Origin of the sequence: Paraliomyxa miuraensis, from assembly GCF_026337845.1 — a bacterium.
Taxonomy (GTDB): Bacteria; Myxococcota_A; Polyangia; order Nannocystales; family Nannocystaceae; genus Paraliomyxa; species Paraliomyxa miuraensis.
Window position 1 is genome coordinate 633759 of the sequence record NZ_JAOVZF010000164.1, and the last position, 57671, is coordinate 691429.

Sequence of the window (57671 nt, forward strand, 5' to 3'; positions counted from 1 at the left end):
CCTCGCTCCAGGGCAGCACGCGATCGCCATGCTCGCGCTGCCACTGCTTGGTGTCGCGAACGACGAGCTCGGTGGTGCGCTGCATGACCGCGGCCTCTTCCTCGGTGACCATCGGCGGCTCGGGCGGAGGCGGGGCACCGAGCATCAGCGCGCCGCACAGGGCGAGCCAGCCGACCAAGCTCCACGGAGGGCGCCCCGCGGAGCTTCGCGGGCGCCCCTCGGCCTGGGGTCGGGGCGGACGATCCCGCACGCGCGCAGCCTAGCAGGCCGCCGCGCGGAAGGGCGAACGATGGGCAAACGCGAGCCCCCTACGATCCATCGCGCCCGGAACTTCCCGAGAGGAGCGCTGTCGGGGCGTGCTGGAAACCAAAGCCGCCATGCCCGTGTCCACGCTCGCCCTGCTCACCACCCTGGCCGTCGTGCCGCCTCCGACCCTGCCGCTCCAGCGCGTGCGGCTGTACGAGACCGGGGTCGGCTACTTCGAGCGCCGCGGCAACGTGGGGGCGAGCGAGTCGCTGGCGCTGCCCGTGCCTTCTTCGCACATCGACGATGCGCTCAAGTCCTTGGTGGTGCTCGAGGCCACCACCGGCGTGCGAATCGAGGGAGTGCAGTGGGGCAGCTCGGTCAGCGAGGGCATGGCCCGGGCGATGGCGGGGCTGCCGACCGACAGCGAGGAGCCGCTGGCCTACGACGACCTGCTGGTGAGCCTCAAGGGCTCGCGGGTGCAGGTGCAGACCGACGCGGGCAAGATCCGCGGGCGCTTCATCGATCTCGAGGGGCCGTTCTTCTTGGAGCCAGCCAAGCCGCTGCCGCGCGCCCCGAACGATCTGAGCCAGAAGGCGCTGCAGGGCGAGCCGCACTACGTGTTGATCCTGCTCGACGAGGACGATGCGGTCCGACGCGTCACCACCGACCGCGTCGAGGCGATCCGCGTGCTCGACGAGGGCACGGCCACGCGGCTCGACGTGGCCGCCACCGCGCTCTCGGATCAGAACGCCCGGCAGACGGCCGAGCTGCGGGTGCAGACGAGCGCCCCGGGGCGGCTGGGGCTGGGCTACATCTCCGAGGCGCCAGTGTGGCGCACCACCTACCGCGTGGTGATGGAATCGAGCGGCGATCAGGGGCAGCTACAAGCGTGGGCGCTGGTGCACAACGACTCCGACGAGGACTGGCGGGCGGTCTCGGTGGAGCTGGCCAACGGGCGACCGGCTTCGTTCCTGCACCCGCTGGCCGCCCCGCGCTACGCCGCGCGCGAGCTGGTGGCTCCGCCCGAGGATCTGTCGACCGTGCCCCAGCTGGCCAACCAAACCGCCGACTCGATGTGGGGCGATGGCTACGGTGAGTACTGGGGCGTGGGCGGGCTGGGCCTCGTCGGCCATGGTGGCGGCGGCGGCGGTCGGGGCGAGGGCGCGATCGGCAGCGGTCTGGTGGGCACCATCGTAGGCGAGGCGGGCGGAGAGCTGGGTGATCTGGCCGAGCTGGCCCAGGCCGACGGCACCGAGTCCGGCGCGCTGTTCCTCTACCGGGTGGCCGACCCCATCGATCTGGGGGCGCATCACTCGGCGCTCTTGCCGATCGTTCAACAGCCGATCGAGGTCGAGTCGATCACGTTCTTCGGGGTCGACGACTGGGATGGCCTGAGCGCGGCGCGGATCGTCAACACCACCAGCCAGACGCTGCCGCCGGGGGTGGTGTCGTTCTTCGCCGATGGTGGCTTCGTGGGCGAGTCGGTGCTCGATCGCCTCAAGCCCAAGGAGCGGCGCTTCGTGGCCTACGGGTCCGAGCTCGACGTGGAGCTCGACCGCGAGCGGGAGACGCTGGGCGAGCAGGTCATGTGGCTGCGCTGGAACGAGGAGACGAGCGCGATCGAGGAGCGCTACGTGCTCGAGTCGGAGATCCGGCTGCACCTCGAGAACCGCAGCGGGCGGGCGCGGCGGGTCTACGCCGCGCTCGACGTGCCGCGCCACTCCGAGCTGCGCGGCGACGCCGGCGTGCAGCTCGACTTCGACCTGGCCACCGAGACGCCGCTGGTGGCAACCCTGGTGGAGCCGGGGGCCGCGGTCGATCACGAGCTCGTCGCCAAGTCGATCGAGCACCGCACCCACAGCAGGCTCGGCCCCGCGACCCTGCGGGCCTTGCTCGAGCGGCCGGGACTGCCGCAGGAGCAGCGCGAGCTGCTGGCCACGGCGCTCGAGCACGCCCGGCGACGGGTCGAGCTGCTCGGTGCGGCGGAGGCCAACGAAGCCGCGATGACCGAGCTGGAGAGCGATCTGACGCGCCTGCGCGAGGATCTCTCGGCGCTGGGCAAGGCGCGTGTGCGCAGCCGAGCCCGCAACGCGCTCACCCGCGAGCTGCTCGACAAGGAAGCCGAGATCGACGTGCGCAGAGCCGAGGCGGCCGAGCTGCGTGACGAGGCCATGAAGGCGCGTCAGGCCAAGCGAGCCGTCCTCGCCAAGCTCGCACCACCCAAGGCTACAAGGGTGGCGCGGTCGCGCTGAGCCGAGGGACGAGCGCGTCGTGGTCCCGCGGCGAGACTACGCGGTGAGCTTGTCGAGGTACTGGGGCAGCATCTCGCGCCACGTGGGCCAGTCGTGGTCATGGTCCTTGCCCCACAGGTCCACGCGGTTGGGCACGCCACGGCTGCCCAGCACGTGGGCCGTTCGCCATGACTCACCGGGCGACTCCCAGCGGCCCTCGCCGGTCGCGAGGATCACGAAGCGCTCGCGAAGCTTCTCGAGGTGCAGCCCCTCGCCCATGTGCGGCAGGAAGTGCAGCGGCGACGAGTAGTGGAAGTCGAGCGTGTGCTGACCGGTCATCCAGCGCGACAGATCGTAGGTGCCGCTCATGCACACGGCGGCCTTGAACACGTCGGGGTGGCGGCAGATCGCGGCGAAGGCGTTGAAGGCACCGATCGACGCGCCCGCCGTGATGATCTCGATCTCGGACGAGCGGCAGTCCTGACGGATGGCCGGTACCACCTCCTTGATCACGAACGAGTCGAATGCGTTCTGCACCCGCGCTCGATGGGCGCCCGGGCTCTCGCCGTCGGTCCACGTGCGGCCGGCCACGCTGTCGCAGGTGTAGATCTTGATGCGGCCGGCCTCGAGCAGCGGCATCAACACCTTGATCATCAAGAAGCGCTCGCACTCCTCGGCGTCGCCACCGGCGGTGGGGAACAGCAGCACGGGCTGACCAAAGTGGCCCCAGCGGCAGACGAGGACCTCGGTGTTCAGGCGGGGGGAGTACCAGCGGGAGGACAGCTTCACGGTGTTCGGGCTCCGAATCGGGCGCGGAACCGTGACAGGGACGCCGGGGCGTGTCCAGACCGATCGGACGGGAGATCGCTGGGCGTTGGCCGTGGACTTGCGTGCGGGTTCGAATTGCCAGGATTTACCGGCTATTCTGGCGGGCAGTCGTGCCCGGGCCGGTCCCCATCCTCTACCAGGGGTCGTCGCTGTTGGTGGTGGCCAAGCCCGCGGGAGTGCCCACCGAGCCCACGCGGGATCCATCGCGACCGAGCGTGGTGTCGATTCTACGGGCGGAGCTGGGGCTTCCGGCCGACGCATTCTTGCAGGTGCCGCATCGGCTGGATCTCGACACCTCCGGGGTGCTGCTGCTGGCGCGCGATCGCAGGACCCTGGTCGCGCTGGGCGAGGCATTCAGCTCACGGGCGGTGCACAAGGTCTATCTCGCGCTGGTGCACGGCGCTCCCGAGCCCGAGCAGGGACGGTGGGAATCGTTCCTCGGGCAGGTGGAGCGGTCGGCTCGGCACACGCGTTGGGGATCGGTGCGCGCGGGGGGCAAGAAGGCGATCACGGAGTATCGCGTGCTGCGGCGCGACCCAGGTTCCGGGGGCGTTCCCGGGGAGAGCCCGGGGGAAGGGCGCTCGCTGATCGAGTGCCGGCCGAGGACCGGGCGCACGCATCAGCTGCGGGTGCACCTCTCCGAGGCTGGGTGTCCGATCGTGGGTGACGAGCGCTACGGGGCGCCCGCGGGGGAGCATGCCCGGGTGGGACGGTTCATGCTGCACGCGTGGCGGGTGGTGGTGCCGGCCGTGGGCGACGAGCCGGGCGGGTGCTTCGAGCGGGAGCCCGAGGTGGGTTTTGGGGCGGTGCCCATGACCCGCCCTGGGGACGATGAGCGCCCTGATCCTCACCGCACCCCGAACACGTAGTCGTGGTCGTAGGTCCGCACGTAGAGCTCCCCGCCCTTCTCCAAGATCACCTCCGGCCCGCTCTTGATCTTCTGCTTCTCCACCACCTCGCCGGTCTTCATGTCGAGTACGAACAAGAAATCGGGCTCGGCGGTGAAGCCATAGCCGGTGATGATCCAGCCGTCGCGCAGCAGGAAGTCCTGCACGTTGCACACCAGCGGCTCGCTCTGCCACAACAGCTCCCCGCTTCGTAGCTCGAGCGCGGTGATGAACGCATTGAGCCCGCCGGTGCTGCTGGCGTAGGTCATGTGGTAGGTGCACACAAAGAGCACGCCCTCGTGCAGCCCGGCCCAGTGCACCTCCTGTTGGTGGGGCCAGGCCGAGAAATCGAGCGCACCGAGGGAATCGCCGGCGTCGTCGAACACCACCACCTGCCGACTCCCGACACCGAAACGGTCGGAGTAGATCGCGATCGAGTGACCATCGCCGCGGATCGCCTCCACGATCGAGTGACCCCGGTAGTTCTCGGGGATCTGCGGGGGCAAGGCCCCGCCCGCGCTCGGCAGCTCCCAGGTTGGCAGCGAGAGCCCATGCGCGAAGAACCAGGCGTCGGTGTCGATGATCGCGTTGCGCTTGGCCGAGCGCTGCTCCAGCCGCGGGCGGGGACCCTGCCGCGGCACGGGAGCCTCGGCGCGCACGGTGTGGGCGAACGGGGGGATCGGCACCGCGCGCGCCTCTGGCTCGGGACGCGACGCGGCCAGCGGCCCTTCGGGCAGCGGTCCGCCTTCGGCCGGCAGCGAAGGAGCGAGACGCTCCGTCAGCTCGCGCTCGAGCAGTTCCGCTTCGCGCTGTCTCTCCTCGAGCGTGCGCTCGAGCTCCTCCATCTCGCGCTGCGCCTCGGCCTGCGCTTCCTCCATCGCGCGCCGGGCTTCTTCCTCGGCCTCGGCCGCACGACCCCACGGGGTCCACGCGCGTCGGCGCCGTGGCGACTCCGCGTCGGTGTCGGCCGGCTCGCGCTCCTCGGGCTGGGCCTCGACCCGTGGCGCCGGCGTGGCCTCGGTCGGGGGCTCGCGCTCGCAGGCCAGCACCACGAGTCCCGCCCACGCACCCACCACCCATGAGCACCGTCGCACCGGGGCAGCGTCGCAGCCCCACCCGGCTCCGTCAAAGGGCAACTCCGCCCTCGCGCCGTCGGCGCAGGGTGAAGGGACCGAGAAAATTTCCGAGCCCCATGATCGTTCGCCCGGGTCCCGGCACTATCGACCCGTAGCCATGCCTTCGTTCCGCGCCAGCTCCCTCCTCGCCGCCCCGCTCGCCCTGGCTGCCCTCGCGGCCCTCGCCCCCCGTCCGGCCGACGCATGCGGCGGGACCTTCTGCGACTCGGGTCCGCAGTCGATGCCCGTCGACCAGAGCGGCGAGAGCATCCTGTTCGTGATGGACGAGGGCTGGGTCGAGGCCCACGTGCAGATCGAGTACGAGGGCGACCCCGAGCAGTTCGCGTGGATCGTGCCGATCATGGCCGAGCCCGAGATCACGGTGGGCTCGCAGGAGCTGTTCGACCGCATGCTCGCGAGCACGGTCCCCACGTTCACGCTCAACACCACGTTCGAGGGCGACTGCAGCGACGATCGCCCCAGCGGCTTCGGCTGTTCCTCGGTCGACTTGGCCCTCTCCGACGGCGAGGGCTTCATCGACGAGGCGCCCCCCAACGGCTCCAACCAGCCCCATGTGGCCGCACGAGCGGTGGTGGGCGCGTTCGAGTACGCGGTGCTCCAGGGCGGCACCGCCGAGGGCGTGGGCCAGTGGCTCGACGACAACGGCTACGCCCGCGACGACGACGCTCCCGAGGTGCTGCAGACCTACCTCGACGAGGGCTTCTTGTTCGTGGCGTTCAAGCTGCGCTCGGGCGTGGGAGTCGATCACATCCACCCCGTGGTGCTGCGCTACCAGGGCACCGAGCCGTGCATCCCGCTCCGGCTCACCCGGATCGCCGCGGTCGAGGACATGAAGGTCCGCGCGTTCTTCCTGGGCGACCAGCGCGTGGTGTCCAGCAACTACCGCCACGTGGAGATCAACCCGCTCAAGCTCGACTGGCTCGGTCTCGGGGCCAACTACGACGAGCTGGTGGGCGAGGCGATCGACGAGGAGGGCGCCAACGGTCGCGCGTTCGTGACCGAGTATGCGGGGCCCTCGTCCATCATCACCCGGGCGGGCCTGAAGTCACCCGCGTGGGACGGCAGCGCGTTCCTCGACGTCACCGACGACACGCTCGAGACCGTGCTCAATGCTCAGGGGTTCATCTCGTGCGGCGACGTGCTCGACGACTTCGGCAACCCGATCGACTCTCAGTGCGGGCCCACGCACTCGCTCATCATGCCGCTGGTCGGCACGTACATGCCGCCGCCCGACGGCGTGGCGCTCGAGGACTTCTTCGAGTGCCCCAGCTGCTTCGATGCCGACGAGTCCACCTGGGATCGCGCCGGCTTCGCCGAGGCGTTCGAGGAGCAGATCGTCGAGCCCGCGCAGCACGCCTTCGACGTGCTGGGGAGGAACGGCTACCTCACCCGGCTCTACACCATGATCTCGCCGGGAGAGATGACCACCGACCCGCTGTTCCACGAGCGCGACGACCTGCCCACCGTCAGCAACCAGTGGAGCGCCACTCGGGTGTTCCACTGCGAGGACAACGATCGCATCGACCTGGACGGTGGGCTGACGATCTACCTCGACGACCAGGACCAGCCGCCCGAGTTTCCCGAGATGAGCGCCGCCGGTCGCATCGACGAGTTCTCGATGCCCGGGGTGGCCCCGATGGAGCTGCTGAGCTTCGACGACAGCGAGACCCGGCTCGACGAGTGGAACGAGCTCCACGGCCCACGCAACGGCGGCTGCGAGTGCCGGGTGGACTCCCGCAAGGCTCGCGGCGCGGGGTGGCTGGGACTGTTGTTGCTGCTGGGAGTACGGGCCCGCGGCCGCCGGCGTTAGGCTGGGCTGGCCTCGACGCGCGGATCGAGGCTTCCGTCGGGCAGCGGGGCTGCAATGCTAGGTTGCAGGCGGGTGCCACCCGGCAATGATCCACCCCCGCCGTGCTTCCACGAGTTCGACGCGATTGAGACGAAGCGCGCCGACTGTCGCCCGACCGATCGCCGTCTTGCCCAGGATCGCGTCTCCCTCCACGCTCCATTCGAAGTGCTCCGTCCAGCGTTGTCGTCGCGGGTCGAAGAGGCGCACCACGGTTCCCGTAATGGGGTCGGCAGCGGCGATCCGGCTGCCCTTGTGATCATTGCACATCGAGCACGCAAGCCAGAGGTTCTCCCTGGTGGTCGGTCCGCCCAGCGACTCGGGAACGATGTGATCGATCTCCATGGGCGCACCAACGATGCGCGCCGACGTGAGGCAGTATCCACATCGACGGCGTGCATCCGTGGATACCTGCTCGCGGAGTGACTTTGGGATGTAGCTACGGCTCATCCTCGTCGCACAGCCCCGAGACATCGTGCCCGCGTTGCTTGAGCAGCGCGGCCGCGCGCGAGCGAACCAGCATGATTCGCGTGTGCTCCTTCATGAGCGTGGCAAGCGCCTCGATCTCCGAGACGGAGAGCCCTTCGCGCTGGCGCTTGAGGTGGAGCTCCTCGATGGTCGAGGCCTTCTCGGGTGCAATGCCATGGCGGGCTGCCCGCCATAGCTCCTCGTCACCGAGCAAGTGCAACGCATCGACGGCTTCGGCAAGATCGGCGGGTAGCTCGTCGGGCTCCTCGACTACGGAAGCCACTGCCTCGACGAGCTCCGCCTCGACCGTGCGGTGCGTCCTGATCGCGCGCTGCGCCAAACGCTCGTAGAGCGGACCTGGGAGACTCACGGTAACGGCGTGGGCAGCCACCATCGAAGCGTAGTGCGCGTTCGTGCTCGAGTGCAAGGCCAACGAAACGGACGCGCGCGAGGAGTTCGCCCTACGACTCGATACCACCCTCGCCGAGAGCGATCGAATGGGTCTACGGGTCGTGGTCGAGTTCCACCGTCACCTCGGCGTCGTCGGCGAGTGACGGATCGCCTCCTCGGGTTCATGCTCTTGCTACCCCGGGGCTCGTCCCCGCGCACGGGAGGCCACATGAACGTCGTCATCTTCGGTGCCAGTGGAATGATCGGCATGGGCGTGCTGCTCGAGTTGCTCGATCGAACCGAGATCACCCGGGTGCTGAGCGTGGGACGTCGTCGCATCGCGGTCGATCACCCCCGGGCCGAAGCCGAGCTCGAGCAGATCGTCCACGAGGACTTCGAGGACTTCGAGCCGCTCGCGAGCGCCTTCGAAGGTCTCGATGCGTGCCTGTGGTGCCTGGGCACCGCGTCGGGCGGCATGGACGAGGCCACGTACACGCGCATCACCCATGACTTCACGATGGCGGCCGCGAAGGTCCTCCACGCGCGCAGCCCCGGCCTGCGCTTTTGCTTCGTGTCGGGGGCGGGCACCGACGACACCGAGCAGGGCCGCGCCATGTGGGCGCGGGTCAAGGGCAAGACCGAGAATGCGCTGCGCCGGGTGGGCTTTGGCGACGTCGTGCTGTTTCGGCCCGCCTTCATTCGCCCGATGCGCGGCACCAGCCCCCGTGGGGCGCTCTACCGCACGATGTACGCGGTGATGGGCGTGTTCTACCCGCTGCTGCGAGCGTTTGGGGGCGCGACCTCCACCGTGGAAGTGGGGCGGGCGATGATCGCCGCGGCCATGGGCAAGGCCGAGGCGAAGGTGCTCGACTCGCGGGCGATCAACGCGCTGGCGGCCACGCTGCCGAGCGCGTGACCGCCCGGCGGCCCTCACTTGGGCGAAGGCAGCGTGTCGTACTGGTAGCCCAGGGCCTGGTAGTCGAACATCTCGGAGGCCAGCACCTCGGGCCACACGAACAGCGAGCCCCGGTGCGTTTCCGGGTACCCGGGGTTGCCGTGGTCGACCGCCGCCTCGCCGCCCTTGGCGAGGTTGGCCTGCTGCCACGCGGCCCACAGGCGATCGACCTGGGCGTGGTGAATGAAGAACAGCGGGTCGTTGGGGCTGCCCGAGGACTCGTACATGTCGGCGCCGATGAAGATGTGGCCGCTGCTGTGCGTCGCGCAGCCCACCGCCACGCAGGTCATGTTGGTGTCGTCGTTGTCGTAGCCCTCGAGGTATTGGCGAAACGACACGTCCTCCTCGGTGTTGCACGAGTCGTAGGGCGCGGCATCGTAGGTCGGGCGCGCGAACATGGCGTCGATCTCGGCCTGGCCGGCCACGGTCGGGATGAGATCCTCGCAGCCCACCTGCCGATGCAAGGGGCGCGGCTGGTTGCAGACGATCGCGTCGGGCACGAACATGGTGTTGCCCTGCGTGGTGATGTTGAGCTGGAAGCCCTGATCGGTGAGGTAGCCCTCGACCTGCCGCGCGTCGTCGTTGCAGCTGCCTCCCGTGCCCAGGAACTCGCGCTGGAAGATCGGCGCGCAGGTCTTGGGATCGCCGTCGGCGTGGCAATCGGTCCAGTCCCAGTAGGGCAGGGTGAACTCTGGATCGCCGATCGCCTCGGCCAGGTCGGCCTCGACCCGCAAGAGCAAATACCGGTGCCAGGGCAGGAATTGCGGCCCCATGTGCGACATCGAGTGGTGGGCCTCCACCGGGGTCCCCATGGACATGAACGCGTTCATGTGGGCCTCGACGTAGTAGTCGTAGAGGTTGCGCTCGTACTGGGGCTGGCCGACGGGACCGCAGATGCTGTCGTAGTTGGCCCGCGAGGAGCCGGGGCTTCCGCTGCCGGTGGTGACCTTCTTGAGGGCCACGAACGCATCGACGACCTTCTTCTTCTCGGCGTCGCTGAGCGAGGAGTACGAGCGACGGACCTTGGCCTTGGCCGGAGGCTTGGCGGGAATGCCCCAGCGCGCAGCGCCGGCGGTTCCGGGCCCGGGGACGCCGTCGTGATTGCCGATCATGCCGTCCATGACCTTGCACAGCACGTCGTGCTTGGTCTCGTTGCTCCAGTCATAGAAGCCCTGCTCGAGCTCGGCGACCTTCTCCCCCACCTTCTCCTTGGTGGCGTCGATCTTCTCCCCCACCTTCTCCTTGGTGGCGTCGATCTTCTGCGAGCCCTGCTCCTTCTTCTGGGACACGGCATCCTGGTCACCGCAAGCGCCGAACAGGAGGCAAGCGAGCCCGAGGAGCGACCGACCGATGAGACCTGCGTTGGACATGGGGGCAAGCAAACCACACCCTCCGTGCACGGAGATGACCGGGCAACCGGACACCCGATGTCGATCCGCTGAACAGCGATCCGGAGCCGTATCGGCGCCGACTCCCCCGAGGGGGCCCGTCTACCCGAGCTGGCTGACCAGCTCGGGTGGCATGAGCGGGCTGCGCTCGCCCGCGCAGATGAGCCACAGCTGGAACGCGGCGCGCGTGGCCGCGATGTGCAAGAGGTGTCGCGAGGGCGTGGTGGCCGGGTAGTTCTGTCGCGTGGGATCGAGGATCACCACGTAGTCGAACTCGAGGCCCTTGACCTGCCGGACGTCGGTCACGTCGATGCCCGCGGTGAAGGTGAAGTCCTCGCGACGGACCCGCCGCAGCTTGGGGACCTCGGCGATGCGCAGCGCCTGGAAGTAGAGGTCGGCCTGCTGCGGAAAGCGGGCGATGAGCGCCACCGAGGCCGAGGGCTCGCGCTGCATCAGCCCGCGCAGCGCCTCGCCGAGGAACGCCACCGCCTCGCCTTGATCGCCGAACTCGAAGTAGCCCACGGGCGCCCCCTCGCGGGCCACCAGCGCCTCCTCGGGATCGGCGAGCGGGCCCAGAACGTAGCGCGAGAGCTCCATGACCTCGCGAGTGGAGCGATAGGTGATGGTGAGCGGCTGGATCTCCACGTGCGGGAGCCCGGCATCGGCGAGGAGCTGCGGCCAGTCGGAGAAGCCGTTGTCGAACACCATCTTCTGGGCACGGTCGCCCGCGATCGTGACGCTCTTGCCCGCGGTCACGCAGTCGAGCAGCACCCGCACCTCGATCGGGCACAGGTCCTGCGCCTCGTCGATCACCACGTGCTCGTAGTCGATGCGCCGCCCGCCCACGAACAGGCCGCCGTGCTTGAGCTGCAAGAGGCGCAGCAGGATCGCATCGTCCTCGCCGTCGAGGGCGGCCTCCTCGGGGGGCTCCTCGTCCTCCTCGACCTCGGTGTCGGCCTTGCGGGCGCACCAGCGCACGATCGCGTCGACGTCGAGGTCGGTGAAGTCCTCGGCCGCGTGCTCGCGGATCGCGGCGCGGATGCGGCTCTCGGCCGTGTTGAGCTCGAGCCAGTCGGGCACGACCTCGCGCAGCTGGTCACGAACCCCGCGCAGGACGGTGGTGGCGGCGGCCTTGGTGCGCGGGTGCAGCTTGGCCGCCACCTTGCCCTTGGCCAGCCACTCGAGCATGCGCTCGGCCCGGGGCAGCGGAGCCATGGCGGCGGTCGCGTCCCACTGCGCCAGCACCTGCTCGCCTCCGGCCCGCTCGCCCAGGCGCTCCACGAGCTGCTCGCGCACGTCCGCGAGCTGCTCGCTCACGATCTCGTCGAGCAGTCGGATCACCACCGGGTGCTTCTTGAAGCGCACCACCGGGTCGGGCGTGGCGGTGGTGTAGCGCAGCGTGAGCGGCAGCTTGAGCCGCTTGATGATCGGGGCCGACCAGCGCCGGTAGGTGGTGACGGTGACCCCGTCGACCCCCAGCGAGGGCAGCACGTGGCGGATGTACTCGACCAGGCCCTCGTTGAAGACCACGATCATCATGCGCGAGGGACTGAAGCGCTTGGGATCCTGGAACGCGAGGTAGGCCACGCGGTGCAGGGCCACGGTGGTCTTGCCCGAGCCCGCTCCACCCTGGATGAGCACGATGCCCGAGTCGCCTTGAGTGATGAGCTCGAACTGGTGCTTGTCGATGAGCGCGGTGATCTCTTGCAGGTGCTTGTCGGCGCGGATCGGTGCGTCGTCGCCCATCACGCCGAGCTGGGTCTTGCGGCTCTTGTCCCGCGCCTTGTCGGGGGCCTTGTCGCGGCGGTCGTAGCGGATCGCGGTGCCGCTGCCGCCGTGCAGCGTGGGCTGGGCCGAGCCGTGGGCCTGCCGCCACTGGCCCTCGCGATCGACCGAGAACGTGCCCTGCGGCGAGGCCACGCGCCGCAGCTCTCCGTGGGTGACGGCGAGGCTGCGTCGCACGAGGATCCGACCCTCGATGGTGCGATCGTCGAAGTCCTCCTCGTACTCGTCTTCCTCTTCGTAGCGATAGTAGAGCCGGCTCACCGGGGCGTTGCGCCAGTCCACGATCGACAGCCCGCTGCCGTCGTCGAGCAGGGTGTGCCGCCCGATCAGCACGTCGCGCTCGCGACGGCTTCGGGCCTCGCGCAGGCGCAGATGGCCGAAGTACGGGTTCTTGGGGTCGATGGGGATGCTCCGACCCTGACCGCGCTTCTTGCTCAGCGCGGCCACCTGATGCATCTGGTCGATGAGGGAGGGGACGTCCTCCTCCTTGGCCTCCGCGATCGCATCGCGGAGCTCGATGAGCTGAGCGTCGAGATCCTCGATCTGCTCGGGCGCCGTGGCCGCTTCCCTGGCGAGCCGGGCCTTCACCTGGTCGAGGATGCGAAGCTCGTCCGCCACGATCTGGCGGCCGTCACTGGGCAAGGCGACCAGCTCGGCTGCCTCGTTGATCTCCCCGGAGAGACTCCCTCTGGGCATAAGTGCTACTGCATAGCAAAAGCCCTCCAAAAGGGAACCCCTCGGGGAGCCGCCAGATCGCTTGACAGGGCCGTTCTCGGGCGATTGGCCGGGGTTCGGAGGGGACGGTGCCCGCGGCTTGCCCGACGGCGCCAAACCAGGCCACGGCCAGGCGCCGGGGCCTCCAAGAACAGTGAGCTAGCACACTGGATCGTGCGGTGGGTCGGGCGCGTGCAGGGCTGCGGTGCGATCTCAGGAGATCACCCCGGCTTCGCGAGCGAACGTCCGCAGCACGTCGGCTTCCTTCTGCAGATCCTCGCGGACCTTGATGGGGCAGAACCGAGCGGTGCGGTCGACCTCGAGGTAGGCGCTCTTCACCGTCTCGGTGATCTGCCCGATGAGGCGCTCGAACTGCACGACCTCGAGCTTGCCGTCGGCGCCCACGCGCGAGGCATCGGGCCATTCGATCCGCTTGCGCACCGCGAACCAGGTCAGCGGCACCTCGCGGTCGGCCGCCTCGGTGGTCACCCACAGCGTGTTGGTGTTGAAGTGCGGGTAGTCGACCAGGTCGACCCCTTCGGGCAGGCGGAACGCCTCCACGATCGCCCCCGTGCCGTCTTCGAGCTGGGCCACGCAGCCGCCCGCATCGCCGGCCTCGCGGCGCACCACCTCCACGCTCACCCCGGCCCCGCCCTCGACCGCCTCGAGGTGGGCCCCGAGCACGACCGGATCGAGCGAGGCGCCGAGGTTGTCCACGTTGGAGATCAGCAGGTGCTCGACCCCGCGTGCCTGCAGGCGACCCAGCGCACCGCTGCCGCGCAGGCGACCGAGGGTGTCGCCGTGGCCGGGGGCACAGTAGAGGTCGGCGTCGGGCAGCTCCGACGCGCCCGACAGCTCGGGCAGCGGGGTGCCGTCGGGCAGCACCCGCGGCATGATCGACTGACTGAAGGCGTCGCGATCGCCCGGGTTCACCCCCGACCAGTCGATCTCGGCCAGGTGTGCCTCGCTGGCCCCCTGGGTGGCGAAGCTGTGCATCAGCACCACGGGGATCCGAGCGCCCAGGCGCTCGGCCGCCACCCTCACCTGACCGAGCTTGACCGCGAGGAAGCTGGCCCGGGGGTGGTCCTCGACCACGGGCACGACCCCCTTGGCTCCGCCCCCGAAGCGGGTGGCCATGCCACCGTTGAGCACGAGGATCCCGACCTTGCCGGCCCTTAGGGCCGCCTCGCCCTTGGCGCCGAGCCGGGCTCGCCGCTGCGCCGTCCGTGCCTCGTCGGCCCCGGGCCGGAGGTCGACCGGGGGCTTGGTCAGGGGGGTGGGCGCCGTGGCCAGCCGGTTGGCCGAGGGATCGAGGACCCCGCTGCTCACGCGCTGGCGCAGTTCGTCGAACCGCGCGGCATCAAAGGAGAAACTGGCCAGGGAGGGGCGCACGTCCACGGCCCGCAGCCATAGCATTGGCCCCCCGGCGATGCTAGAGATCCGGGTCGGCGGCCCTTGGGCTCGCCCTCGGGCTGGCCAGACTCCAGGTCTTGGCCGATCATTGGCCCGAGCACGGTCGAGCCGCGCGATCCCCTCGCGGGCGTGCCTCGACCAGGCGTTCGCGGGATGGGCCCGCGAGCTGCCCTGCGGCGGAGCCCCGGCCTGGCCGGCTCGGCCCCGCGCCTTTCCACCGAATCCCTCAATCCAACGAAAAAAACCGAGACACCGTGCCAGAGTCCGTCATCGTCGTCAACGCGGACGGCCCCGACACCCGGGTCGCGCTCATCGAGAACGGAATCCTCTCCGAGCTCTACGTGGAGCGAGACCGGGCACGCGGAACGGTGGGCAACGTGTACAAGGGCAAGGTCCTTCGGGTCCTGCCCGGGATGCAGGCCGCCTTCGTCGACATCGGCGAGGAGAAGGCCGCATTCCTGTACGCCGGCGACATCGCTTCGGCCGAAGAGGCCGAAAGGGACGACAAGCCCCACGTGGGCGACTCGATCCCTCGTCGCACCGGCAAGCCCGCCGACATCGCCAAGCTCGTCCGACCCGGTCAGGAGATCCTCGTTCAGGTCGTCAAGGACCCGATCTCCAACAAGGGCGCCCGCATCACCTCCTATATCTCCCTGCCTGGCCGCAACGTGGTGTTCATGCCCACGGTCAGCCACATCGGCATCTCGCGACGCATCGCCAAGGATCGCGATCGCCGACGCCTGCGCAAGCTGGTGGACCAGATGCGCCCCAAGGGGGCCGGGTTCATCGTGCGCACGGTGGCCGAGTCGTCGACCAACGGGCAGGTCCGGGCCGACATGGATTACCTGCTGCGGCTGTGGGCCAACATCAAGGCCAACGAGAAGCTGCACCGGGCTCCGGTTCGGCTCTACCGCGACCTCGACCTGATGCTCCGGGTGGTGCGCGACAACCTCTCGCCCGAGCTCGATCGCGTGATCTGTGACGATCGGGTCGAGTACGAGCGGCTGTCGCGGTTCGTCAAGACGTTCATGCCCGACTACGCCGACAAGATCGAGCTGTACCAGGGGCGCGAGCCGATCTTCGACGGCTACGGCATCGAGGCCGAGATCGACCGCGCGCTCGAGCGCAAGGTGTCGCTGCCCAGCGGCGGCTCGCTGGTGTTCGACCAGGGCGAGGCGCTCACGGCGATCGACGTCAACACCGGCAAGTTCGTCGGGGCCAAGGGCAAGACCCTCGAGGAGACGATCACCAAGACCAACCTCGAGGCCGCGGCCGAGATCGGCGATCAGCTGCGCCTGCGCAACCTCGGCGGCCTGGTGATCATCGACTTCATCGACATGGACAAGGAGTCCAACCGGCGCAAGGTCTACCGCAAGCTCCAGGAGGTGCTGCGCAAGGACCGAGCCAAGGCCCACATCACCAAGATCTCCGAGATGGGCCTGGTGGAGATGAGCCGCAAGCGCACCAAGGAGAGCCTGGGGCGGCACATGACCTCGCCGTGCAGCTACTGCAACGGCAAGGGCTACACCAAGAGCGCCAGCACCATCGCGTACGAGATCCTGCGGCAGATCCGGCGGGACGCGTCGGTGATCGCGGGCGACTCGGTGGTGGTGCACGCCAATCCCGAGGTCGCCGATCTCATGCGGGGCGAGGAGGCCTCGGCCGTGGACGAGACGGTCAAGCGGATCCACCGCGGCATCGAGATCCACGCCCGCAAGGGCTTTCACATCGAGCAATTCGAGATCAAGGGCAAGCAGCCCGGCCAAAAGGCCAGCTCGGGCCGCAACCGGCGGCGTCGAGGACGAGAGGACGAGGACGAGGTCGAGGACACGGCGACGCCCGTGGTCGCTTCGACCGCCGAGAACCCCGCCACGGTCGCGGTCCCGCTGGGAGGCGAGGCATAGGTCTGGCCTCGGGATCTGGCCGTACGATCTGGCCTTGGGATCTGGCTGTACGATCTGGCTGTAAGATTCTGGGGGAGGGAGCATGGCGAGCAACGGCGACAAGGCGAGCGAGCGGCGCCGGGCGGAGCGGGTTCCGATCAACACGGAGTTCGCCGCGATGCCCTCTGCGACCTACATCTCCGATCTCTCGGAGTACGGCGTGTTCGTGCACACGTCCGCCCCGTCGCCGTTGGGGTCGACCATCAAGCTGTGCTTCACGGTGTTGCTCGACGACCCCGTGATCGTGGAGGCCGAGGGGCGGGTGGTTCGGCACCAGTACGAGCCGGCGGTCGGGATGGGCATCGAGTTCACCGATCTGTCACCGGACATGATCGAGCGGATCAACGCGGTGATGGAGCGACAGCAGCCGGTCGACTCGGGGCCTCCCCTGCCCAAGGCCGAGGGTCTGGACTTGCTCGGATTCGACAGCGACGACGGCGAGCCCGACGCGATCGATGCTGTGGCCGATCCCATGGACGCGGCGCAGACCTTGGACCGCGGCCGGGTTCCCGCGGAGTCCCCGGCCTCCTCGGGGCGGTTTCGCCCGCCACCCCTTCCTGGGCCGGGCCTGATGCGATCCTCCGACGAGGACGCCAAGACGGGGCTCTATCAGCCGGTCGAAGACCCCATCGAGGATTTGGAGTAGCGAGACATGAGCATCGGCAAGCGGCTCATCGATCTGGCGCGGTCCAACCTGACCGACTTTCGCTCGGCCTTCGATCGCGATCATCTACGCGACCTGCTGACCTCGCGTCGTGGGCCCGAGGTCGAGGACGAGCAGGCGCCGTCGGCCGAGGTGGAGGACGACCAGAGCGTCGGCTTCAAGGCGGGGCGACAGGCCCGCAAGATCCGCGACGCGGCCGAGGACGCGTGGGAGCGCGCCTACGAGTCGGCCAAGGCGCGAGCGGGGGTGCGTGGTGAGCCGCCGTCCGATCCCGCGGCCGACCGCCGGCGCTGGTACAAGACGCTCGAGCTGCAGCCCGGCGCCGATCTCAAGGCCGTGCGCCGGGCCTACCGCAAGGCGATGCTGCAGTATCACCCCGACAAGTTCGCCAACGACCCCGAGAAGCAGAAGGCCGCCACCGAGGTCACGCGGCGGCTGACCGAGGCCTACAACGGACTGACACGGTACCTGGGGGGGTAGGAAGTGCGAGGGTAGCGTTCGGAGCCCTTGCCCTTCGGCGATCCACACGGCAGGCTGCGCTCCGCGCATGACCTCGAAGGCCTCTTCTCCTCGCGTCCTGCCGGGCCGCCGCGGCAGCAACCGGGCGGCCAAGGCCGATCGTCACGAGCTCTACGAGCTGTCCGTGCAGGCGCCCGAGTCCGATGCGGCCACGCTGGCTCGCTTGTTCAAGCGCCTGCGCAAGCGCGATGCGATGTCGATGCGCGAGGACTTCTGTGGCACCGCCGCGCTGTCGTCGGCGTGGGTGCGATCCAAGGAGGGGCGCACGGCGGTGGGCATCGACCTCGATCAGCCCACCATGGACTGGGGCCTTGCGCATCGCATCGAGCCCCACGGGCCCGACGTGGCCAGGCGCTTGGAGCTCATCCGCGCCAATGTGCTCGACGGAGCGGGCCCCAAGGTCGACCTGGCCGCGGGGCTGAACTTCTCGTACTGCATCTTGCACGAACGCCGTGATCTGCTGGCGTACTTCAAGGCGGCGCGGCGCAAGCTGGTCGACGACGGCGTGTTCATGCTCGACGTGTTCGGCGGCTGGGAGTCGATGCAGCCGCAGACCAACGTGCGCAAGGTCCCCGACGGCTTCACCTACCGCTGGGAGCAGCGCAGCTTCGATCCGCTCACGCATCACATCGTGTGCTCGATCTGCTTCGACTTTCGCGACGGTTCCTCGATCGAGGATGCGTTCCACTACGACTGGCGCCTTTGGACCAGCCCCGAGCTGCGCGACGTGCTGCTCGAGGCCGGTTTCTCCGAGGTGCACCTGATGTGGGAGCGCACCAACGCCAAGGGCGAGGGGACGGGCGCATTCTACGAGCCCAAGAAGGACGTGGAGAACCAGGACTCCTGGTGGACCTACATCGTGGCGGAGCGGTGAACGATGGCGAAGGCGAACGACAAGGACGACACGGTGGCGAAGACGACCAGCAAGAAGGGCGCGAGCAAGAAGAGCAGCGCCGGGATGACGGCGAAGAAGAAGGCTGCGGCGAAGTCGAAGACGGCCAAGCCCGAGCCGAAGGCGAAGAAGAAGGTCGGCAAGAAGCCCGCGGCGGCCGCTGAGCCCAAGCCAGAGCCGAAGGCGAAGAAGAAGGCTGGCAAGAAGGCTGCGGTGGCCGCTGAGCCCAAGCCGGAGCCGAAGGCGAAGAAGGCCGGCAAGAAGGCTGCGGTGGCTGAGGCCAAGCCGGAGCCGAAGGCGAAGAAGAAGGCCGGCAAGAAGGCTGCGGTGGCAGCTGAGGCCAAGCCGGAGCCGAAGAAGAAGGCCGGCAAGAAGCCCGCGGCGGCAGCAGAGCCCAAGGCGAAGAAGAAGGCGGGCAAGCCCAAGGCCGAGCCCAAGCCCAGCAAGAAGACCGCCAACAAGAAGACCGCCAACAAGAAGACCGCCAACAAGAAGACCGCCAACAAGAAGACCGCCAACAAGAAGACCGCCAGGAAGGCCAAGGCGGGCAAGGCGGCGAAGTCGACCCTGGCCGAGAGGGTCGACAAGCACCTGCTCTATCAATACTCGGTGCAGAGTCCCGAGGCGGACATCGAGTTCTTCGTCGATCGCTACCACGAGCTGCGCGGCAAGGACCCGGTGGTGCTGCGCGAGGACTTCTGCGGCACCTCGCTCATCAGCACCACCTGGGCGGCGCTCGGCGACGATCGGCGCGCGGTGGGGGTCGATCTCGACACGGCCACGCTGGAGTGGGCGCGCAAGCACAACCTCGGCAAGCTCGACCCCGAGGCGCGAGCGCGGATCGACCTGCGCCAGGCCAACGTGCTCGACGGCGGAGGCGAGCGCTCCGACGTCACGTGCGCGATGAACTTCAGCTACGGCGTGTTCAAGACCCGCGCCGAGCTGCGGCGCTACCTCGAGGTGGCGTTCGAACAGCTCGCCGACGATGGCGTGTTCGTGACCGAGCTCTACGGCGGGACCGAGGCCATCGTGCAGGTCACCGACGAGCGCGAGGTGGAGGACCCCACGGAGACGATCGGCGACTTCACGTACGTGTGGGAGCAGGCCTCGTACAACCCCATCACCCACGAGACCCTGTGCCACATCCACTTCGTGCTGCCCGACGGCTCGAAGCTGGAGCGCGCCTTCACCTACGACTGGCGCCTGTGGAGCATCCCCGAGCTGCGCGAGCTGCTGTACGAGGTGGGCTTTTCCAGCGTGCGGGTCTACTGGGAGGCCACCGACGAGGACGGCGACGGAACCGGCGAGTACTACGCGACCGAGAAGGAAGACAACCAGGAGAGCTGGCTGGTCTACATCATCGCGGCGAAGTAGGACGGGCGCCCCCGAGGCAGCATCGCGCGGCGACATGATCTCGTGACTCACCGAGATCACCTCGAGGGCGTATGATGGGACGCATGGACATGCCCGCCTTCGACCGTGACGCAGTCAGTCGGGAGCTCCGCAAGACCCGAGCCCTCGCCCTGTCTGCGCTCGTTTCCGGCCTGGGAGTGATCGGCGGCGTCGCGCTCGTGCTCGTGGACTTGGAGGAGGTGACGCTCCTGTTCATCGCCGGGTGCGTCGTCCTCCAGGTCGTCTTGGGCCTGCTGGGCTTCGGCGTGGGCCGTCGCGGAGTCGAGCGCATCAAGGCGCTGCGCCTGCCGGTGGAGCTCACCGAGGCCGGCCCGCTGCGCCGCTGGTCGATCTTCTCGCTCGTGGTCGCCATCTGCGGGGTCCTGGGCGGCCTGCTCCTGGTCGGTCTCGTCTTGCTCATTGCGGCCGCAGGCGCGGGCATGGCCGGCGGCGCATGGGGGCGCCCGCTGCGGGTGGGGTCACGCACGGTGGGCGCCACCCTGCGGACCTCCATGGGAACCGCGCTGGAGCGGGGCCACCGCTGGGCCGATGGCCACAGGCCCCGGGTCGAGCCGCTCGACGAGGCCACTCGACATGCGCTGGGGATGATGTGGCTCCACGATGCGAGCAAGGAGCACGGCAGCGTGCCGGCGTTCGCCCAGCTCACCTGGCAGCTCGCGGCCCTGGGGGCGCCCGCCGAGCTGCTGGCCCGCTGTCAGCACAGCGCGCTGCAGGAGATCGACCACGCGCAGCGCTGCTTCGCGGCAGCCGAGGCCTACCTGGACACCGAGATCGGCGTGGGTCCGATCCCGGCGATCGTCTCGGGCTCGTCCTCGACCCGTGGCCCCGTGCGCCTCGCCTGCCTGGTGGCCCGGCAGACCCTGGAGGACGGCTGCTTCATCGAGGACCTCAACGCCGACTTCGCCGAGCGTGCACACACGCTCGCTCGCGATTCCGCCATGCGCTCGTTGACCGCGTGCATCGCCCGCGAGGAGCGAGAGCACGCCGCGCTGGCCTGGGACATCCTGCGGTTCTGCGTGGAGCTGCATCCGCGGGTGGCCGCGCACGTTCGCAGCCGACTCGATCGCCTGCCGATCGCGATCGAGATCCCCTACGCCATCTCCACCATGGAGACCATCGCACGCGCCGATCCGCAGGCTCTGGCCGAGCACGGCCGGGTGCCGTTCGACGAGTGGACACCGCTGTTCGAGATGCGTCGCGAGCGGACCTTGCAGCGGGTGCGGGCCTTGCTCGACGAGGTGGGTTCGGTGGCAGGACTCGCCCAGGCACACTTGAACGCGAGCTGACGCGGCCGTTGCTCGATCGGCCCGCGCGGGCCCGCGCTTTGCGGTGGCGCTGGGGTAGACTCCCGTCGATGTCCCTGCTGCGAGCCCTCGACAAGCGCTTTGCCGACTTCATGACCCGCCACCGCGTGGGAGTGATCGTGGGCTTCTGCCTCCCGGCCAGCGCCGTGTTCGGCGTGGGCTACCGCGCGCGGCAGTGGGTGCAGCGGCGACGCTCTTCGCCCGCCGATCACCACAAGAGAGTCGAGGCGATCCAGCAGCAGGTCCAGCGCTGGAACGAGCAGCCCGAGTCGGAGCGCTTGCCCATGTGCACCGATCGCGCCCCGTGGGTCGGCCTGAGCACCCGCTTCGTGGACAAGAACGTGCTGCATCGCATCCAGCTCGGGAATCTGCGCTCGATCCTGAAGATCGACACCGAGCGCCAGACGGTCACCTGCGAGCCGCTGGTCACCGTGGGAGAGATCACCCGCGAGCTGCAGAAGCACGGCTACATGCTCGCGGTCACGCTCGAGGTGGAGGACGCCACCGTGGGCGGACTGGCGATGGCGGTGGGCATGACCACCCACAGCCACAAGGTCGGTCTCTACCAGGAGACGGTGGTCGCCTACGAGATGGTCACCGGTGATGGCCGGGTCGTGCGGGCCACCGCCGAGGAGAACACCGACCTGTTCCGCGCGCTGCCGTGGTCCCACGGCACGCTCGGCTTCCTGGTGGGAGTCGAGCTGAAGATCATTCCCACGCAGTCGCACGTGCGCCTGCGCTACGAGCCGCTGCGCTCGCAGGAGGAGTACGCCGCCCGCATCCGCGAGCTGTCGATGGGGCCCGATCGCCCCGACTTCGTCGAAGCCACCATCTTCTCCAAGGAGGAGGCGGTGGTGATGTCGGGCGAGTTCGCCACGCCCCAAACGCCCGCCGAGCGCGCCAAGATCAATCCCGTCAACCGCTGGCACAAGCCGTGGTTCTTCGAGCACGTGCGCCAAAAGCTCCAGGGCAACGGCGACGAGGAGTACATCCCGCTGCGCGACTACCTGCACCGTCACGACCGCGCGATCTTCTGGACCCTGCGCGACATGATTCCGTTCGGCAACCACCCCGCGTTTCGCTGGACGCTCGGCTGGATGTGCCCGCCGAGGATCCAGTTCCTCAAGCTCACCACCACTCCGGGGATCCGCGAGCTGACGTTCACCAAGCAGGTGTTCCAGGACATCGTGCTCCCGCTGACGGCGCTCGAGCGCGCGGTGGAGCTCTCCGAGCACCTGTTCGACATCTACCCCGTGCTCGTCTATCCCTGCGCGATCTTCGACCATGGCGAGCACTCGGGGCAGCTTCGACCGCCGCGGCCCGACGCTCGCGTGCCGGGCACCGATTTCGGCATGTACATGGATCTGGGCGTCTACGGGGTCCCGGCCGCGGTACGCCGCGGCGAGCCCTACAACGCCACCCTCGCCATGCGAGCCATGGAGCACTTCACCCGCGAGGTGGGCGGCTACCCGTTCCTCTACGCCGACACCTTCATGACCGAGGACGAGTTCCGCGAGATGTTCGACCACACCCTCTACGAGCAGGTGCGGCACGCATACGGGGCCGAGGGAGCGTTCCCCTCGCTGTTCGGCAAGACCAAGCCCGAGGTCGACGTGATCGCGATCGGCAACACCACCCACGCCGAGCTGCGTACCGCCACTTCGGGCCGAGCGCTGCGCTCTCGCAACGAGAGGCTGCACTGAGGATTCGCCCGCCATGTCCCATGAGACCATCGTCGACGTGAAGACCCTCGCGGCGAGCCTTGGGCAGGCGAGCTGGCGGGTGGTCGACTGCCGCTTCGCGCTGGCCGATCCCGAGGCCGGCGCGCGCCTGCACGCGCAGGCGACGATTCCCGGGGCGATCCATGCCCACCTCGACCGCGACCTGAGCGGGCCCGTGATCGCAGGGCGCACGGGTCGGCACCCGCTGCCCACGCGCGAGGCGTTCGCGGCCACGCTCGGCGGCTGGGGGATCACGGCCGGTGACACCCAAGTGGTAGCGTTCGACGACATCGGGGGCGCCTTTGCGGCGCGGCTTTGGTGGATGCTGCGGTGGGTGGGCCACCGCGCGGCCGCGGTGCTCGATGGAGGGCTGGGTGCGTGGGAGCAGGCCGACGGAGCGCTCGCGCCGGGCCGTGCGTACGACGGAGCGCGCAGCACGTTCGCGCTCGGCGAGCCGCTGGTGGCAGCGGTGAGCGCCGACGAGCTGCTCGCGATGCTCGACGATCCCGACGTGGCGGTGCTCGATGCTCGCGCCGCCGCCCGCTATCGCGGCGAGGGCGAGTCCACCGATCCGGTGGCCGGACACATCGCCGGGGCTCGCAGCGCACCGTTCGTGGGCAACCTGGGGGAGGACGGGCGCTTCCTGACCCCCGAGCGCCTGCGCGCCCGATACCGGGAGCACCTGGCCGGCACCTCGCCCGAGAACGCCATCGCCTACTGCGGCTCGGGCGTGACCGCCTGCCATGATCTGCTGGCCATGACCCACGCCGGCCTGCCCACGCCGCGGCTCTATCCCGGATCGTGGAGCGAGTGGATCACCGATCCGAGCCGCCCGCGCGCGACCGGGGACGAAGCACGATGATCGACCCCATGGCCCGCCTCGCTGCACTCGGGCTCGGGGCCGGGGTCCTGCTCGCCGACCTCTCGACCATCGCACGGGCCGAGCCACCCGCGCCTGCACACGGCTCGGTGCCCGCGGACCGCCCGGTGCTGGTGTGGGTGCGCTTCACCGACAAGGGCCCGAGCGCCCGCGGACCCGCGCTCCGCGAGGCCCTGGCCGCGCGCGAGGCCGAGCTGCCCGCGCGCACCGTGGCGCGTCGCCGCCGGGCGCGGGCAGCCGCGATCGTCGACGCACGCGATCTGCCAGTGGAGCCGAGCTACGTCGCGAACGTCGAGGCCACCGGTGCCCGCGTGCGCGTGGTGTCACGCTGGCTCGATGCGGTGAGCGTGGAGGCCACCTCCGAGCAGCTCGCCCTCATCGAAGCCCTGCCCGAGGTCGCGGGCATCGTCCCCGTGGCCAGGGGCCACCGCGCGCCCGAGCCACCTGCGCTCGTCGACCCGCTGCCTCCCGGCGACCCGGGCACGGACGTGTTCGGCCTGGCGGGCGAGCAGCTCGCGCTCATGGGGGCCACCACGCTGCAGCAGGAGTGTGGCCTCACGGGTGCGGGCGTGGTGGTGGGCGTGCAGGACACCGGCTTCGATCTGTCCCATCAAGCGTTTGCGTCCCTCGACGTGCTCGACGCCCACGACTTCATCGACGACGACGACGTGGTGGGCCCCGAGCCGGGCGACTCACCGTCTCAGGCCAACCACGGGACCCGCGTGCTGGCCATGCTCGCCGGCTCCGATCCCGGCACGTTCATGGGGGTCGCCCCGGGGGTCTCGGTGATCCTTAGCAAGACCGAGGACGCCACCAGCGAGACGCCGATCGAGGAGGACTACTACGTCGCGGGCCTCGAGTGGATCGAGCAGCAAGGCGCCGACATCTTCACCGCCTCGCTCGGCTACATCGACTGGTATCAGTACGCCGACCTCGACGGTCAGACGGCGGTCACCTCCATCGCGGTCGATGCCGCGTTCGACAACGGGCTCATCGTGCTCGCCTCGATGGGCAACAGCGGGCCGGCTCCGATGACCCTGATCGCCCCCGCCGATGCCCAGGGTGCGCTGGGGATCGGCGCGGTCGACCTGAGCGGAGCCGTGGCCGGCTTTTCCTCGCGAGGCCCCACCGCCGACGGTCGCATCAAGCCCGACGTGGCCGCGCCGGGTGCGGAGACGGTCTCGATCTCGTACGGGACCTTCGATCAATACGAGGGCATCCAGGGCACCAGCGCGGCCGCGCCGATGGCCGCGGGCCTGGTGGCGCTGGTGCTGCAGGCCCGCCCCACGCTCGACGCCCAGGCGATGCAGGACTTGCTGCGCGCCACCTCGAGCCAGGCCGCCGCCCCCGACAACGAGCTGGGCTGGGGGGTGCTCGACGGCAGGCTGGCCTCGGGTGATGCCTGCGGGTGCAACGACACCGATCGCGACGGGTACGTGGGCGTGCTGTGTGGCGGCGACGACTGCGACGACGGGGTCGCGGCCGCACATCCGGGGGCCGAGGAGATCTGCGACGGGATCGACGATGATTGCGATGGCGAGCTGCCGTTCGACGAGCTCGACGAAGATGGCGACGGCATCCCGCTGTGTGCGGGTGATTGCGACGACGCGGATCCCATGGTCGCCCCGGGCCTCGCCGAGGTGTGTGGGGACGGCCTCGACAACGACTGTCGAGGCGGGGACGAGCCCTGTCCGGCCTCGACCGGCGACGGCACGGGCTCGCTCGACGACGGCGGCTCGACCTCCACCACCGGCGAGCCGCCGGGAGGGACCGGTCCACAGGGCTCGGGCACCGCGCTCGACGACGGCTCGGAGAGCGGAGGTGCAGCCGAGGACGAGGGCGCCAATGGTTGTGGCTGTCGCACCCGTGCGCCCGGCTCCGGCCTGGGCTGGGCAGGCATGCTGGTGCTGCTGCTCGCGGCACGGCGCCGCGACGATCGAGCGCGCGCCCCGATCTCGATGGTGCTGGAAGCTCCGCCTGCGGTACCTTGGCAGGGGTGTCCTGGTCTCGATCGATGGCATGGCTCGTGGCGCTGGCGAGCTGCGGCGGCGCTCCGCTACCAGTGGGTGAGGATGGCAGCGGTGACTCGTCCAGCGCGAGCGAAGGCAACGCGTCGGGGTCGACCACCGCAACGAACACCACGATGACCAGCGTCGGTACCGGAACGGGCACCTCGGCGGAGCCCTCCACCTCCGAGGCCACCGCCGACGAGACCACGGGGGTTCCCTTCGAGCACGACGTCCATGCGCTGCTCACCGACACCGGTCGCCTCGCGCTCCACAGCAACCTGCCGCCCGCAGTCGAGGACTGCCAGGCCTTGCCGTTCACCGCTCCTCCCTGCGACGACGTCGATCTCGACGGCCTGGTCGATGCCTGGGAGGACGCCGTGCTCGAGTTCCTGCGACCGCTGCGGCGCTTCGACGAGGAGGAGAGCATCGTCGACGACCCGGCCGCGGTGATGGCCGACGTGGGCCGCGTGGCCATCACCAACGACGGAGCCGGCGACGGCACCTACCGCCTGATGGTGATGCTGGGCTACCACTACGACTATGGAAGCTGCGGCCTGACCTCGCACAACGGCGACTCCGAGCGAGTGGCGCTGGCCCTGGCTCCGCTGCCGTCCGAGGGCGCGGGTGGGGTGGTGATGGAGCAGGCCTACACCGCCGCGCACGAGGGCACGCCCACCGATCACGGTCGGGTGTTCGCCGGCGACGAGCTCGACCAGCTCGTGTTCACGCCCGATCCCGGCACGGGGCAGCCGCGCTGGGTGGTGTTCCCCTCGGCCGACAAGCACGCCACCTATGCCACGATCGAGATCTGCGAGGGCATCTCGGTCGTGCCCTGCCTCGACGAGGACTGCGGGCCCGATGGCGTGGCCGATCCCTCGCTCTACGACGTGCTCCCCACCGCCGCCAACGCGGGTGAGCCCGATGCACCGCGGCTGACCGATCTGGCCCCCGTGGGCTTCCCCGGCGACGACGCCTGGGCCGATCAGGATTTCTGCGGCGGACTCGGCGGCACGGGGTGCTCGTCGTCGGTGCGCAGCAAGCTGCTGACCGATCCATTCTGAAGAGCATCGCGGGCCATGAGCTCGGACCGTGAGCTCTCCCCCTCGCCCGCGCGAGCCAGCGCCCCCGCGAGCGCGGACAGCTCGACCGGCTTGGGGACGAACTCCAGCATGCCCGCGGCTCGACATGCCGCGCGATCCTCTTCGAGCACGCTCGCCGTCATCGCCACCAGGAGCGGCATGCGCTGGCCCTCGAGCCGCTGCGCCAAGCGATGGGCCACGTCGATTCCACTCAGGTCGGGCATCTGTAGATCGAGGAAGATCACGTCGTAGTCCCGCTCCTCCACCGCTTGCAGCACCTCGGTCCCGCTGCCGACGCAATCGGCCTCGTAGCCGAGCCGGCCGAGCATGAGCCGAGCCACGCGCTGGTTGACCGAGAGGTCGTCGGCCACGAGGATCGACAGCGGTCGCCGCGACGCGTCCCGAGCATGCTGCGGTACCCCGACCTCCACGGGTGCCGCAACCGCCGGCAGCCGCAGCGCAAACGAGAACACCGAGCCTCGCCCCACATCGCTGACCACCCGGATGTCGGAGCCCATGGCCTGGACGATCTCTCGGCTGATCGCGAGCCCGAGGCCGGTGCCGCCGTAGCGGCGGGAGATGGTGACGTCGGCCTGCTCGAACGGCCGAAACAGCCGCGACACGACCTCGGGCTTGATGCCGATCCCGGTGTCCTCCACCGCGAACCGCAGCTCGTGCTCGTCGCCGTCGAGCGCCTGGCTTCCCACCGACAGCCTCACTCTGCCGCGCTCGGTGAACTTGACCGCGTTGGCGACCAGGTTCACCAGCACCTGCCGCAGCCGCGCCTCGTCGCCCAGCACGTGGTCGGGCACGCCGGGTTCGATGGTGACGGCCACCTCCACGTCGCGGTGCTCGACCGCGGGCTGCATCATGGTGGTGATCGAGGCGGCGAGCGCCCGTGGCGAGAACGGAGCCGACGACAGCTCCAGCCGGCCCACGTCGATCTTGGCGAGGTCGAGGATGTTGTTCAGCAGCACCAGCAGCCCGCGCGCACTGTCGTGGATCGTGCGCACGTACTCGGCGTGGGTCGGATCGAGCGGAGCGTCGCGCAGCAGGTCGGACAGCCCGATCACCGCGTTCATCGGGGTGCGAAACTCGTGGCTCATGGCGGCGAGGAACGTGGTTCGCGCCTGCGACATCGCCTCGGCCCACTCCTTCTCCGCCGCCAGCTCGCGCAGCCGCCGGGCGAGCTCCTGCTGGGCGAGCTGGGCCTGGTGCTCCGCGAGGAAGCGCTGCCGGCGCTGCTCCTCGAACGAGCGCGCCGAGATGATGCCCACCACGTTCATCCCCACGAGCGTCAGCGGGCCGGTGGTCCGCAGCACCGACGACAGGCTGGCCTCCGGGTTCCACAGGAGCGGGAGCGTGCAGAGGGAGATCAGCATGGCCATCACCACGCGATCCCACAGCGGCCCCCGCTGCGCGAAGTAGATCACGGCGAGCACCGCACTCCCCGCGATCACGGGCGCATGGACTTCGTTCACCGAGAGCCGCGTCAGCTGCGAGAGCGCGATGGAGACACCAGTGGCGATGTTGAGCACCGCGAGGACTCGGTCGTACCGCCAGGGGGTGCGGGCACGCCGGAGCAGCACGAGCCCGACCACCACCAGCACCAAGTGCAGCAGCTTGTTGACCAGCATGGCCGCGAGCAGCGTGCCCTCGAGCAATGCGAAGTCGTTGCGTGCCGTCGCGTAGAAGGCCAGGGCGAGGACGATCAGCACCGCCATGGTCTGTCGACGATCGGCGTCGAGGAAGCGGTGGCGGTAGCGCTGCTCACCAAGCAGCGCCGAGAGGCCCGCGGTCCTTGCGGGGCGTCGAGTCGATTCCTGCATCACCGATCGTCGCGCGAGGCGAGCCGGGGTTGATCGTATCAGTGGGGTCTCGAACGGTCATCGTGAGCGAGAGGTCGATCCTGACGTAGCGTCAGGCTTCGTGGCCGCTGGCTCGACGCACCCAGAAATACAGCGGGCGCCGGTGCCCGCAGGTCCCACAGCGCATGTGCGTGACCCGAAGCCGCTGCCGTCCTTGACCGGAGACCACGTGCTCGTCGACATGGGCCGGGCCGCCGCACCGCGGGCAGGGCAGCGAGCAGGCCCGTGGCTCGATCACGGCCGCCGATGCGACCTCGATGGGGTGCTCGGGGCTACCCCCCGGCATGCGAGCCTCTCGACGGCTGCGCAGGTGCTCGGCCTCGCGGGCCTCGTCCTCGGCGTCGCGCAGGCGCTGCACCGCGCTCATGCGGTGCCCCACGAGATATACGACCCAGGACAGCACGGCGACCACCGCGAGGCCGAGGCCGATCTGGACCCAGGGCACGCCCAAGCATGGCAGCTCGGACCCGATCGGTCACGCAGATGCGCGATCGGGGCCACCGCGGTGCGGTGTGCCACATCGTCGACGCGAGGAGGGCGAGCCCGGCGCCTACGCCGAGCCTCTCGCGACTGGAACCGGGTTCGGATGAAGAGCTCGGCGCTGCGGAACGAGTCAATCGGTCAGCCGCGGACGAGGCCGCAGTGGTGCCGCCGTCTGACGGAGCTCGCGCAGGAACGTGAGCAGATCGCCGCACGCATCGAGTCGGGCCGAGGGCTGGGCATCGAGGAACGCCTCGAATCGCCGCAGCTGGGTGCTGATCCGCGCCAGGTCGTCGATGGCCAGCTCCACGAACACCGCGCGCGCGAGCTCCAGGGCCAACGCCCGGGCCTGCGAGCGCACCACGTCGAGCGCTGCCCACAGCCGCGAGTCCACGTTGCTGCGTGCGTCGTCGTCGAGCAGCTGCTCGAAGGTGGAGACGAGCCGCTGCTTGCTCTGCAGCGAGGCGATCGTACGGTCACGCTCGCGGAGGGCGTCGTAGCGGCCTTCGAGCTCCTCGAGCGGCTGCACCTCCCGAGGATACCAGCGAGGACCCGTGCCCGGGCCAACGCCCGAAGCGAGCGAAGCGAGCGGAGGAGGAGGGATTCGAACCCCCGGTGACGTTGCCGCCACAACGGATTTCAAGTCCGCCGCCTTCGACCGCTCGGCCACTCCTCCGGCGGGCGGAAGTATGAGGGATCGGGCCTCGAAGAGCCAGAGCCCCGACCCGACTCGACTGGCGCCGGGAACGCAGAGCGCCCCAATGCCGTACCATGACCGCATCACCCCTCCCCGCACCTTCGCCAACCTCGATGGAACCGTGCGCGTCGCCGGCCTGCGCGAGCTCATGCGCTGGCAGCTGGGCCTCCACGACGAACGCCAGCCGCGATCACCCGGCACCGGGGTGGAAGTGCCCACGGTCGCCAACGACGGCCGAGCCCTGCGCAAGGCCAACCGCGACGCGCTCACGTGGATCGGCCACGCAAGCTTCCTCGTGCAGCTCGGGGGGCGCACCGCGCTGGTGGATCCGATCCTCTCCGATCGCATCGCGGGCACCATCCGCCGCCACGTGGCCCCCGGCCTCGACTACCCCACGCTCCCGCCCAAGATCGACGCGGTCCTGGTGACCCACAACCACCGCGATCACATGGACGCCCCCACGCTACGCCGGCTGGGCCCTGATCCGGTCTACGTGGTGCCGCGTGGCATGGGGTCGTGGTTCCTGCGCAGCGGCCTACGACGCGTGGTCGAGATGGACTGGTGGCAAGAAGAGGAGATCGAGGGCCTGCGCGTGACCTTCGTGCCTTCACAGCACTGGAGCCGCCGCGGACTCACCGATACCAACCGCAGCTGGTGGGGCGGCTTCGTGCTCGAGCGCGGTGGTCTGCGGGTCTACCACTCGGGCGACACCGCCTGGTTCGAAGGCTTCGCGGAGATCGGTGAGCGCTGCGGCCCGATCGAAGTGGCGATGCTGCCCATCGGTGCCTATGCCCCGCGCTGGTTCATGAAGTATCAGCACATGGATCCCAACGATGCAGTCCGTGCCTTCGTGGCCCTGGGCGCGCGACGCTTCATGGCCATGCACTGGGGCACGTTCAAGCTGACCGACGAGGACCTGCGCGAGCCCCCGCGGCGGCTGCGGGAGGCGTGGGAACGCGAAGGCCTGCCCGACGAGCGGCGGATGATCCCCGCCATCGGGCAGACCTCGTGGCTCGACGGCTGACTAGTAAAGCGCGTTGAGGGCAGTGATGTCGCTGTTGGCCCACTCGCCGTTCTCGGTGGCGGTGAAGCACGAGTTCATCACCGAGCCCGGAGCATAGCCGTTGGGCGTGCCGCTGATGTGGACCGCACCCACGCCACCATCGCCCTCGTTGCCGCCCGAGCCGCAGCTGTACGAGCGGTCGAAGTAGTCGGAGTGGCGGAAGCCGATGGCGTGCCCGAGCTCGTGGGTGATGACGTGCTCGACCACGTCGGCGCCGTAGTTGGCGGTGCCCTTGCCGACCTGGAACTTGTCGTACGGCAGGCCTCCCGAGGGGAAGCCGGACTGGCCGCCCACGGGACCCTTGGTGGAGCCCACGATCACGGCGTCGCAGCCCGCGGGCGCGTTGTTGGTGTTGAACCGCACCATCGTGAACTGCAGGTTCTGCTGGTTGTAGTTCTGAATCGCGAGGTCGAGCCCGGTGCTCATGGTGCCGCTGAAGGCCTTGCCATTGATGCAGATGGTGTCGATGCTCGCGCCCACCAGGTTGTTGGTGCGGAAGTGACGGAAGTGCTCCTCGTCGCCTTCCTCGCCGTCGGCGGCCAGACCGATCATCTCGCGCGAGGCTCCCAGCGTCACATGCGCGTCCCCACCGACGAACACCTCGCCGTCCTCACGGACCTCGATCTCGCTCTCCGGGTAGCCGGCGTCGACCAGGTTGTCGACGATCTCGGCGATCACGGCCTCGCGGTCGACCTCGACGTCGTCCGACTCCACCACGCAACCAACCAGAACCAACGCCGTAGCGGCCCCTGCAACAATGTTCTTCAGCATCCTATCGTCCCCTCGACCGCTCTACCCCTGAGCGGTTCGGGGGGAACACTACGTGGTTTCATGAGGGAATCAAGCGGATTCATGCATACGAGCGACCACATGCATGGTGATTTTTGATGCAGTCGAAATTCGAGTGCACCCTTGGAATTTCGTGCCGCCGTTCGCACTGGCGATGCAGGGCTACAGCGCGCCCATGAGGCGCTCGGCCTCGGCACGACTGGTGTGGTCGGGCGGAGCCACCTTCAGGAATTGCTCGAGCGACTTGCGAGCGTCGGCCTTCCTGCCGGCCTTGGCCTGGGCACGACCGAGATCCATCAAGGCATCGGCATACCAGTAGTCGTCCTTGGTGCCGACCTCCACCGCCTTGGACAGCGCCGCGATGGCCTCGGCGTGCTTGTTGCGATCCTCGTGGAACTTGCCGGCCTTGGCAAAGGCTTCGCCGAGCTCGGGATCGAGATCGGTCGCCTGCTTCAGGCTGGCGATCGCCTCCTCGTGCTTGCCCAGGGCCTGCTGGGCCACCCCGACGTTGAGCCAGACCTCGGGATACCACGGCGCGGCCTTGGCTCGCGGTGCATCGAGGACCTTGCGCAGCTCGGTGATCGCCTTGGCGTGCCCCCCCTTGTAGTGGAGCATGCGGCCGTAGAGGAACCGCGCCTCGTGCAGCTCGGGATCGATCGAGAGCGCCCGCTGGTACTCGGGGATCGCGTCGTCGTGGCGCCCGTTGAACTCGAGGATCTTGCCGCGCTGGAGCATCAGCTCGGGCTGCGGCACCGAGGGCCGAGCACGCTCGATCTCGGCCAGCGCCTGCACGGCGTTGCCCTCGAGGATGAGCACCTGGGCCAGCAGCATGTGCGCCTCCCAGTCGGACGGACGGCGGGCCAGGGCCAGGTCGACGAGGGTTCGAGCATCCTGCTGGCGTCCCTGGTGCAGGCGCAAACGCGTGCCGAGGGTGAGCAGCTCGTCGGGCGTACGCTCACCGTGCACGCGATCGCCCACCAGGCGGTCGAGCGCATCGAAGTCTCCGTCGCGCACGTAGATGCGTCCCAGGGGTCCGGCGAGCCCGGGGTAGCCGCCCGTGCGCTCGAAGGCCGCGATGAGGTCGGCTCGCCCCTCGGCTTCACGGCCGGCGCCGAGCCGCTGGACCCCGCGCATGAGCAGGGCCTCGGGCTCGCCGGGCGCCGCCTCGAGCGCACGATCGAGCGCCTCGAGCGTGGCATTGCGCTCGCCGATCTTGGCGTGGAGCTTGGCCTTGGCGATCAGCAGCCGCGCCACGTCGTGCGCACGACCGGGGGCCGCGGTTGCGGCGTCGAGGGCCGCACGCAGCACCTGGAGCGCGTCGGGCATGCGCTTGGCGTCGGCGAGCAGGATCGCCTCGTGCACGGATGCATCGAGGTGGAGGGGATCGAGCTCGCGCACGGCCGCGTAGGCCGCCTGCCCCTCGTCGACCTCGAGCCGCATCGCATGGACGTCGCCCTTGGCCAGCATCACCCGAGGATCCTTGGGGCGCGCGGCGGTGAGCGTCTCGAGCAGCTGCAGCGCGATGTCTCCGTCGCCGCTCTGAATCGCGACCTCGGCCTGCAGCAGCTGTGCCTCCTGGTCCTGCGGATGCTCGCGCACGAGCACCGAGGCGGCCGTGCTCGCCTCGTTGAAGCGCTTGGCCGCCATCAGCGCGCGGATGCGAGCCATCTGCAGCGAGGGCGCCGCGGGAACCTGCTCGAGCGCGCGGTCGTAGGCGGCCAGGGCCTCGTCGGCATCGCCCTGCGCGAGGCGAGCGTCGGCGATGCGGGCCTCGATCCAGGCCTTGACCCCCGGCTCGTCGGTGGCGCCCGGGTCGAGCCCCTCGACGGCCGACCGCGCGAGCACGAGCTGCCCGGTGCGCTGGGCCGCGGTGACCATCAGACCCTGCAGCGCGGGATGGGGGGACTTGGCCAGTGCGGCCTGGATCTCGGACACCGCCGCATCGGGATCGCGCCTCACGGTGACCGCCAGCAGCAGGTGTCGCGCGCCGAGCTCGTCGGGCAGGGCGGACAGCACGGCCCGAGCCTCGCTCTGGGCGTCGTCGAGGCGGCCCTGGGACAGGCGCAGCCAGCCGCGATACAGCCGGGTGCGCGGCTCGTCGCCCACCAGCGCCGCCTCGGCCCCCTCGTGGTTGCCGGCCACGAGCGCCGAGAGACCCACCACGCGCTGCACGAAGGGAGCGGCGTTCTTGGCGTGGGGCTCGAGGGCCTTGGCGGCCTCGTCGATGCGCGCGGGGTTGGGCCCGAAGTGGAAGGCGAGCAGCAGCGCCGACTCGGCCACGCCCACGCCATCCCCTGCCTCGCGCGAGGCGGTGAGCGCCTCGAGGTACGCCTCGGGGGTGTGCATCGCCATCTTGGCGAGCACGGCGGCGGAGCGCTCGGCGAGCTCGCCATCGACGACCTCGCCATCGGGGTTGGGGTCCTTCGGATCCGTGGCCTTGCCCGGGGGCTGGTTGCCAGCGCCGCGCAGTGATGCCGGCTCGGGCTCTTCGGGGTCGAGGATCCCCGAGAACAGCACGCCGGCGCCGGCGAGGCCCAGCACCAGCACCCCGCCAAGCGCGATGATCAGACCGCGCGACACGGGTGGGCGCGAGGCGGCGGAGATGGGGCTCGGCGGCGGGGACGCCCCGGCGGTGGCCGAGGCCGGCTTGGCGGTCTGCGGCTTGGCGGTCTGCGGCTTGGCGGTCTGCGGCCTGGCCTGTGGCTTGGCGGTCTGCGGCTTCGGCGGACGCTCGGCCTTGGGCTGCTCCGCCTCGAGTGCCCCCAGCGGCGAGGGCAGGTCGTGCGGCGCCAGCTCGCTGCCCGCGAGCTTCGGCCTGACGTTCAGATCGGCGGGTACGACCTCGAGGCTGGCCGGCTCGAGGCCCATGTCGACCGGGGTGACCATCTGGCTACCGCCGGGCTCGAGGCCCACGTCGACCGGGGTGACCATCTGACTGCCACCCGGCGCAGGCAGATCGAGCGGAAGCGGCAGATCGAGGGCGTCGTTGGCCTGCGCGCTCACGGGCGTGGGAAGGTCGAACGCATCGTCGTCTTCGGGGAGGTCGAACGCGTCATCGTCTTGGGGAGCCGGAACGCGGGGATCTCGAGCGCTCGCGGGCATCGGCAGGTCGAGCTCGGCGGGCGCCGGTAGATCATCGTCGAACGACAGCGACTCGACGGCGGGCGGACCGGCCACCGGCTGCGACGGGGGTATCGGCCGCGATGGCGCCGCGGGCTTGGACGGCGGTGCCTTCGCGCGAGCGGGCGCCGGTGGACGCCCGAAGGCCGGCGCTCCTCCTCCGCCCGCGACCGGAGCTGGCAGGTCCATCGCATAGGCGTTGGAGTCCTCGTGCACCGTGGCCGGCGCCGCGCCAACCGACCCCGGAAGTTCGAAGCCGAGCTCCTCGGGCTCGAGCGAAATGGCCCCCGAGTCGTCGGGAAAGCTGATGGGCTCGGGGGGCTGCGGGGGAGCGAGGTCGAGCTCGAGGGAGCTGCCGCCCCCGCTCCCGAGGTCGAGTTCATTGTGACGGCCGAGATCGTCGAGACCGATGCTGGGAGGGCCCGAGTCCGCCATGGGATCGATGCGAGGCGGAGGTTGACGCCGTCGCGGAGCCTCCAGCGACGTGCGCTTCATGGTCACCGAGCTCTCGGAGGGCATGCCGAAGATCGGTGCCTCGGTGGACTCTTCGGGTGTGCCACCAAAACCCGGTGGCGCATCGAGACCGACTGGGCCCGAGTCCGATTCGAGGGACGCCCCGCAACGAGGGCACTGAGGTGGGGGAGGCCGGCCCGCGGGGAGCGCGAAGCCGCAGCTTGGGCACGAGTGCATCGGAGTCGAACGAGGCGTAAGGGTAGCATGGGCTCGTCGTCTGGCCCCTCCAGCCCGTCCTGGGAGCCCCATGGGCCCGAGGTGGTCATGGAGGGAGTGGCCGGGTATGACAGCCCCCGTGATCCTCCGCGACCCCGTCCACGGCCTGATCTCGTTCGAGGCCCACGGCGTGGTCGCTCGCCTCATGGACACCCGGGAAGTCCAACGCCTGCGACGGATCCGAGCGCTGGGACACGCGTCCGTCGCCTTCCCGGGGGCCGAGCACTCGCGCTTCGCCCACGCGGTGGGCTCGGCCCACGTGATGCAGCGCTACCTCGACCGGGTGCGCTCGCTCGCTTCCGACATCCCCGCGTCGGACCGCATCGACGACGACATGGCGCAGGTGGCCCTGGCGGCCGCGCTGCTGCACGACGTGGGGCACGGGCCCTTCAGCCACACCTTCGAGGCGGTGCTCCCCGACGGCCGCGCCCACGAAGAGTGGACGTCGTCGATCATCCTCGACCCCGGCACCGAGGTGCACGCGGCCCTGCGCAGCCTCGACCCCACGGCCCCCGAGCTGGTCGAGCGCCTGGTCCATGGCCGCAGCCCCATTCGCCACCTGGCGCGCGCGGTGTCGGGCACGTTCGACGTGGATCGCTGCGACTACCTGCTGCGCGACTCCTACATGACCGGGGTGCGCTATGGCCTGCTGGACCTCGACTGGCTGTTGACCGCCCTGCGCCTCTACCTGCCCCCGGGCGACACCGCGGCCGCCCTGGCGGTCGACGGCGAGAAGGGCCTGACCGCGGTGGAGGGCTTCTTCTTGAACCGCCTCTACATGTATCGACAGGTCTACCTGCACAAGGCGGTGCGGGCCGCCGACGCCGTCTCGCGCGCGCTGTTCATGCGCCTGCGCGAGCTGGGCCCCCAGCCCGGCACGCCTCCCGCCCTCGAGGCGCTGCTGCGCGGGGAGCAGGTCACCACCGGGGAGTTCCTGCAGCTCGACGACGCCGCGCTCCAGGAGGCCATTCGCCGCCATGCCGAAGCCGGGGATCCCGTGCTGCGCGAGCTGGCCCAGCGCCAGCGCGACCGCCGGCTGTTCAAGTCGATGCGCCTGTCGCCCGAGGTGCCGCAGGCCACGGCCCAGGCGCGGCTCGACGCGCTGCTGCGCGAGGCCGGGCACGACCCGCGCTACGCGGGGTGCGTCGATCGGGTGGAGATCGACGCCTACATCGAGGACGAGGCGCTGATGGTGCTGAGCAGCCGGGGCCGCCTCCAGCGGCTGCTCGACGCCTCGCCCGTGATGCACGGGCTCAGCCGCGAGACCTTCGTGCACTACCGGGTCCTGTTCCCCGGCGAGCTCCGCGAGCGGGCCGCGTCGGCGCTGGCCGATCTTCGTTGAGGTCCTTGCCACCATGCCGCAGCGCAAGATGCGAGCGGGTCGCTGTGACCGATGTGGGCTGCACCTGGGGCTGTGCGTGTGCGATCGCTTCCCCACCGTGGAGAGCAGCGCCGCGCTGGTCGTGGTGCGGCACATCCGAGAGCGGTTCAAGCCCACCAACACCGGGCGCTGGCTGGCCGACATGATCCCCGGCACCGTGCTCACCCACTTCGGCCAGCGCGAGCCCCCGTTCGACCCCTCGCCGCTGCAACGACCCGACGTGCGCTTCTCGGTGCTGTTTCCCCGCGAGGACGCCACCGTGCTCGACGCGGAGGGGCTCGCACGCTTGCGGGCCGAGCTCGCACCGGGCCAGCGCCTGGGCTTCGTGCTGCTCGACGGCACCTGGCACCAGTGCTCGCGCATGAGCCGACGGGTACCCGTGGTCCAGGACCTGCCGTGCGTGGCGCTGCCGCCCGGCCCGCCCTCGCGCTGGGGCGTGCGCACGCAGCACGACGAGCGCGGCCTCTCGACCTTCGAAGCCGGGCTTCGGCTGGTGTCCCTCGTCGACGGTCCGCAGCGGGCGGCACCGCTGCGCGAGCTGTTCCACGAGCTGGCTGCGCGCGCGCTGTTCATGAAGGCGCGCCTGCCCAAGCCCGAGATCCCCGAGCAGTGGCGGCACGACGTGCTGCCCGGGGAGGAATCGTGAGCGAGCCCGAGATCCAGGACGGCTCCGACACGCCCCCGCCCCACCCGCGCGGTCATGGGCACCGCAGCACCTTCCTGTGGATGGGGGCGCTCTCGGTGATCACGCTGCTGCTGGGCGTCCTGCGCGAGCTGGTGATCGCACGCGACCTGCGAGCCAGCGGCTCGGCCGATCTGTTCTTTCGCGGGCTGGTGATCGTCAACGCCAGCCGCAACTTCGGACTCGCGCTCTATCGCGCGCGGTGGATCCCGCTGGGCTCCGGGCCCTCCGCCCTCTCGCTCGTGCGCCGCGAGCTGCCCACCACCGGCCTGCTCGTCGTCGCCTCGCTGGTGGGACTCGGCGCGGTGTTGGGTCCCGGCGTGTGGTCGAGCGCCCTGACCTGGGTGTTCGCGGTCGCCGTGACGCTCGCCGTGCTCGGCAGCGCCGTGCGGGCCCTCGCCGAGCGCGGCGGCTACGAGCGGCGCGGCTTCGTGCTCGAGTGGGCCCTGCCGCTGGGCACCATCGCGGGTGCGCTGTGGGTGGGGCACGGCGCGCTGGGCCCCGCCCTCGGGATCTCATCGGGCCTGCTGGTGGGGCTCTTGGCGCTGGTACCCGTGGTGTTCCTGACCCAGGCCGCCCGTGGCCATGCGCTCCTCGGCCCCGACCACTCGGGCCACACGCGCTGGCTGCTGCTCGACACCATGCTCTACGTCAACCTCGGCCTGCTCGACGCGAGCCTCTCGCTCTACATCTTCGACGAGGGCGGCCTGGCGCTGCTGAACTACGCCTATCTGTTCGTCAACGCGGCGCTCGCCGTGCCGACCGCCGCGGCCACCGTGGTCGCGCTGCGCCTGGCTGCCGATCCCGCCCGCGCGCGTGCGATCCTGCGGCGCTGGGCCCCCCTGGCCGGCCTGCTGGTGGGAGGGGCGGTCCTGCTGGTGTGGGCGCTGCTGGGCTGGGTCCCCGTGGCCACGCGCATCGATGCCGCCGCGGGATGGAGCATCACCGCGGCGATCGCCCCCCTCGTGCTCGCCTCGGTGCCGTTCGCGGCCTTGCGCCTGGCCAACACCGTGGGTCGACAGGCCCGCGTGGCCGCCGACCCCAAGGGCCTGTGGCCCTGGGATCTGGTCGGCCTGGCCCTGCGCACCGTGGTGTTGGTGGTGGGGGCCTCGTGGTACGGGGTGCTCGCGTCTCCGGTGGCGCTGGTGGTCGGCGAGCTGGTGCAGCTCGGCGCGTGGTGGGCCTGGCGCCCCGCTACTCCGAGATCACGTTGATGAACATGTCCGCCAGCGCCTCGTGGCCGCCGGGGGTCGGGTGGATGCACGTGAAGTCGAACCAGTTGCCGTTGCCCGGGCCGCGGTAGCAGGGGCTGGACGCATCGTCGGCGTGGAATCCGTGGCCGCAAAAGCCCTCCGCCATGAACACCACGTCGGTACCGTTCTCCCCGGCGATCCTCGCGTACTCCTCGTTGATGTGCAGCAGCGCCCCGCGCAGCACGTCGGGGTTCTCGGGGTTGCCGTTGAAGCCCGCCGTGCCGGCCGCGGGACAGCTCAGCAGATCCATCGTGGCGTCGGTGAACTCGTACACATTGGCGTTGACCACGAAGACCCCGTTGGGGAACTTGCCCGGATCGAGCAGCCACTGGATCGCCATCTCGTGGTGTCCCACCATGACCTCGAGATCCGCGAGCACGTCGGCCAGCGGCACTCCGTCGATGTAGTCCTTGGCCAGCGCCGCCGCATCGTTGCCACCCATGGTCGTGATCACCAGGGTGCGCATCTGGTAGTCCTCGGTCGCGAAGCAGTCCTCGAGCTGGGTGAGCAGATCGTCGTTGCGAGCGCCCCACACCGCGCACGAGGCAAAGTCGCCGCTCTCCTGCACCACCGAGGTGCCGCCGATGGGGTCGTACTGCTTCCACAGGAACTCCGGCGCCTGCAGTCCGAACATCGTGGCCAGCTCCTCGGCCACGAGCGAGCGGTAGAAGTCGTTGGCCCCCGTGGGCGGAGTGCCCACCGTGACCGAGTCGCCCACGAACACCACGCGCTCGATGTCGGTGATGTCCTGGTGGTTGGTGCCCTGGCAGTGCGAGCCGAGCTCGACATCGAAGTCGTTGTAGTTCGGGCCGGGCGAGGGGCCGTTGACGAACTGATCGTCGAGGCACTCCACGCCCGGGGGGTCGCCCGAGTCGCTGCTGCCCGACTCGGCCGAGGTCTCGTCGGCCATGCCGGAGCTGGAGCCGTCGGCGCTGCTGGTGCCCACGCCGGTTCCGGTGCTGCTCATGCCCGTCTCGTCGGCCGGTGTGCTGGTCGCCTCGGTGGTCTCGCCGTCCGAGTCCCCCTCGGTCCCGTCGCTCGCGACCGGGTCACCGGTACAGCCACCCAGGGTCAGGCCGGCCAGGCAGCCAAGGGTCATGAGGACGGAGGAGGGTTTGAAAGCGCGCGGGTAGGTCATCCGATTCACCAAGGCTCGAGAGGCTCGACTCTACGCCCTGGGTGGTCCTCCGGTGATCCCCGATTCCACACGATCGCGCCCCTGTGTCGCTCCGGGATCTGCGCATCCAGGGAGGATCAGCGCGCATACACCCGTGGATCGCGGTGATCCCACGGGCCTGGGTTCATCTAAGTGTTTGATCGTAATCAATAATACATTTCATGACAGAGGCGTACCGATCGTTCTTCGAAAAACACCTTGTAAGACGTGTAGGTATAAGTCAGGATGATCCCACAAGGGGCGAGCACGGAGCTTACCCCGGCACCTCGAAGGACATCCGCCATGCTGACCGCTCGCACCGCCTTCGCCGCCCTGCTCCTCGGCTCCACGTTCGCCACCGGCTGCGACGTGCTCGAGGCGGATGGGATCGGCGCCGACGGTGGCGTGGTGGTGTCGCCCGATGGCCGCATGGCCCTCGAGATCCCCGCGGGTGCGCTCGACGAGTCGGTCGACATCACCATCGACATCGTCGATGGCCCCGAGGGCTCGGTCAGCCCGCTCTACGTCATCGAGCCCATGGGCCTGACCTTCGAGCGCCCCGTGTCGCTGGTGTTCGACTACGACGACGAGTCGCTGGGCGACGAGGCCCCCGAGGCGCTCGCGATGGTGGCCCACCGCGAGGCCGACTGGGCCTACCTCGCCGACCACATCGTCGACGAGGACGACCAGACCGTCACCGCCAGCCTCATGGCGCTGTCGGCCGTCACCGTGGTCCTCGACTAGTTTCCCCGAATCCGAGTGGATCCGAGTGGATCCGAAGTTCCTGCGGAACTTCGGGCAGGGGACTGGTATCGTGGGATCGCTCCGTTAGGAGGGCGTGGCGGAATGCGGGTCGTCAACGACCGACGAAGCTCGAAGCGAGTGGCCGTGCGAGGGGAAGCGCGCCTGCAGACGCCCGAAGGTCCGGTGCACTGCCGCTGTGTGGACATCAGCGCGGGTGGCATGTCGGTGATCAGCCCTCGCGCCGCTCGACTGCGACAGCGCGCACGGATCGAGAGCCACTTCGGCGGGCAGAACCTGGTGTTCCAGGCGGTGGTGGTCCGCCGCCACAAGTCGCGCGAGGGCTATACGCTCGGGCTGCAATTCGAGGGGCTCGATCCGTTCAGCCGCGCTCAATTGGACGCGCTGCTTCGCAGCATGCAGGTCCAGGCCACGCTCGCGCAGCAAGCCGCCGCGTTCGTCGATCGCCTGCCGCAGATGGAGCTGCCGGCGGAGGGACAGACCAGCGAGACGCTGGTGGTCGAGCGCATCGAGCCCGTCGAGCCGCCGCCACCCGAGCACGTCGAGCCGCCGCCGCCCCAAGACGTGCCAGAGCCGGTCGATCCTATCGAGCAGGCGCTGGCGATCGAGAACGTCGACCCGTCACGCCTGGTCGATCCCGTGACCTGGCTGGAACAGCACGGTCGACCGCCGAGCACGGCCGCGTGGACGGACCACACCCCCGAGCCGGTCAGTCCTGCCACACGACCGAGACCCTCCCCGGGCCCGGCCGCGCCCCCGTCCGCGCCGAGCTTCTCTGGCCCCGCCGATGCGGGCTGGGACGCGACCATGCTCGCACCCGCTTCCCAAGCGCCTTGGAGACCCAGCGCGGGCGCTCCCGCCGGCGTCCTGGCTGGACCGCCCGCGCGAGCACGCGCCAATCCGTCGACGCCGGCGCGACCCTCCGAGCCCGAGCCCGCCTTGCTCGAGCTGTCGATCGATTTGACCCTCGAGCCCCCGCGCCAACACGTCATGCTACCGATCGAGCCGATCGACGAGGCGGCACCCGACCAGATGCGCAAGCGCGAAGAGGCGAAGACCCTGCCGCATCCGGCGGCACTGCCACCGGTCATCGACCCGGACCTCGATCTCGGAGACGGCTAGTCGCTGATCACCTAGGCTCACGCGCGGCGCTCATCACCGCGAGGAGCCGACGCCGAGGACCTCGAGGATCGTCGTACGCAGCGCACGACACTCGGGGTCGGCGATGTCGCGCGGTCGAGGTCTGGGGTTGTCGAGGATCCGCTGCACGATCGCGGGGCGGGTCGACAACACCGCCACCCGATCGGCCAGCTCCACCGCCTCGTCCACGTCGTGGGTGACGAGGATGCAGGTCTTGCCCGTCTCCTGCCATATGCGCGTGATCTCGCGCCGCATCTCCATGCGGGTGAGGGCGTCGAGCGCCCCGAAGGGCTCGTCGAGGAACAGCATGTCGGGGTCGACCGCCAGGGCGCGGGCGAACTCCACCCGCTGCCTCATGCCACCGGAGAGCTCGTGGGGGAACGCGCTCTCGAAGCCCTGCAAGCCGACCATCTCGACGTAGCGGGCAACGATCCGATCGCGCTCCGGCCGGCGAAGGCCCGCCAGGCCGAACGCGACGTTGTCGGCGACCGACAGCCACGGAAAGATCGCGTACTCCTGGAACACGAACACACGACGGGGCGACGGGTCTCCGACCGGAGCGCCGTCGATCGTCACCTCGCCCGAGGTGAGGTGCTCGAAGCCCGCGAGGCAATTGAGCAGCGTGGACTTGCCACAGCCGGAAGGGCCCACGATCGCGAAGAACTCGCCCTCGCGGATCTCGAGGTCGACGCCGTCGAGCACGGCCACGTCCCCCTGGTCGCCCCGAAATCGCTTGTGGGCGTTGCGCAGCCGGATCTTCACGTCGTCCGCCGTCATCGCTGCTGGCCCATTCGTTGGCCCATTCGCCGCAGGGTGTGGCTCTGGAGGCTGGCCATCGCACCGTCGATGGCCAGCCCGGTGACCCCGATGACCACCATCGCGGCCGAGACGAGGTCGTAGCGCAGGTTGTTGCGGGCATCGTTGACCTGGAAGCCCAGGCCCGATTGCACCCCCAGCATCTCGGCCGCCACCACCACCACCCACGCGATGCCCAGGGCCAGTCGCAGCCCGGTGAGGATCTGTGGCAGCGACGACGGCAGGATCACGCGCGTCACGAGCCGGTGGCCCCGCACGCCGAAGTTGATCGCGGACCGCAGGTACTTGAGCTCGACCGACGCCACCGCCGACGCCGTGGCGGTCACGATCGGGAAGAACGAGGACAGGAAGATGAGGAAGATCGCGGCCAGATCGCTGGCGTCGAACCAGGTGGATGCGCCGAAGATCAGCGTCGCCATCGGCAGCCACGCGATCGGCGAGATCGGCCGCAGCATCTGGATCACGGGGTTGAGCGTGAGCCGGGCCGTGCGATACCAGCCGATCGAGAGCCCCAGGGGAATGCCGAGCGCGACCGCGAGCACGAACCCCCAGGCCACGCGAAACAGCGAGGCCACCACGTTGCGCAAGAGCTGCCCGCTGTCGATCAGCTCGACCAGCCCCTGCACGGTCAGGTACGGGCCGGGGATGTCGGTGCGAGAGTTGCCCAGCGTGGCCAGGTGCCAAAGCAGCACGAACGCCAGCACTCCGGTGAGGCTCAGCAGCAGGCGCCCCGGCGATGGCCACCGCGATCCACGGGACGCCCTCGAGGCTCGGGATTCGCTCATGGGTGCTGCACCTCGGGTCGCCGCTGACCGAGCGAGAGCAGCGACGGGTCGGCGTAGTCGTCGAAGCCGAACGGATCGGCCTCGGTCACGGGCCGAAACTCGAAGAAGCCCAGGCGCTCCGCGTAGGCCTGGATCTCCTCGAGCTCCTCGCGCACCAGCTCGAGGTCGGTGTACTTCACCCGATCGGGCGGACGCGTCAGCACGAACTTCAGCAGCTCGGGATCCTGGGAGAAGTACTCCTCGCGAGCCGCGATCGTGGCCGCCTGGAGGCGATGCGTGGCCCCGAAGCCCTCGGGGATCACGGCCAGGTCGGCCCGTCCGGCGCTGCCCACCGGGGGTGCATCGCGCTCGTGGACGACGCCGACCGCGAGATCCTCGCCCGCGGCGTCGAGCCACTTGCCCGAGTCACGGATCCCCTCCACCAGCTCCACGACCAGCTCCGGGTCGCTCTCGATCAGATCCTCGTGGACCACCATCACGCAGGAGATGAAGTCGGGCCACACGTCCTTGGTGAAGTGCAGGACCCGGCCAAAGCCCTCCATCTCCGCCTTGGCGGCGAAGGGCTCGCCCACGATGTACGCCTCGAACTGTCCCGCCCGCAGCCCGTTGGGCATCTCGGGCGGCGGGAAGTCGATGAGGGTGACATCGTCGTCGGCGAACCCGTGCTGATCCTTGAGGCGCTCGATCAGGATCCGCTGGTTGGCGTAGCGGTGGGGAATGGCAATGCGAGCCCCGCGAAGATCGCCGAAGTCGCGGGCCGGAGAGTCCTTGCGAACCACGATGGCGGTCCCGTCACGGTGTCCGAGGTGCACGATCTTGATGGGGGTTCCCTTGCGCTTCATGACCATGGCCAGCGGCGCGAGGATGAACGCCACCTTGAGGTTGCCGGCGTCGATGTCGTCGGTCATCGCGGGCCAGTTGGTGTAGCGACGCGACTTGAACACCGAGCCCGTCGAGGAGTGTTTGGTCACCCAACTGGTGACCGGGCAGGTGAGGTGTCACGTGACGGGCAGGTGGCCGACCTCGAGCTCGCCCCGCACCATCTTGCCCCGCACGAAGCCCTCGCCGTCGCCGAAGCCCCCGAGGTTGAGCTGGATGTGAGTCACCGTCAGGACGGTGAGCATCGTCGCCGTCACCAGTCCCACCCACGGCATCGAGAGCTTCATGGTCTTGGCTTATCGGCCAGACCCCGCGTACGCGCAAGCGTGCTGGCGCCTGGGGCGCCGCCTTACCCCTGCTCAGCTCACTCCTACCCGGCATGGATGCGCAGCGCGTTCACGGCCGTGTCCCGCATCTCGCACACGTCGCGGTAGTCCACGCTGCGCATCATCACGTAGCCGTCGCCGATCAGCGTCTGCTTCCAGTTGCGCCGCGGGTGCCCCACGGGCAGCAGGTCCTCCACCACCAGCCCGGGGCCGCAGCGCTGGCGCACGCGATCGAGGCCCTCGATGCGGGTGATCCTCCCCTGCCCCTGCGCCCGCTTGAACACCGCGGCCACGTGGTACTTGCGCTGCGGCGTCGCCTCGAACGCGTGCCAGCACACCGCCCGCGCCCACTCGCGGTACACGTCGATGTCGTTGGCGAAGTTGATCGCGTCCATCAAGCGACCGCCGCCGCTGCGACACGCGATCTCGCTGAATACCGCCTCGCCGCGGCGGTTCTTGAACCACTCCATGTGGGCGAACCCGGTGCCCATCTTCAGCGTCTGCAGCACCTGTCGCCCCAGCGCGATGCCCACCTGCGTCGCCGGAATGTAGGGATCTCGCAGGGTGATCTGTGCGGGGCTGATCCACTCCTGCGAGCGCCCCTGGATCGGCGGCGGGTGGTACTGGGTCACGCTCTCGAACACCGGCTCGCCCTCGACGGCCACCGCGTCGTAGGTGAACTCGGTGCCCTCGATGAACTCCTCGATGCTCACCTCGGGCACGTGGCCCATGGTCGCCAGCTTGGCCCGGGCCTGGTCCTCGTCGTCCACGCGCCAGGTGTCGGCCGAGCCCGCCCCGGCCACTGGCTTGAGCACCACCGGGTAGCCGATCTCCCGCGCCGCCTGCAGCACGCCCGCCACCGAGTCGGCGCGGCCGAAGCGGGGCACTCGCACCCCGGCCGCCACCAGCCGCGCCTTCATGATCGGCTTGTCGCGAAAGCCCAGCACGGTGTGCCGGCTCATCCCGGGCATCCCGAGCTCGTCGCGCACGCGGGCCGCGAGCAGCACCAGCGGCTCCCACAGCGTCTCCACCCGGTCGGCGCCGATCTTGCGAGCGATGTCCACCAACGGCCCCACCGCGTGGCCCTCGTCCATGAAGTTGGGCAAGCGAACGTAGTCGTGCAGATACGGCCTGACCCGGGCGGGCAGCGCCTCGACCGGCATGTCGCCAACGCCATAGACCTTCGCTCCCACCTCGGCCAGGCCGCGGGTGAAGTCGAGCATCTCCTCGGGGTAGTGAGGGGAGAGGAACAGGACCTTCATGGGGGGCTCCGCAAAGCGCGGGCCATCCTACCGCAACCGCACGTCGTCCACGTGGACTTCGAACTGGCCCGCCCGGGGCGGTCCGCCGAAGAAGATTGCGGTCACGTCGTAGGGCTCGGCCACCAGCGTGCGCAGGTCCACCTCGTACTTGGCCCACTCCTCGCCGATCTCCACCTGCGTCTTGGCCGGCGTGGTGCCGAGCTGCTCGGCGAACACCATCACCATCAGCGGTCCGTCGCCGCGGGCCTGGAACATCAGCGTGGGCTTGGAGTCGAGGTTGGCCGGGCGCATGGCCTGGTCGCCGGGAAAGAACATCGCGCCCGCCCAGGCGTCGGGCAGCGAGCCCTCGTCGATGGTGCCCACCATCTTCATCGCGCCGTTCTCCACCGAGAGCTTCACCTTGGATGCCCCGCCCTGCATCGCATCGGTGGCCAGCTGCCAGCCCGCGCCGAACTCCGAGCGCAGCTCGCCGCTCTCGAAGTCGGCGATCACCCCCGCGGCCAGGCCCGCCGGCGGCGGCGCGTTGCGGGCCCGCTCGCGCGCTTCGTCCTCGTCCGAGGGCGTGGCTTGCTCGGGCTCGTCGTCACCCGCGTGCTCGGTCGGCGGCAGCGTGGTCTCGGGCGTGGGCTCGACGGTGGCATCGGGGTTGGTCTTGTTGCAGGCCAGCATCGCCACGCACAGGGCCAGGAAACCAGGAAGAACCACGCCGCGTCGCATCATGCCGTCGATGGTACACGCCCCGGGCGAGCGTGGTCATGAGCGCCACCGCAATCGAACCGATTCGCCGTTCGGATGAGCGACGCTCGCTCCCCATGGCGGTCCGCCATGGACACGGCACGGGCTCCTCCCGCATCGCATGCTCATCCCTCACGAATCGACTCGGTCATACGATGGACACCAGTGGTCGGGTTGCGGTCCTCCTCACCATCGGTCCGAGCCGCCTCGTCGAGGCGTCGAGCACGTACCACCGCTGCCTCGTAGCCGCTCGCGTAGACATCGAAGTCCACGTGCTTGTCATACCCAGGCACGAACTTCTTCAACATGCGCACCACATCCCAGCGGTTCTGCAAGCCAGGGCTCTCGCGGAAGTGCAACAGTAGCCATAGCTCGAAGCACGGATTGGACAGGGCGATCTCGATGTCGTTGTCCCTTGCCATCTGGCATGCGTCGTCGACATGGGGGTGCTCGTCGCGGTCGAAGACGCACCAGACCTCGTCGTAGGAGAGGTTGTCGTCCTGCTCGCGTCGAGCTCGCTCCTTGGCCTCCTTCGCCAGATCACGTGCTCGCTCGACGAGGGTGCGTGGAACCCCGTGATCGGGAGCGATCTCCACATCGACCAGGGGATTGCGACACCAGCGCTTGAAACCCTTGATGTACTGGGGCTCGGTGTTCTTGCCCTCGCACAGCACCAAGAAGCGCTTGTGTGGTCGGCGCCTGGGCTCACCACGAGCCGCGCGGCGCTGACGATGACGGCGCTTGCTGACCACGCTTGCCTACCCAACTCGCCCGGCGAGGTCGCCGAGGAAGGGAATCGCCCCGTAGCGTCCCTGCAGATAGCCGCGCTCGAGGTTCTCGGACTTCCGTGGCTTGTAGTCCGTGAGCGGATAGAGCACCGTGGCTCCCTGAGGGTTCTTCTCCGTGAGCCAGACTTGGTCGCGGCGCAGGATCGGCTCACCCATGGCCGTGCCGAGCAAGTTGGTATCGTGCGTCGAGAACAGCAGCTGTGCGTTGCGTGGATTGGTCGCAGGGTCGTTGAACAGTTGCAAGAGCCGCGAGGCCAGCAAAGGATGCAGGCTGCCTTCGAGTTCGTCGACGACGACTAGACCACCCCTGGCCAGCGCCTGGAGCATGGGTCGGGCGAGCCCGAGCAATGTCCTGGTGCCATCAGATTCTTGCTCGAGCGTTAACCACGCATCCTCATGCTCGCTGTTGTGCCGCAACAAGATCTGGATCTCCTGTGACCTGCGCAACCACCTGGAATTGGCCACATCGCGCTGACGAACGTCAACGATTCCAAGATCGGCAGCGCGCAACAACTCTTTCACCGCATCCAGGACAGCTAGCTTTGCCCTGTCAGGCTCGACCCGCTCGAATATGGAAACGTGCCGACCTGGTGGGGGAGGCAGTAGGGACGACAGCCACTCCACGACGGATGAATCCGAGATGTCCCCACGAATCGAACCGAACCACTGGTAGACTGGCCCCAACTGTTCGTGGCGGTGTTGAGCTGCCACCGAGAGGAACAGAGCATTGTGCCGCGTGACCGCTTCGATGAGACGGTTCTCACCGCGCAGATGGTCACCGAACTTGAATTCCATGCCCTCGCGCTCAAACCACACCTGGCGGCGTCCGTGCGGCCAAACGTAGAGCCACTCCTCTAGGAAACGCTCGTCGTCGACGACAAAGCCATACTGATGGCGCACGCCTTCACTGATGAACACCACCTCGAACAATGACGGACGAGCTGCATGCTCCCCCCACGCAAATGGGTCGCGCCGAACTCCGCCCGCGGGATCCCATCTACGGTGCGAGCTCGACACGGCGTCCTGCATCCACACTAACGCGTCGAGCACATTGCTCTTACCGCTCGCGTTGGCGCCATACAGTGCGGTCGTAGGGAGCAGCGCGGTGCCATGTCCCTCGACGGCGCGAGGACGCGGATCATCCGCATCCCCCACTCGACCTGCCTCGAGGGTCAGCACCTGCTCGTCTCTGAGCGAGCGGTGGTTTTCCACCCGGAATTCGATGAGCATCGGAGCCCCGTTTGAATCCAGGATGGAATCTCATGGCGATTTCCGCAAGAGAGCTGCGCGAAGTCGCCTAAAATCGCCGATTCCAGCCTCCCCGCCGGCCATCGAGAGCCAGCAGCGCCGCCTTTGTCCCCGTGGCCGCTTGCTTGTCCGGCCCTCGGTCACGTCACCTCTGTCGTAAGCCTCGTCCAACGTGGTCAACTCCCGTTCCGCGGCCGAGTCGGGTTGAAGCCTGCTCTCCACGAACACCGTCGGCACCCCATCCGGTGGTAGCGCTTGCCTGCACACTAGATCACAGTGGGCCGAGCCCTGTCCCGCGTGGACCTTCAGTGTCCGCTCGATCTCACCCACCATCTCGGTGCCACACCGTCCTGGCGCCAAGCTCGGCCGGAGCCTCCGGCGAGTTGGCCGCCAGCCCTCACCGCTGCACGCGATGCCGCCGAGCGTCGACACGATCAGCAGCATGTCCTACGGGAGACAGACCGGGGAATGAGCAGGCTCCTACGCCCGAATCACGTGCTCATCCTTCTCGAATCGACTCGGCCATGCGATGGACCCCAATGGTCCCTCTCCACCGGTCTGAGCCGCGACACCGAGATCCGCCCACCGCAGCCCATCGCCGCTCACAGAACGATTGACATTTCGAAGGCCCAAGTCCAACATCGACCATCGACCATGAAATCCGGAGGCATGGCCGTCGCGATTTCGCGAGTCATACTACTCACCGTGGAATCCGCTTGCGTCGCCCCGGCGGATGACGGTGACCCCGTGCTCGATACCGGCAAGGGCCCTACTGCACCGCCCCCGCCAATCCTCGATGATGGGCTCGGCGAAGGGACCTTCCGCTTGCCATTGTTCGGGGATCGGTTCTCGTTGCTGGTTGGCGCGCCCTCGGCCTCTGTGGATGGTGCAGCGCGAGTCGGGCTAGCATCCGTGCTCGCGTCGGAACCCGGGCAAGGGTTGGTGACGAATCCACAGTATCACGCCAGCATCATCGAGGGCGCATCATCGGTTCTTTGCGAGAGCCCTACTCATCGTTTTGCGTGGCAACATGCAGCCAACCGGTCCTTCGGGCGTGCCTTCGCCTGGTACAGCGAGAATCTCGGTGCAGACTACCTCGACTACCTGAACATCCCGGTCATCTCGGCGCCCCGAGCCGAGGACAGCAATGGCATGATTGCACAGTACCGTGACTGCCTGAGCTGTGCCAGCTTTGCCAGCTCGCCAGGAAGTCTGGTGCCCACCGGGGACGAGATCGGAACTGCCTACGGTGCGTCGCTCGGCGTTGGGGTCTTCGAGTTCGCCAATATCGAGAGTGCTCACCTTTGGCGTCTGAACTCATCGGAATCGCTGGCGATCGGAGCCCCATTTTGGAATGGCAGCGGTGGGGTCCATGTCTACGACGTCTCGTCCTACCGACTTTGGTTGTCGAGTTACGGCGACGGCGTGCTCACGGGAGAGCAGATCTGTGACCGCTCCGTCGAAACGGGCGCTCTACGCCCCAGATTGCGTACGCTGGCGGGTGGCTTCCCTACCGAGGAGTTCGGCCGTTCCATGGTCGTCGCCGACTTCTCATGCGATGGCTACGATGATCTCGCAGTTGGTGCTCCGGGTGCCGACTTGGCCATCGGCAACGGCCAGCTCATCGAAGACGCAGGGGCGGTCTATGTCTTCCGTGGCGGCCCAATGGGGATCGGGATAGAAGGCTCGCTCGTGCTCACTCAAGGCATGTTCGGGAGCGAGGGAACACCCGAGGCGGGAGATCGATTCGGCGAGGTTCTTACCGTGGGCAACTTCAACGGCCGACGGGTGGACGCGGAGGTGCCTTGGTCATGCTGGGACTTGGCCATCGGTACACCCAATGAGGACGGCTCTCGTGGAGAGGTGCAGATCTTCTATGGTGATCCAAGCAGCCTGGCGGTCCTCGGCCCGATCTTGCGTCCAGGGGAGGATGGGCTTCCCGGCGCTCGTGCGCCGGGAGATCGGTTCGGCGCAGCCCTGGTCGGGTACGCCTTCGACAATGGTGGTTTTCACGATCTCGCAATCGGGGCGCCGGGGCACGGTGGTGGACAGGTGCACCTGGTTCCAGGCAGTAACATGGGCCTGAGCACGCCTCTCGGAAATTTCTTCGAACAGCAGACTTTGGTGGTTCCCGACGACGATGATCCCAACGATGAATTTGGGCGAGCCGTGGGTGCCATGCAGATCGAGCGCGACAAGGCGATGGTGATCGGTGTACCCGGCGAGGACATGGGACAAGGATCCATCGTCCTGGTGAAGATCGAGCTCGACCTAGCGTCGGGCGCGCTCGTCGCGAGTGAACCCGCCACGATCATTGGCCCTGCAGAAGCAGGGCTATCGGCTACGACCGACGTACACTGGGGAGAGATAATTGCTGCCCCCCGCGCCTTTCCGACACAACCGGCGGAATTTTCATGAGGAGACCAACCATGAATCCGTACGTAGTGCAGTCTTACCTGCTCGTTCTCGTCACCGCCGCGTGCGGGCCACACATCGAGGGCGATCACGGAGAAGATCCCATGCAGCCCGACGTTGCCGCGGGGGGCTGCGACGAAGGTTCGTGCCCGCTATCGTGTGGCGATCGTTCATGTGCGGGCGCGTTGGGCATCGGCCGATGCATCGACGACGAGTGCAGCCCTACACCCATGGAGTGCGTGATCGAGTCGAGCCCCGAACGAACGTGCAAGGAGGTCTGCGAGGGCGTGGGAGCGGGCGTTGTCTGCGCCGCGAACGGTTGTGAGGGTGCCACTGCGTTTGGATACCCCGGAACCGAGTTCGAAGCGCTCAGCATCTGTGGGGAGAGCACCCCGGAGGTCAGGGCAGCCGTCGAGCACATCGAAGGATCCTGCGATACTCCACTTCTATTTTCCGGCGAAGGTTCGTTCAGCCTCTATCAGTGCTGTTGCGATCATCCGGACTATTGAGCCACACGCGCACGTTCGATCTCGATGTCCGCGAACCCACAGGGTGCATGTCCATCATGCTCATGTGTACGGGACGGGCTATGCGTGTCGCGTGCCCGAGGCGCAACGCCTGCACATCGTCCCACACGACTCCTAATCTACCCAGGGTACTTCATGATGAAGTCGCGAACTCCGTCGATCATTCGCCTCACCTCAGCATCAGTGTAGCTCACCTCGAAGTTGGCCTCCCCGTGTGCCGCTGCGTTTCTAGTCTTCTGCCAAGCATCTATCTGGGCATGAGTAGCCTTGGTGTAGGCGTTTGCGGAAGAATACAGATCCGCGTTCAGCGCGGAGGCTTCCCTAGGTTTTCCGCGGCTCGAAAGAACGGCAATACCGTTCCGTCGCGCCAATTGCCGAATATGTTCCTCCAATGAGCCTCCAGCGACTACGGCGGCTGCTCTTCTATATCCCTGCGCGTTGAGGTTCTCCGCTTGAGAGAGGAAGTCGGAGAAGAGGTTGGCATGTACGAGAGCTTCGAAATCCAATAGCTGCCCGGCCACGATATCAGCACGGAGAGCTTGGAGTATGGCCTCGAAGAGATGCGGGCTGTAGGCGCCCGCGCGATCTTCGAGGTGTTCCCGAGCCTTTCTCCGATAGGCGCTCTGAGCCGGAGCCCACCGTTCTATGCATTGGCAAATGAGGACTGAGCGCTCATGGTTGCGACCAGACCCTTCGGAGATCGCAGGCTTGTACGCCAATACTCTATCAATGTCGGTAAGTGCGTTCTGCATCTTGCTGTCTGGCATCGTGCCTCTCTTTCGTCGGCCGGAGCGCCGGCGGCCGCCGCCGCCTCCCTACCCCGCGTGCACCTTCAGCGTCCGTCCGATCTCATCCATCATCTCCCGCAGCACATCGTAGTCCGGATGCCGCAGCCTCACCCAGGCGTTCGCCATGAACCCGGCATCCACCGGCTGCGTGGGCGTCCCGGCCGGCGGCAGGTGGGCATCGATCACCCACTTCCCGAACTTCCCCTGCATCGCGTCCACGCCGGAGTACCCGTGGATCCTCCCGTCGGCGCTCGGTCGCAGCGCGATCATCCCCGCCGCATACTTTCGCGACGGCCGCTGCGAGCCCTTGCGATGCACGATCGCATGCGCCCACTCCCGATAGAGATCGAACTCGTTCGCCGCACAGTAGAGATCCCAAGCCCCCACCCCGGGCGGCCGCGCACCGATCTCCGAGAACTTCAATCCCTTGGGCCCGTAGAACCACTCCATGTGCGTGGCCACCGTCCCCAGCTCCATCGCCTGGATCACATCCCGCCCGAGCTTCTTGAGCTCATCGTACCCCGACGCATCGATCCGATTGGTCACCGCGATCTGCGGCGAGATCCACCGCGTCCGCATCGCCTCGAGCACGTTGGGGTAGTAGTGCGAGATGAACTCGTGCAGCACCTCCCCGCCGATGCACATGGTGTCGTAGAACCCCTCGTGCCCCTCGATGAACTCCTCGAGCGCCACCGAGCCGCCGGCCCCCACGCCCGACTCCCGCAGCGCATGAGCCAGCTGCGCGTCATTGTTCGCCCGATAGGTCCCCGCGGCCCCGGCCGCCGCGCGCGGCTTGATGATGATCGGATACCCGACCTCCCGCACGAACTGCTCGGCCTCGTCCACCGACGCGGTGCCCATGCTGCGCGCACACGGGATCCCGTGCTCGCGCAGGAACTCCTTCATCATCGGCTTGTCGCGGCACAAGAGCGCCTGCTTGACGGTGAGGCCGGGGATCGTCGCCGCCTCGCGCACCCGCGCCGTCGGCAAGATGTGCGCCTCGATCGTGGCCTCGAGGCGATCCACCCAGCCCCGACGCTGGACGCGGCGCACCGCGTCCAGTAGCGCCTGCTCGTCGCACACGTTGCCCACCCTCTCGTACCCATCGAGCCACTCCTTGAGCTCACCAGGCAGGTGCGCAGGGTCGGCCTCGCCGATCCCGGTGATGCGAGCCCCCACCGACTTGAGGGAGCGAACGAATTGCCGCTGGTAGGCGGGAAAGTGGGGGGCAACGAAGAGGACGTGCATGGTGATCCAGGTCCGCGGGTGACGACGGCGCGGCAGAGGGCCCTTGCCCCCGCCGCAGCGGATTGGCTAAAAGGCGGATTCCCTTGTATCCGCGAGGGACCCGTCCGACAAGCGGTCTTCACGACCCCACGCACGCACCATGACCCTAGGCGTCTTGCTCGGCCCCCAGCGGCTTGCCCCCACCATCGACCAGGAGCTGTCGCGCTGGGGCATCCCCGGGCAGCTCGCCACCATCACCGCCGGCTGGCAGGAGCGCGAAGCCGAGGACGACGAGCTCCAGGAATTCCTCGGTCACCGCTGCGTGAACCTGCGGTTGCATGCCCGCAGCGACGACGTGTTCGGCCGCGACCCCGAGCTGTTCCAGGCCCACCGCGCCAAGCAGGACACCCTGCGCCACCTCCAAGACCTCTACCGCGGCCGCCTGGCCCACGCCCTCGATGCCGCCCGCGAGCTGGCGCAGGCGCCCGCCCCCAGCGACCTGGTGGAGGCCGAGCGCGAGGCCGCGGTCCTGGCCCTGCGCCTGGTCGACAAGCAGCACCTGGCCCGCACCCGCAAGGTGCAGCGCCAGTTCGAGCTGACCTACCACCCGGCGAGCCGCCCCGCGGTCGACGAGCACTACCGAGAGCTGCGATCGATCCTCGGCGAGTGCTTCGCGCTGCTCATCGCGGGGGGACACGTGGCCTCGCTGCTCAATCGGATGCGGCTGTTCCAGCTCGACACCCTCTTGGCCTCGCTGCCGCGCCCCCTCCCCGTGTTCGCCTGGTCGGCAGGAGCCATGGCGATCACCGAGCGCGTGGTCCTGTTCCACGACAGCCCCCCGCAAGGACCGGGCAACGCCGAGCTGCTCGGCCATGGGCTGGGCCTGCTCCCCGGCATCGTGGTCCTGCCCCACGCCCGCCGTCGCCTCCGGCTCGACGACCGCGAGCGGGTCTCGCTGTTCGCCCGCCGCTTCAAGCCCGACCGCTGCGTGGCCCTCGACGAGGGCGACCGGGCGGTGTGGAACGGTCGCGAGTGGTCGGCCGGCCCCAGCACCCGGCAGCTCCTGCCCTCGGGCGACGTCGAGTGCATCGCCGACCTCCCCGAATCCAAGGAACCCGTGGCGCAGGAGGCCCGCTCATGAAGCCGGCCATCCATGCCTTCCTCGAGCAGGGCCGGCCCGACGAGGGCGCCATCGACGCGTTCCTCCGGAGCCATGGTTTCCCCCTGGTCGAGGGCGGCCGTGCCACCTTCGTGTTCCGGGGCCACGCCGATGCGGTCAACCTGCGGCACTGGATCTACGGGCTCGAGTCGTCGCAGCCGTTCGAGCGGGCCTACGACACCGATCTGTGGTTCCACGTCCACGAGATGCCGCCGGGATCCCGGGTCGAGTACAAGCTCGAGGTCATCCGCAACGGCCACCACGAGTGGATCCGCGACCCCTTCAACCCGCACCTGGCGCACGATCCCTTTGGTGCCAACTCGGTGGCCCAGGGCGAGGGCTATGCCCGACCGGCATGGTCCCTTCCGGATCCCGAGACCCGTACGGGCCGCCTCGAGGAGCTATGGCTCACCGAGACTCCCTTTGGTGAGCCCCGGCGGGTCACCATGTACCTCCCCGCGCGATTCCGGCCTTCGCGCCGCTACCCGCTGTTGGTGGTCCACGACGGGGGCGACTACCTGCGCTACGCGGCCCTCAAGGAGGTCCTCGACAACCTCATCCACCGCCTGGAGGTCGCCCCCCTGATTGCGGCCCTCACCCATCCGGGCGACCGGCTCGTCGAATACCCCGACGACCCTCGCCACAGCACCATGATCGCCAACGAGCTGCTGCCCGAGCTCGAGCGGCTCTACCCGCTGATGCCCGACGCCCGCAACCGCTGCCTGATGGGAGCCAGCTTCGGGGCGGTCGCCTCCCTGGCCACTGCCTGGCGGCACCCCGGTAAATTCGGTCGTTTGCTGCTCCAGTCGGGCTCGTTCGCCTTCACCGACATCGGCCACCACAAGCGGGGCCCGGCCTTCGACCGCGTGGTCGAGTTCGTCAACGCCTTTCGGGAGGCGCCCGGCCGCCCCAGCGAGCGAGTCTACCTCAGCTGCGGGATGTACGAGTCGCTCATCTACGAGAACCGCTCCCTGGTGCCCCTGCTCCAGACCACCGGGATGGGGGTCCGTTACGAGTGGGTGCGCGACGGTCACAACTGGGAGAACTGGCGGGACCGCCTGCAGTCCGGTTTGTCGTGGCTGTTCCCGGGGCCCCTGTGGATGGTTTACGAATGATGCCCATGACCGCCGACCTCACCCCGGCCACCCGCAGCATCGGCCTCTCGCTCGGGGCCGACCTTTGCTGGCCCGCCTGCTACGAGCAGATCGTCGACCGCCTGAAGCTCGAGCTGCCCATCGGCGGCGAAGCCGTTCGGTTCGCCATCGAGCGCATCACCGTCGAGCCCTTCGATCTCAAGCAGCCTTGCAAGTACGACGTGGTGCTCGACCGCCTCACGCACTGGTTCCACACCAGCCGCGAGTGGATCAAGAAGGCGGTCATCATGGACGGCCTCTACGTGCTCAACAACCCGTGGTCGCTGCAGTCGATGGAGAAGCACACCTCCTACTGCGCGATGATGCGGCTGGGCATGCCCGTGCCCGAGACCTGGCTCATCCCTCCCAAGGATCCCACCGACCACGCCGACGCGGGCACCACCCTCAAGCGCTACGCGCGGCTGTTCGATCTGGGGGCGGTGGGAGAGCAGCTCGGCTACCCCATGTTCATGAAGCCCTACGACGGCGGCGCGTGGGTGGGGGTCTCCCGGATCGACGACGAGAAGAAGCTGCGCGAGGCCTACGAGGGCAGCGGCAGCCGGGTGATGCACCTGCAGAAGGCGGTCGATCCCTTCGACCTGTTCGTGCGCGGCATCGGCATCGGGCCGCAGGTCTACATCGTCAAGTACGACCCCGGCGCCGCGCTGCACGACCGCTACAAGGTCGACTTCCACTTCGTGGACGGCGAGGAGTGGTCACTGCTCACCGACACCTCGCTCACCATCAACGCGTTCTTCAACTGGGAGTTCAACTCGTGCGAGTCGCTGCGCAAGGACGGGGTGTTCCACCCGATCGACTTCGCCAACGCGTGCCCCGACTTCCAGGTCACCTCGCTGCACTACCACTTCCCCGAGCTGGTCAAGAACATGGTGCGGTGGTCGATCTTCTGCGCGGCCACCAAGCGCCAGATGCCGATCAACCTCGACTGGAAGCCGTTCTTCGAGGTCGCCAAGAAGGACCTGCCCTACCGCGACCGCCTGCGCGAGTACGCCAAGATCGCCCGTCAGCGCATGGAGCAGGACCGCTTCACCGAGTTCTGCCACACGCACCTCGGGCACCTCAACGAGGTCGCCTGGGAGTTCTTCGGCACCCAGCAGGCCAAGGGCTACGTGCTCGCCAAGGTGCAGGCGCTGTTCCCCGCGCACGAGGTGGAGATGTTCACCGAGCACTTCTGGGGGCTCATCCAGTTCTGGAGGAAGACCGAGGAGGATCGGCTGAGCCGGCTTCGGGCGGACAAGGAGCCGAAGGACGCGGAGGCGGCCGAGGTCGAGGCGCAAGCCGAGGATGGCGAAGAGGCCACCGCGGTCGAGGGCGCGAAGGCGACCTGATCCCGCGCTACCGGCACGGCCGGCCGATGCGGGTGCGCGGGTGCGAGGGATCGCCCGCACCCGGCATCGCCGGCTCGTCGCAGGGGCCGGCTCAGAGCGTGCAGACCCAGTAGCGCTTGTTGTCGCAGCGGCTTCCCTGGCACCACACGCCGGCGATCGCCTTGCCACCCGGGGCGTAGAAGGGCGGCTGCTCCTCCGAGTAGGGAGGAGTCCAGTAGCAGCCGGACTTGCCATAGCTGGTGTCGGTACACTGGAACGAGAGGTTGTCGCACCAGCCGCCGCTGCAGGCCACCCCGGTGATGTACTGCGTGCCCGGGCACTGGTGGAAGTTGTTGGGTGTCTCTTCGGAGATCCAGCCTGACCACCAGCTCCCGCCGAGGGTGCCGCCGAAGGAGTGGCACTC

General features: G+C 68.9%; 50 protein-coding genes and 1 tRNA gene (2 of these 51 cut by a window edge). 25 read left to right on the forward strand and 26 right to left on the reverse strand.

What is annotated here, in order from left to right:
• Positions 1–250: the beginning of a divergent polysaccharide deacetylase family protein gene (locus tag OEB96_RS45680; protein WP_266223313.1), read on the reverse strand. Its footprint begins 815 nt before the window's first position; 250 of the gene's 1065 nt are visible here — the first part of the coding sequence; the start codon lies at positions 248–250; the stop codon falls past the left edge of the window.
• Between the two features lie 127 nt (positions 251–377).
• On the opposite strand from OEB96_RS45680, the gene OEB96_RS45685 reads away from it, so the two are divergent.
• Entirely contained in the window at positions 378–2498 is a 2121-nt protein-coding gene (locus tag OEB96_RS45685; protein ID WP_266223314.1) for a hypothetical protein, read from the forward strand.
• A gap of 36 nt (positions 2499–2534) precedes the next feature.
• Here the strand turns inward: OEB96_RS45685 and OEB96_RS45690 are convergent, their stop codons facing one another.
• Positions 2535–3266, reverse strand: coding sequence for an esterase family protein (locus tag OEB96_RS45690; RefSeq protein WP_266223315.1), 732 nt, complete (start codon positions 3264–3266; stop codon positions 2535–2537).
• Between the two features lie 149 nt (positions 3267–3415).
• Between OEB96_RS45690 and OEB96_RS45695 the strand changes: the two genes are divergently transcribed.
• Positions 3416–4174 (forward strand): RluA family pseudouridine synthase, encoded by a 759-nt coding sequence (locus OEB96_RS45695; RefSeq protein ID WP_266223316.1) that lies wholly within the window; start codon positions 3416–3418, stop codon positions 4172–4174.
• Here the strand turns inward: OEB96_RS45695 and OEB96_RS45700 are convergent.
• Complete coding sequence (locus OEB96_RS45700) at positions 4153–5286, reverse strand: hypothetical protein (RefSeq protein WP_266223317.1); 1134 nt, start codon at positions 5284–5286, stop codon at positions 4153–4155. The two genes, OEB96_RS45695 and OEB96_RS45700, sit on opposite strands and share 22 nt — an antisense overlap.
• A 139-nt stretch (positions 5287–5425) precedes the next feature.
• On the opposite strand from OEB96_RS45700, the gene OEB96_RS45705 reads away from it, so the two are divergent.
• On the forward strand, positions 5426–7138 hold the full coding sequence (locus tag OEB96_RS45705; RefSeq protein ID WP_266223318.1) for a DUF2330 domain-containing protein: 1713 nt from the start codon (positions 5426–5428) through the stop codon (positions 7136–7138).
• A gap of 57 nt (positions 7139–7195) precedes the next feature.
• Here OEB96_RS45705 and OEB96_RS45710 read toward each other — a convergent pair whose 3' ends face one another.
• Positions 7196–7648 carry an HNH endonuclease gene (locus OEB96_RS45710; RefSeq protein WP_323137509.1) on the reverse strand — a complete coding sequence of 151 codons (453 nt, stop codon included), beginning with the start codon at positions 7646–7648 and terminating at the stop codon, positions 7196–7198.
• Complete coding sequence (locus tag OEB96_RS45715) at positions 7614–8012, reverse strand: hypothetical protein (protein WP_266223320.1); 399 nt, start codon at positions 8010–8012, stop codon at positions 7614–7616. The genes OEB96_RS45710 and OEB96_RS45715 overlap by 35 nt, the downstream gene beginning before the upstream one ends.
• Before the next feature lie 43 nt (positions 8013–8055).
• Here OEB96_RS45715 and OEB96_RS45720 point away from each other — a divergent pair, with 43 nt between their 5' ends.
• Both OEB96_RS45720 and OEB96_RS45725 read left to right on the forward strand, forming a co-directional pair.
• Positions 8056–8196: a hypothetical protein gene (locus OEB96_RS45720; RefSeq protein ID WP_266223321.1), complete on the forward strand. Its 141-nt coding sequence runs from the start codon at positions 8056–8058 to the stop codon at positions 8194–8196.
• A 65-nt stretch (positions 8197–8261) separates the two neighbouring features.
• On the forward strand, positions 8262–8948 hold the full coding sequence (locus tag OEB96_RS45725) for an NAD(P)H-binding protein (RefSeq protein ID WP_266223322.1): 687 nt from the start codon (positions 8262–8264) through the stop codon (positions 8946–8948).
• Between the two features lie 14 nt (positions 8949–8962).
• On the opposite strand, the gene OEB96_RS45730 is transcribed toward OEB96_RS45725, so the two are convergent.
• From OEB96_RS45730 to OEB96_RS45740, 3 genes are all read right to left on the reverse strand, one after another.
• Complete coding sequence (locus OEB96_RS45730) at positions 8963–10357, reverse strand: tyrosinase family protein (protein ID WP_266223323.1); 1395 nt, start codon at positions 10355–10357, stop codon at positions 8963–8965.
• A 120-nt stretch (positions 10358–10477) separates the two neighbouring features.
• Positions 10478–12856, reverse strand: a complete 2379-nt coding sequence (locus OEB96_RS45735; RefSeq protein ID WP_266223324.1) for an ATP-binding domain-containing protein — start codon at positions 12854–12856, stop codon at positions 10478–10480.
• 231 nt (positions 12857–13087) lie between these two features.
• Positions 13088–14272: a UTP--glucose-1-phosphate uridylyltransferase gene (locus tag OEB96_RS45740; RefSeq protein WP_266223325.1), complete on the reverse strand. Its 1185-nt coding sequence runs from the start codon at positions 14270–14272 to the stop codon at positions 13088–13090.
• Positions 14273–14541: 269 nt separating this feature from the next.
• Here OEB96_RS45740 and OEB96_RS45745 point away from each other — a divergent pair, with 269 nt between their 5' ends.
• From OEB96_RS45745 to OEB96_RS45790, 10 genes are all read left to right on the forward strand, one after another.
• Positions 14542–16191, forward strand: a complete 1650-nt coding sequence (locus tag OEB96_RS45745; RefSeq protein WP_266223326.1) for an Rne/Rng family ribonuclease — start codon at positions 14542–14544, stop codon at positions 16189–16191.
• Between the two features lie 82 nt (positions 16192–16273).
• Positions 16274–16876 carry a PilZ domain-containing protein gene (locus OEB96_RS45750; RefSeq protein WP_266223327.1) on the forward strand — a complete coding sequence of 201 codons (603 nt, stop codon included), beginning with the start codon at positions 16274–16276 and terminating at the stop codon, positions 16874–16876.
• A gap of 6 nt (positions 16877–16882) precedes the next feature.
• On the forward strand, positions 16883–17374 hold the full coding sequence (locus OEB96_RS45755; RefSeq protein ID WP_266223328.1) for a J domain-containing protein: 492 nt from the start codon (positions 16883–16885) through the stop codon (positions 17372–17374).
• A gap of 67 nt (positions 17375–17441) precedes the next feature.
• Positions 17442–18287, forward strand: a complete 846-nt coding sequence (locus OEB96_RS45760) for a class I SAM-dependent methyltransferase (protein ID WP_266223329.1) — start codon at positions 17442–17444, stop codon at positions 18285–18287.
• 3 nt (positions 18288–18290) lie between these two features.
• Positions 18291–19679, forward strand: a complete 1389-nt coding sequence (locus OEB96_RS45765; RefSeq protein ID WP_266223330.1) for a class I SAM-dependent methyltransferase — start codon at positions 18291–18293, stop codon at positions 19677–19679.
• 83 nt (positions 19680–19762) lie between these two features.
• Positions 19763–21004 carry a hypothetical protein gene (locus tag OEB96_RS45770; protein ID WP_266223331.1) on the forward strand — a complete coding sequence of 414 codons (1242 nt, stop codon included), beginning with the start codon at positions 19763–19765 and terminating at the stop codon, positions 21002–21004.
• A 68-nt stretch (positions 21005–21072) separates the two neighbouring features.
• A complete protein-coding gene (locus OEB96_RS45775) occupies positions 21073–22725 on the forward strand; it encodes an FAD-binding oxidoreductase (protein WP_266223332.1) in 1653 nt (550 codons plus the stop codon).
• A gap of 13 nt (positions 22726–22738) precedes the next feature.
• Complete coding sequence (locus OEB96_RS45780) at positions 22739–23605, forward strand: sulfurtransferase (protein WP_266223333.1); 867 nt, start codon at positions 22739–22741, stop codon at positions 23603–23605.
• An 8-nt stretch (positions 23606–23613) separates the two neighbouring features.
• Positions 23614–25770: a S8 family serine peptidase gene (locus OEB96_RS45785; protein ID WP_266223334.1), complete on the forward strand. Its 2157-nt coding sequence runs from the start codon at positions 23614–23616 to the stop codon at positions 25768–25770.
• Positions 25767–26693 (forward strand): hypothetical protein, encoded by a 927-nt coding sequence (locus OEB96_RS45790; protein WP_266223335.1) that lies wholly within the window; start codon positions 25767–25769, stop codon positions 26691–26693. The genes OEB96_RS45785 and OEB96_RS45790 overlap by 4 nt, the downstream gene beginning before the upstream one ends.
• Here the strand turns inward: OEB96_RS45790 and OEB96_RS45795 are convergent.
• The 4 genes from OEB96_RS45795 to OEB96_RS45810 all read right to left on the reverse strand — a co-directional run bounded on the left by OEB96_RS45795 (position 26615) and on the right by OEB96_RS45810 (position 29735).
• Entirely contained in the window at positions 26615–28540 is a 1926-nt protein-coding gene (locus tag OEB96_RS45795; RefSeq protein ID WP_266223336.1) for an ATP-binding protein, read from the reverse strand. The two genes, OEB96_RS45790 and OEB96_RS45795, sit on opposite strands and share 79 nt — an antisense overlap.
• 91 nt (positions 28541–28631) lie before the next feature.
• Entirely contained in the window at positions 28632–29024 is a 393-nt protein-coding gene (locus OEB96_RS45800) for a hypothetical protein (RefSeq protein WP_266223337.1), read from the reverse strand.
• 168 nt (positions 29025–29192) lie between these two features.
• Positions 29193–29588: a hypothetical protein gene (locus OEB96_RS45805; RefSeq protein WP_266223338.1), complete on the reverse strand. Its 396-nt coding sequence runs from the start codon at positions 29586–29588 to the stop codon at positions 29193–29195.
• 60 nt (positions 29589–29648) lie between these two features.
• Positions 29649–29735: transfer RNA gene (locus tag OEB96_RS45810), tRNA-Ser, on the reverse strand.
• A gap of 85 nt (positions 29736–29820) precedes the next feature.
• On the opposite strand from OEB96_RS45810, the gene OEB96_RS45815 reads away from it, so the two are divergent.
• Complete coding sequence (locus tag OEB96_RS45815; protein WP_266223339.1) at positions 29821–30780, forward strand: MBL fold metallo-hydrolase; 960 nt, start codon at positions 29821–29823, stop codon at positions 30778–30780.
• Here the strand turns inward: OEB96_RS45815 and OEB96_RS45820 are convergent, their stop codons facing one another.
• Entirely contained in the window at positions 30781–31536 is a 756-nt protein-coding gene (locus tag OEB96_RS45820; RefSeq protein ID WP_266223340.1) for a M57 family metalloprotease, read from the reverse strand.
• Between the two features lie 234 nt (positions 31537–31770).
• Positions 31771–35223 carry a tetratricopeptide repeat protein gene (locus OEB96_RS45825; protein ID WP_266223341.1) on the reverse strand — a complete coding sequence of 1151 codons (3453 nt, stop codon included), beginning with the start codon at positions 35221–35223 and terminating at the stop codon, positions 31771–31773.
• A gap of 313 nt (positions 35224–35536) precedes the next feature.
• Here OEB96_RS45825 and OEB96_RS45830 point away from each other — a divergent pair, with 313 nt between their 5' ends.
• The 3 genes from OEB96_RS45830 to OEB96_RS45840 are packed head-to-tail and all read left to right on the forward strand — an operon-like array spanning position 35537 to position 38734.
• The gene (locus OEB96_RS45830; protein ID WP_266223342.1) at positions 35537–36799 is read left to right on the forward strand and encodes an HD domain-containing protein; all 1263 of its coding nucleotides are present in this window, start codon (positions 35537–35539) and stop codon (positions 36797–36799) included.
• Between the two features lie 13 nt (positions 36800–36812).
• Positions 36813–37484 (forward strand): tRNA-uridine aminocarboxypropyltransferase, encoded by a 672-nt coding sequence (locus tag OEB96_RS45835; RefSeq protein ID WP_266223343.1) that lies wholly within the window; start codon positions 36813–36815, stop codon positions 37482–37484.
• The gene (locus tag OEB96_RS45840) at positions 37481–38734 is read left to right on the forward strand and encodes a hypothetical protein (RefSeq protein ID WP_266223344.1); all 1254 of its coding nucleotides are present in this window, start codon (positions 37481–37483) and stop codon (positions 38732–38734) included. Before OEB96_RS45835 ends, OEB96_RS45840 begins: the two co-directional genes overlap by 4 nt.
• Here OEB96_RS45840 and OEB96_RS45845 read toward each other — a convergent pair.
• Positions 38715–39872: an SGNH/GDSL hydrolase family protein gene (locus OEB96_RS45845; protein ID WP_266223345.1), complete on the reverse strand. Its 1158-nt coding sequence runs from the start codon at positions 39870–39872 to the stop codon at positions 38715–38717. The two genes, OEB96_RS45840 and OEB96_RS45845, sit on opposite strands and share 20 nt — an antisense overlap.
• A 360-nt stretch (positions 39873–40232) precedes the next feature.
• On the opposite strand from OEB96_RS45845, the gene OEB96_RS45850 reads away from it, so the two are divergent.
• Positions 40233–40673: a hypothetical protein gene (locus OEB96_RS45850; protein ID WP_266223346.1), complete on the forward strand. Its 441-nt coding sequence runs from the start codon at positions 40233–40235 to the stop codon at positions 40671–40673.
• Positions 40674–40775: 102 nt separating this feature from the next.
• Complete coding sequence (locus OEB96_RS45855; RefSeq protein WP_266223347.1) at positions 40776–41813, forward strand: PilZ domain-containing protein; 1038 nt, start codon at positions 40776–40778, stop codon at positions 41811–41813.
• A gap of 33 nt (positions 41814–41846) precedes the next feature.
• Here OEB96_RS45855 and OEB96_RS45860 read toward each other — a convergent pair whose 3' ends face one another.
• From OEB96_RS45860 to OEB96_RS45895, 8 genes are all read right to left on the reverse strand, one after another.
• Positions 41847–42608 (reverse strand): ABC transporter ATP-binding protein, encoded by a 762-nt coding sequence (locus OEB96_RS45860; protein WP_266223348.1) that lies wholly within the window; start codon positions 42606–42608, stop codon positions 41847–41849.
• Positions 42605–43432, reverse strand: coding sequence for an ABC transporter permease (locus OEB96_RS45865; RefSeq protein ID WP_266223349.1), 828 nt, complete (start codon positions 43430–43432; stop codon positions 42605–42607). The genes OEB96_RS45860 and OEB96_RS45865 overlap by 4 nt, the downstream gene beginning before the upstream one ends.
• Positions 43429–44403 carry an ABC transporter substrate-binding protein gene (locus tag OEB96_RS45870; RefSeq protein WP_266223350.1) on the reverse strand — a complete coding sequence of 325 codons (975 nt, stop codon included), beginning with the start codon at positions 44401–44403 and terminating at the stop codon, positions 43429–43431. The genes OEB96_RS45865 and OEB96_RS45870 overlap by 4 nt, the downstream gene beginning before the upstream one ends.
• Before the next feature lie 27 nt (positions 44404–44430).
• The gene (locus tag OEB96_RS45875; RefSeq protein WP_266223351.1) at positions 44431–44598 is read right to left on the reverse strand and encodes a hypothetical protein; all 168 of its coding nucleotides are present in this window, start codon (positions 44596–44598) and stop codon (positions 44431–44433) included.
• 83 nt (positions 44599–44681) lie between these two features.
• Complete coding sequence (locus OEB96_RS45880; protein WP_266223352.1) at positions 44682–45899, reverse strand: ATP-grasp domain-containing protein; 1218 nt, start codon at positions 45897–45899, stop codon at positions 44682–44684.
• A 27-nt stretch (positions 45900–45926) separates the two neighbouring features.
• Positions 45927–46604: a hypothetical protein gene (locus tag OEB96_RS45885; RefSeq protein ID WP_266223353.1), complete on the reverse strand. Its 678-nt coding sequence runs from the start codon at positions 46602–46604 to the stop codon at positions 45927–45929.
• Positions 46605–46759: 155 nt separating this feature from the next.
• Positions 46760–47386 carry an RloB family protein gene (locus tag OEB96_RS45890; protein WP_266223354.1) on the reverse strand — a complete coding sequence of 209 codons (627 nt, stop codon included), beginning with the start codon at positions 47384–47386 and terminating at the stop codon, positions 46760–46762.
• Positions 47387–47392: 6 nt separating this feature from the next.
• Complete coding sequence (locus OEB96_RS45895) at positions 47393–48652, reverse strand: AAA family ATPase (protein WP_266223355.1); 1260 nt, start codon at positions 48650–48652, stop codon at positions 47393–47395.
• 687 nt (positions 48653–49339) lie between these two features.
• Between OEB96_RS45895 and OEB96_RS45900 the strand changes: the two genes are divergently transcribed.
• Entirely contained in the window at positions 49340–51088 is a 1749-nt protein-coding gene (locus tag OEB96_RS45900; protein WP_266223356.1) for a hypothetical protein, read from the forward strand.
• A 643-nt stretch (positions 51089–51731) separates the two neighbouring features.
• On the opposite strand, the gene OEB96_RS45905 is transcribed toward OEB96_RS45900, so the two are convergent.
• Together OEB96_RS45905 and OEB96_RS45910 are read right to left on the reverse strand one after the other, a co-directional pair.
• Positions 51732–52379, reverse strand: a complete 648-nt coding sequence (locus tag OEB96_RS45905) for a hypothetical protein (RefSeq protein ID WP_266223357.1) — start codon at positions 52377–52379, stop codon at positions 51732–51734.
• A 48-nt stretch (positions 52380–52427) separates the two neighbouring features.
• Positions 52428–53648, reverse strand: coding sequence for an ATP-grasp domain-containing protein (locus tag OEB96_RS45910; RefSeq protein ID WP_266223358.1), 1221 nt, complete (start codon positions 53646–53648; stop codon positions 52428–52430).
• 139 nt (positions 53649–53787) lie between these two features.
• On the opposite strand from OEB96_RS45910, the gene OEB96_RS45915 reads away from it, so the two are divergent.
• From OEB96_RS45915 to OEB96_RS45925, 3 genes are read left to right on the forward strand one after another with little or no spacing between them, the layout of a single operon-like run.
• Positions 53788–54768: a Type 1 glutamine amidotransferase-like domain-containing protein gene (locus OEB96_RS45915; protein WP_266223359.1), complete on the forward strand. Its 981-nt coding sequence runs from the start codon at positions 53788–53790 to the stop codon at positions 54766–54768.
• Positions 54765–55901 (forward strand): alpha/beta hydrolase, encoded by a 1137-nt coding sequence (locus tag OEB96_RS45920; RefSeq protein ID WP_266223360.1) that lies wholly within the window; start codon positions 54765–54767, stop codon positions 55899–55901. Before OEB96_RS45915 ends, OEB96_RS45920 begins: the two co-directional genes overlap by 4 nt.
• Before the next feature lie 5 nt (positions 55902–55906).
• Positions 55907–57268 carry an ATP-grasp domain-containing protein gene (locus OEB96_RS45925; RefSeq protein WP_266223361.1) on the forward strand — a complete coding sequence of 454 codons (1362 nt, stop codon included), beginning with the start codon at positions 55907–55909 and terminating at the stop codon, positions 57266–57268.
• 91 nt (positions 57269–57359) lie between these two features.
• On the opposite strand, the gene OEB96_RS45930 is transcribed toward OEB96_RS45925, so the two are convergent.
• Positions 57360–57671 carry the end of a hypothetical protein gene (locus OEB96_RS45930; protein ID WP_266223362.1) on the reverse strand. The gene runs 399 nt beyond the window's last position, so the window shows 312 of its 711 coding nt (coding positions 400–711); its start codon lies beyond the right edge, outside the window — the gene reads right to left on this strand; its stop codon occupies positions 57360–57362.

What these genes read in the sequence shown, in the direction of transcription:
- OEB96_RS45865 (WP_266223349.1), bottom strand. Translation starts at nt 43,432, where the DNA reads ATGAGCGAATCCCGAGCCTCGAGGGCGTCCCGTGGATCGCGGTGGCCA.
- OEB96_RS45920 (WP_266223360.1), top strand. Translation starts at nt 54,765, where the DNA reads ATGAAGCCGGCCATCCATGCCTTCCTCGAGCAGGGCCGGCCCGACGAG.
- OEB96_RS45875 (WP_266223351.1), bottom strand. Translation starts at nt 44,598, where the DNA reads ATGAAGCTCTCGATGCCGTGGGTGGGACTGGTGACGGCGACGATGCTC.
- OEB96_RS45880 (WP_266223352.1), bottom strand. Translation starts at nt 45,899, where the DNA reads ATGAAGGTCCTGTTCCTCTCCCCTCACTACCCCGAGGAGATGCTCGAC.
- OEB96_RS45685 (WP_266223314.1), top strand. Translation starts at nt 378, where the DNA reads ATGCCCGTGTCCACGCTCGCCCTGCTCACCACCCTGGCCGTCGTGCCG.
- OEB96_RS45860 (WP_266223348.1), bottom strand. Translation starts at nt 42,608, where the DNA reads ATGACGGCGGACGACGTGAAGATCCGGCTGCGCAACGCCCACAAGCGA.
- OEB96_RS45910 (WP_266223358.1), bottom strand. Translation starts at nt 53,648, where the DNA reads ATGCACGTCCTCTTCGTTGCCCCCCACTTTCCCGCCTACCAGCGGCAA.
- OEB96_RS45775 (WP_266223332.1), top strand. Translation starts at nt 21,073, where the DNA reads ATGTCCCTGCTGCGAGCCCTCGACAAGCGCTTTGCCGACTTCATGACC.
- OEB96_RS45750 (WP_266223327.1), top strand. Translation starts at nt 16,274, where the DNA reads ATGGCGAGCAACGGCGACAAGGCGAGCGAGCGGCGCCGGGCGGAGCGG.
- OEB96_RS45780 (WP_266223333.1), top strand. Translation starts at nt 22,739, where the DNA reads ATGTCCCATGAGACCATCGTCGACGTGAAGACCCTCGCGGCGAGCCTT.
- OEB96_RS45735 (WP_266223324.1), bottom strand. Translation starts at nt 12,856, where the DNA reads ATGCCCAGAGGGAGTCTCTCCGGGGAGATCAACGAGGCAGCCGAGCTG.
- OEB96_RS45845 (WP_266223345.1), bottom strand. Translation starts at nt 39,872, where the DNA reads ATGACCCTTGGCTGCCTGGCCGGCCTGACCCTGGGTGGCTGTACCGGT.
- OEB96_RS45850 (WP_266223346.1), top strand. Translation starts at nt 40,233, where the DNA reads ATGCTGACCGCTCGCACCGCCTTCGCCGCCCTGCTCCTCGGCTCCACG.
- OEB96_RS45925 (WP_266223361.1), top strand. Translation starts at nt 55,907, where the DNA reads ATGACCGCCGACCTCACCCCGGCCACCCGCAGCATCGGCCTCTCGCTC.
- OEB96_RS45770 (WP_266223331.1), top strand. Translation starts at nt 19,763, where the DNA reads ATGGACATGCCCGCCTTCGACCGTGACGCAGTCAGTCGGGAGCTCCGC.
- OEB96_RS45730 (WP_266223323.1), bottom strand. Translation starts at nt 10,357, where the DNA reads ATGTCCAACGCAGGTCTCATCGGTCGGTCGCTCCTCGGGCTCGCTTGC.
- OEB96_RS45785 (WP_266223334.1), top strand. Translation starts at nt 23,614, where the DNA reads ATGGCCCGCCTCGCTGCACTCGGGCTCGGGGCCGGGGTCCTGCTCGCC.
- OEB96_RS45900 (WP_266223356.1), top strand. Translation starts at nt 49,340, where the DNA reads ATGGCCGTCGCGATTTCGCGAGTCATACTACTCACCGTGGAATCCGCT.
- OEB96_RS45895 (WP_266223355.1), bottom strand. Translation starts at nt 48,652, where the DNA reads ATGCTCATCGAATTCCGGGTGGAAAACCACCGCTCGCTCAGAGACGAG.
- OEB96_RS45705 (WP_266223318.1), top strand. Translation starts at nt 5,426, where the DNA reads ATGCCTTCGTTCCGCGCCAGCTCCCTCCTCGCCGCCCCGCTCGCCCTG.
- OEB96_RS45790 (WP_266223335.1), top strand. Translation starts at nt 25,767, where the DNA reads ATGACCAGCGTCGGTACCGGAACGGGCACCTCGGCGGAGCCCTCCACC.
- OEB96_RS45905 (WP_266223357.1), bottom strand. Translation starts at nt 52,379, where the DNA reads ATGCCAGACAGCAAGATGCAGAACGCACTTACCGACATTGATAGAGTA.
- OEB96_RS45760 (WP_266223329.1), top strand. Translation starts at nt 17,442, where the DNA reads ATGACCTCGAAGGCCTCTTCTCCTCGCGTCCTGCCGGGCCGCCGCGGC.
- OEB96_RS45855 (WP_266223347.1), top strand. Translation starts at nt 40,776, where the DNA reads ATGCGGGTCGTCAACGACCGACGAAGCTCGAAGCGAGTGGCCGTGCGA.
- OEB96_RS45795 (WP_266223336.1), bottom strand. Translation starts at nt 28,540, where the DNA reads ATGCAGGAATCGACTCGACGCCCCGCAAGGACCGCGGGCCTCTCGGCG.
- OEB96_RS45825 (WP_266223341.1), bottom strand. Translation starts at nt 35,223, where the DNA reads ATGAAGCGCACGTCGCTGGAGGCTCCGCGACGGCGTCAACCTCCGCCT.
- OEB96_RS45725 (WP_266223322.1), top strand. Translation starts at nt 8,262, where the DNA reads ATGAACGTCGTCATCTTCGGTGCCAGTGGAATGATCGGCATGGGCGTG.
- OEB96_RS45835 (WP_266223343.1), top strand. Translation starts at nt 36,813, where the DNA reads ATGCCGCAGCGCAAGATGCGAGCGGGTCGCTGTGACCGATGTGGGCTG.
- OEB96_RS45815 (WP_266223339.1), top strand. Translation starts at nt 29,821, where the DNA reads ATGCCGTACCATGACCGCATCACCCCTCCCCGCACCTTCGCCAACCTC.
- OEB96_RS45710 (WP_323137509.1), bottom strand. Translation starts at nt 7,648, where the DNA reads ATGTCTCGGGGCTGTGCGACGAGGATGAGCCGTAGCTACATCCCAAAG.
- OEB96_RS45765 (WP_266223330.1), top strand. Translation starts at nt 18,291, where the DNA reads ATGGCGAAGGCGAACGACAAGGACGACACGGTGGCGAAGACGACCAGC.
- OEB96_RS45915 (WP_266223359.1), top strand. Translation starts at nt 53,788, where the DNA reads ATGACCCTAGGCGTCTTGCTCGGCCCCCAGCGGCTTGCCCCCACCATC.
- OEB96_RS45755 (WP_266223328.1), top strand. Translation starts at nt 16,883, where the DNA reads ATGAGCATCGGCAAGCGGCTCATCGATCTGGCGCGGTCCAACCTGACC.